This window comes from Gordonia otitidis NBRC 100426 (assembly GCF_000248075.1).
Classification (GTDB): domain Bacteria; phylum Actinomycetota; class Actinomycetes; order Mycobacteriales; family Mycobacteriaceae; genus Gordonia; species Gordonia otitidis.
In genome coordinates, this window is sequence record NZ_BAFB01000187.1 from 1 (window position 1) to 57,671 (window position 57,671).

50 protein-coding genes (1 of these 50 running past the window's edge) are annotated in these 57,671 nt (G+C 65.9%); 33 read left to right on the top strand and 17 right to left on the bottom strand.

Annotation, left to right across the window (positions count from 1 at the left end):
* Positions 1 to 64: 64 nt before the first annotated feature.
* The 3 genes from GOOTI_RS18125 to GOOTI_RS26210 all read right to left on the bottom strand — a co-directional run bounded on the left by GOOTI_RS18125 (position 65) and on the right by GOOTI_RS26210 (position 1,724).
* On the bottom strand, positions 65 to 874 hold the full coding sequence (locus GOOTI_RS18125) for a PIG-L deacetylase family protein (protein ID WP_039994325.1): 810 nt from the start codon (positions 872 to 874) through the stop codon (positions 65 to 67).
* Positions 875 to 1,080: 206 nt separating this feature from the next.
* Positions 1,081 to 1,521 (bottom strand): hypothetical protein, encoded by a 441-nt coding sequence (locus tag GOOTI_RS26205; RefSeq protein ID WP_007240069.1) that lies wholly within the window; start codon positions 1,519 to 1,521, stop codon positions 1,081 to 1,083.
* Positions 1,522 to 1,577: 56 nt separating this feature from the next.
* A complete protein-coding gene (locus tag GOOTI_RS26210) occupies positions 1,578 to 1,724 on the bottom strand; it encodes a hypothetical protein (protein ID WP_169315827.1) in 147 nt (48 codons plus the stop codon).
* Between the two features lie 36 nt (positions 1,725 to 1,760).
* On the opposite strand from GOOTI_RS26210, the gene GOOTI_RS18140 reads away from it, so the two are divergent.
* On the top strand, positions 1,761 to 3,908 hold the full coding sequence (locus GOOTI_RS18140) for a DUF2254 family protein (protein ID WP_007240070.1): 2,148 nt from the start codon (positions 1,761 to 1,763) through the stop codon (positions 3,906 to 3,908).
* 16 nt (positions 3,909 to 3,924) lie between these two features.
* On the opposite strand, the gene GOOTI_RS18145 is transcribed toward GOOTI_RS18140, so the two are convergent.
* On the bottom strand, positions 3,925 to 5,199 hold the full coding sequence (locus GOOTI_RS18145; protein WP_007240071.1) for a sensor histidine kinase: 1,275 nt from the start codon (positions 5,197 to 5,199) through the stop codon (positions 3,925 to 3,927).
* Positions 5,196 to 5,834: a response regulator gene (locus GOOTI_RS18150; protein WP_039994316.1), complete on the bottom strand. Its 639-nt coding sequence runs from the start codon at positions 5,832 to 5,834 to the stop codon at positions 5,196 to 5,198. Before GOOTI_RS18150 ends, GOOTI_RS18145 begins: the two co-directional genes overlap by 4 nt.
* A gap of 364 nt (positions 5,835 to 6,198) precedes the next feature.
* On the opposite strand from GOOTI_RS18150, the gene gltB reads away from it, so the two are divergent.
* Both gltB and GOOTI_RS18160 read left to right on the top strand, forming a co-directional pair.
* The gene (gene gltB, locus GOOTI_RS18155) at positions 6,199 to 10,782 is read left to right on the top strand and encodes a glutamate synthase large subunit (protein ID WP_007240073.1); all 4,584 of its coding nucleotides are present in this window, start codon (positions 6,199 to 6,201) and stop codon (positions 10,780 to 10,782) included.
* The gene (locus GOOTI_RS18160; protein WP_007240074.1) at positions 10,775 to 12,229 is read left to right on the top strand and encodes a glutamate synthase subunit beta; all 1,455 of its coding nucleotides are present in this window, start codon (positions 10,775 to 10,777) and stop codon (positions 12,227 to 12,229) included. Before gltB ends, GOOTI_RS18160 begins: the two co-directional genes overlap by 8 nt.
* 87 nt (positions 12,230 to 12,316) lie before the next feature.
* On the opposite strand, the gene GOOTI_RS18165 is transcribed toward GOOTI_RS18160, so the two are convergent.
* Complete coding sequence (locus tag GOOTI_RS18165; protein ID WP_007240075.1) at positions 12,317 to 12,751, bottom strand: SRPBCC family protein; 435 nt, start codon at positions 12,749 to 12,751, stop codon at positions 12,317 to 12,319.
* Between the two features lie 196 nt (positions 12,752 to 12,947).
* Here GOOTI_RS18165 and GOOTI_RS18170 point away from each other — a divergent pair, with 196 nt between their 5' ends.
* Together GOOTI_RS18170 and GOOTI_RS26215 are read left to right on the top strand one after the other, a co-directional pair.
* Positions 12,948 to 13,811 (top strand): cutinase family protein, encoded by an 864-nt coding sequence (locus tag GOOTI_RS18170; RefSeq protein WP_051998011.1) that lies wholly within the window; start codon positions 12,948 to 12,950, stop codon positions 13,809 to 13,811.
* A gap of 131 nt (positions 13,812 to 13,942) precedes the next feature.
* Complete coding sequence (locus GOOTI_RS26215) at positions 13,943 to 14,098, top strand: hypothetical protein (RefSeq protein ID WP_007240077.1); 156 nt, start codon at positions 13,943 to 13,945, stop codon at positions 14,096 to 14,098.
* Positions 14,099 to 14,119: 21 nt separating this feature from the next.
* On the opposite strand, the gene GOOTI_RS18175 is transcribed toward GOOTI_RS26215, so the two are convergent.
* Positions 14,120 to 14,341 (bottom strand): RNA-binding S4 domain-containing protein, encoded by a 222-nt coding sequence (locus GOOTI_RS18175; protein WP_007240078.1) that lies wholly within the window; start codon positions 14,339 to 14,341, stop codon positions 14,120 to 14,122.
* Between the two features lie 69 nt (positions 14,342 to 14,410).
* On the opposite strand from GOOTI_RS18175, the gene lysX reads away from it, so the two are divergent.
* The 6 genes from lysX (at position 14,411) to GOOTI_RS18205 (ending at position 22,410) form a co-directional block, all read left to right on the top strand.
* Complete coding sequence (gene lysX / locus GOOTI_RS18180; RefSeq protein WP_039994317.1) at positions 14,411 to 17,821, top strand: bifunctional lysylphosphatidylglycerol synthetase/lysine--tRNA ligase LysX; 3,411 nt, start codon at positions 14,411 to 14,413, stop codon at positions 17,819 to 17,821.
* A gap of 2 nt (positions 17,822 to 17,823) precedes the next feature.
* On the top strand, positions 17,824 to 18,750 hold the full coding sequence (locus GOOTI_RS18185) for an alpha/beta fold hydrolase (protein WP_007240080.1): 927 nt from the start codon (positions 17,824 to 17,826) through the stop codon (positions 18,748 to 18,750).
* A 43-nt stretch (positions 18,751 to 18,793) separates the two neighbouring features.
* A complete protein-coding gene (locus GOOTI_RS18190; protein WP_007240081.1) occupies positions 18,794 to 19,588 on the top strand; it encodes a DUF3137 domain-containing protein in 795 nt (264 codons plus the stop codon).
* Between the two features lie 44 nt (positions 19,589 to 19,632).
* Positions 19,633 to 20,184, top strand: a complete 552-nt coding sequence (locus GOOTI_RS18195; protein ID WP_373279034.1) for a LemA family protein — start codon at positions 19,633 to 19,635, stop codon at positions 20,182 to 20,184.
* Between the two features lie 132 nt (positions 20,185 to 20,316).
* Entirely contained in the window at positions 20,317 to 20,811 is a 495-nt protein-coding gene (rraA, locus tag GOOTI_RS18200; RefSeq protein ID WP_007240083.1) for a ribonuclease E activity regulator RraA, read from the top strand.
* 87 nt (positions 20,812 to 20,898) lie between these two features.
* The gene (locus GOOTI_RS18205; RefSeq protein ID WP_007240084.1) at positions 20,899 to 22,410 is read left to right on the top strand and encodes a succinic semialdehyde dehydrogenase; all 1,512 of its coding nucleotides are present in this window, start codon (positions 20,899 to 20,901) and stop codon (positions 22,408 to 22,410) included.
* Positions 22,411 to 22,434: 24 nt separating this feature from the next.
* Here GOOTI_RS18205 and GOOTI_RS18210 read toward each other — a convergent pair whose 3' ends face one another.
* Entirely contained in the window at positions 22,435 to 23,028 is a 594-nt protein-coding gene (locus tag GOOTI_RS18210) for a hypothetical protein (protein ID WP_233425533.1), read from the bottom strand.
* Positions 23,029 to 23,129: 101 nt separating this feature from the next.
* Here GOOTI_RS18210 and GOOTI_RS18215 point away from each other — a divergent pair, with 101 nt between their 5' ends.
* From GOOTI_RS18215 to GOOTI_RS18230, 4 genes are all read left to right on the top strand, one after another.
* Positions 23,130 to 24,434 carry a sensor histidine kinase gene (locus GOOTI_RS18215; RefSeq protein WP_007240086.1) on the top strand — a complete coding sequence of 435 codons (1,305 nt, stop codon included), beginning with the start codon at positions 23,130 to 23,132 and terminating at the stop codon, positions 24,432 to 24,434.
* A complete protein-coding gene (locus tag GOOTI_RS18220) occupies positions 24,431 to 25,153 on the top strand; it encodes a response regulator (protein WP_007240087.1) in 723 nt (240 codons plus the stop codon). The genes GOOTI_RS18215 and GOOTI_RS18220 overlap by 4 nt, the downstream gene beginning before the upstream one ends.
* A 93-nt stretch (positions 25,154 to 25,246) precedes the next feature.
* Positions 25,247 to 27,340, top strand: a complete 2,094-nt coding sequence (locus GOOTI_RS18225) for an ArnT family glycosyltransferase (protein WP_007240088.1) — start codon at positions 25,247 to 25,249, stop codon at positions 27,338 to 27,340.
* A gap of 128 nt (positions 27,341 to 27,468) precedes the next feature.
* Positions 27,469 to 28,329 carry an alpha/beta fold hydrolase gene (locus GOOTI_RS18230; protein WP_007240089.1) on the top strand — a complete coding sequence of 287 codons (861 nt, stop codon included), beginning with the start codon at positions 27,469 to 27,471 and terminating at the stop codon, positions 28,327 to 28,329.
* A 39-nt stretch (positions 28,330 to 28,368) separates the two neighbouring features.
* On the opposite strand, the gene GOOTI_RS18235 is transcribed toward GOOTI_RS18230, so the two are convergent.
* Positions 28,369 to 29,046 (bottom strand): hypothetical protein, encoded by a 678-nt coding sequence (locus tag GOOTI_RS18235; RefSeq protein ID WP_007240090.1) that lies wholly within the window; start codon positions 29,044 to 29,046, stop codon positions 28,369 to 28,371.
* A gap of 105 nt (positions 29,047 to 29,151) precedes the next feature.
* Positions 29,152 to 29,844 (bottom strand): DUF6474 family protein, encoded by a 693-nt coding sequence (locus tag GOOTI_RS18240; RefSeq protein ID WP_007240091.1) that lies wholly within the window; start codon positions 29,842 to 29,844, stop codon positions 29,152 to 29,154.
* A 132-nt stretch (positions 29,845 to 29,976) separates the two neighbouring features.
* Between GOOTI_RS18240 and GOOTI_RS18245 the strand changes: the two genes are divergently transcribed.
* A complete protein-coding gene (locus GOOTI_RS18245; protein ID WP_007240092.1) occupies positions 29,977 to 31,689 on the top strand; it encodes a TM0106 family RecB-like putative nuclease in 1,713 nt (570 codons plus the stop codon).
* On the opposite strand, the gene GOOTI_RS26220 is transcribed toward GOOTI_RS18245, so the two are convergent.
* Entirely contained in the window at positions 31,639 to 32,601 is a 963-nt protein-coding gene (locus GOOTI_RS26220) for a hypothetical protein (protein WP_169315828.1), read from the bottom strand. The genes GOOTI_RS18245 and GOOTI_RS26220 overlap by 51 nt on opposite strands.
* 314 nt (positions 32,602 to 32,915) lie before the next feature.
* On the opposite strand from GOOTI_RS26220, the gene GOOTI_RS18260 reads away from it, so the two are divergent.
* From GOOTI_RS18260 to GOOTI_RS18270, 3 genes are read left to right on the top strand one after another with little or no spacing between them, the layout of a single operon-like run.
* Positions 32,916 to 33,455 (top strand): helix-turn-helix transcriptional regulator, encoded by a 540-nt coding sequence (locus GOOTI_RS18260; protein ID WP_007240094.1) that lies wholly within the window; start codon positions 32,916 to 32,918, stop codon positions 33,453 to 33,455.
* A 21-nt stretch (positions 33,456 to 33,476) separates the two neighbouring features.
* The gene (locus GOOTI_RS18265) at positions 33,477 to 34,019 is read left to right on the top strand and encodes a hypothetical protein (protein ID WP_007240095.1); all 543 of its coding nucleotides are present in this window, start codon (positions 33,477 to 33,479) and stop codon (positions 34,017 to 34,019) included.
* A gap of 11 nt (positions 34,020 to 34,030) precedes the next feature.
* On the top strand, positions 34,031 to 35,137 hold the full coding sequence (locus tag GOOTI_RS18270; RefSeq protein ID WP_007240096.1) for an MAB_1171c family putative transporter: 1,107 nt from the start codon (positions 34,031 to 34,033) through the stop codon (positions 35,135 to 35,137).
* Positions 35,138 to 35,276: 139 nt separating this feature from the next.
* On the opposite strand, the gene GOOTI_RS18275 is transcribed toward GOOTI_RS18270, so the two are convergent.
* The 3 genes from GOOTI_RS18275 to GOOTI_RS18285 form a co-directional block, all read right to left on the bottom strand.
* Positions 35,277 to 36,038 carry an SDR family NAD(P)-dependent oxidoreductase gene (locus GOOTI_RS18275; RefSeq protein ID WP_007240097.1) on the bottom strand — a complete coding sequence of 254 codons (762 nt, stop codon included), beginning with the start codon at positions 36,036 to 36,038 and terminating at the stop codon, positions 35,277 to 35,279.
* 123 nt (positions 36,039 to 36,161) lie between these two features.
* A complete protein-coding gene (locus GOOTI_RS18280; RefSeq protein ID WP_007240098.1) occupies positions 36,162 to 36,887 on the bottom strand; it encodes a TMEM165/GDT1 family protein in 726 nt (241 codons plus the stop codon).
* Between the two features lie 119 nt (positions 36,888 to 37,006).
* Positions 37,007 to 37,531, bottom strand: a complete 525-nt coding sequence (locus GOOTI_RS18285) for a hypothetical protein (protein WP_007240099.1) — start codon at positions 37,529 to 37,531, stop codon at positions 37,007 to 37,009.
* A gap of 176 nt (positions 37,532 to 37,707) precedes the next feature.
* Between GOOTI_RS18285 and GOOTI_RS18290 the strand changes: the two genes are divergently transcribed.
* On the top strand, positions 37,708 to 39,834 hold the full coding sequence (locus tag GOOTI_RS18290) for an ABC transporter ATP-binding protein (RefSeq protein ID WP_007240100.1): 2,127 nt from the start codon (positions 37,708 to 37,710) through the stop codon (positions 39,832 to 39,834).
* Complete coding sequence (locus GOOTI_RS18295) at positions 39,831 to 40,577, top strand: energy-coupling factor transporter transmembrane component T family protein (protein WP_007240101.1); 747 nt, start codon at positions 39,831 to 39,833, stop codon at positions 40,575 to 40,577. Before GOOTI_RS18290 ends, GOOTI_RS18295 begins: the two co-directional genes overlap by 4 nt.
* Before the next feature lie 148 nt (positions 40,578 to 40,725).
* Here GOOTI_RS18295 and GOOTI_RS18300 read toward each other — a convergent pair whose 3' ends face one another.
* Complete coding sequence (locus GOOTI_RS18300) at positions 40,726 to 41,355, bottom strand: superoxide dismutase (protein ID WP_007240102.1); 630 nt, start codon at positions 41,353 to 41,355, stop codon at positions 40,726 to 40,728.
* A 541-nt stretch (positions 41,356 to 41,896) separates the two neighbouring features.
* Between GOOTI_RS18300 and GOOTI_RS27075 the strand changes: the two genes are divergently transcribed.
* Both GOOTI_RS27075 and GOOTI_RS18305 read left to right on the top strand, forming a co-directional pair.
* Positions 41,897 to 42,028 (top strand): hypothetical protein, encoded by a 132-nt coding sequence (locus GOOTI_RS27075; RefSeq protein ID WP_267879819.1) that lies wholly within the window; start codon positions 41,897 to 41,899, stop codon positions 42,026 to 42,028.
* Complete coding sequence (locus tag GOOTI_RS18305) at positions 42,025 to 43,098, top strand: winged helix DNA-binding domain-containing protein (protein WP_007240103.1); 1,074 nt, start codon at positions 42,025 to 42,027, stop codon at positions 43,096 to 43,098. The genes GOOTI_RS27075 and GOOTI_RS18305 overlap by 4 nt, the downstream gene beginning before the upstream one ends.
* 16 nt (positions 43,099 to 43,114) lie before the next feature.
* Here the strand turns inward: GOOTI_RS18305 and GOOTI_RS18310 are convergent, their stop codons facing one another.
* Positions 43,115 to 43,858: a VOC family protein gene (locus tag GOOTI_RS18310; protein ID WP_007240104.1), complete on the bottom strand. Its 744-nt coding sequence runs from the start codon at positions 43,856 to 43,858 to the stop codon at positions 43,115 to 43,117.
* A 56-nt stretch (positions 43,859 to 43,914) separates the two neighbouring features.
* Here GOOTI_RS18310 and GOOTI_RS18315 point away from each other — a divergent pair, with 56 nt between their 5' ends.
* The 5 genes from GOOTI_RS18315 to GOOTI_RS18335 all read left to right on the top strand — a co-directional run bounded on the left by GOOTI_RS18315 (position 43,915) and on the right by GOOTI_RS18335 (position 48,450).
* A complete protein-coding gene (locus GOOTI_RS18315) occupies positions 43,915 to 44,757 on the top strand; it encodes a S49 family peptidase (RefSeq protein WP_007240105.1) in 843 nt (280 codons plus the stop codon).
* Positions 44,758 to 45,207: 450 nt separating this feature from the next.
* On the top strand, positions 45,208 to 45,576 hold the full coding sequence (locus tag GOOTI_RS18320; protein ID WP_007240106.1) for a rhodanese-like domain-containing protein: 369 nt from the start codon (positions 45,208 to 45,210) through the stop codon (positions 45,574 to 45,576).
* Between the two features lie 281 nt (positions 45,577 to 45,857).
* Entirely contained in the window at positions 45,858 to 46,652 is a 795-nt protein-coding gene (locus GOOTI_RS18325) for a DUF4328 domain-containing protein (RefSeq protein ID WP_233425534.1), read from the top strand.
* On the top strand, positions 46,649 to 47,440 hold the full coding sequence (locus GOOTI_RS18330) for a glycerophosphodiester phosphodiesterase family protein (protein ID WP_007240108.1): 792 nt from the start codon (positions 46,649 to 46,651) through the stop codon (positions 47,438 to 47,440). Before GOOTI_RS18325 ends, GOOTI_RS18330 begins: the two co-directional genes overlap by 4 nt.
* 23 nt (positions 47,441 to 47,463) lie before the next feature.
* Positions 47,464 to 48,450 carry a DUF5926 family protein gene (locus tag GOOTI_RS18335; RefSeq protein WP_007240109.1) on the top strand — a complete coding sequence of 329 codons (987 nt, stop codon included), beginning with the start codon at positions 47,464 to 47,466 and terminating at the stop codon, positions 48,448 to 48,450.
* Between the two features lie 4 nt (positions 48,451 to 48,454).
* On the opposite strand, the gene GOOTI_RS18340 is transcribed toward GOOTI_RS18335, so the two are convergent.
* Positions 48,455 to 49,729, bottom strand: a complete 1,275-nt coding sequence (locus GOOTI_RS18340; protein ID WP_007240110.1) for a DUF7373 family lipoprotein — start codon at positions 49,727 to 49,729, stop codon at positions 48,455 to 48,457.
* Positions 49,730 to 50,065: 336 nt separating this feature from the next.
* Between GOOTI_RS18340 and GOOTI_RS18345 the strand changes: the two genes are divergently transcribed.
* The 5 genes from GOOTI_RS18345 to GOOTI_RS18365 form a co-directional block, all read left to right on the top strand.
* Entirely contained in the window at positions 50,066 to 51,898 is a 1,833-nt protein-coding gene (locus GOOTI_RS18345) for a dynamin family protein (protein WP_007240111.1), read from the top strand.
* Positions 51,895 to 53,325: a GTPase gene (locus GOOTI_RS18350; RefSeq protein WP_007240112.1), complete on the top strand. Its 1,431-nt coding sequence runs from the start codon at positions 51,895 to 51,897 to the stop codon at positions 53,323 to 53,325. Before GOOTI_RS18345 ends, GOOTI_RS18350 begins: the two co-directional genes overlap by 4 nt.
* Before the next feature lie 41 nt (positions 53,326 to 53,366).
* Positions 53,367 to 55,229, top strand: coding sequence for an Hsp70 family protein (locus GOOTI_RS18355; protein WP_039994322.1), 1,863 nt, complete (start codon positions 53,367 to 53,369; stop codon positions 55,227 to 55,229).
* A gap of 111 nt (positions 55,230 to 55,340) precedes the next feature.
* On the top strand, positions 55,341 to 56,627 hold the full coding sequence (locus GOOTI_RS18360; protein WP_007240114.1) for a hypothetical protein: 1,287 nt from the start codon (positions 55,341 to 55,343) through the stop codon (positions 56,625 to 56,627).
* A gap of 148 nt (positions 56,628 to 56,775) precedes the next feature.
* A protein-coding gene (locus tag GOOTI_RS18365; RefSeq protein WP_007240115.1) for an ATP-binding cassette domain-containing protein crosses the window boundary here: on the top strand, positions 56,776 to 57,671 show its 5' portion. Its footprint extends 1,420 nt past the window's final position; only the first 896 of its 2,316 coding nucleotides appear in the window; its start codon is at positions 56,776 to 56,778; its stop codon lies off the right edge, out of view.

Sequence of the window (57,671 nt, forward strand, 5' to 3'; positions counted from 1 at the left end):
GCTGCCGAGCTTCGGCTCCTCCTAGTCTCCGGGCGCCCCACAGTACGGGTCACCTGGCCGGACATCAGACCCGGTCGAGCCACCAACCCCGCACCATGCCGGGCGGCCGACCGGGTTCGATGTAGTGCTCGGTGCCGAACACGAACGGAAACACCTCGGCGGGTAGGGCCAGGAGTTGACGTACGTCGCTCTGGCTGGCGTGACAGGCGAGCGCTTCGCGTTTGGCTGTGACGTCGTCGCCGAGGTCGACAGCCCAGTGCAGTTCGGCCTCGGGCGTTCCAATCGGATTGCCGTCGTCCCCGGCGGTGTCCGGGTTCAATTCGCTGGGATCCATCCCGGTGGTCATGCCCATCTCAGTCGCGAGAACGACCAAATGCCGCATCAGGTCACGATTCATCGTGACCTCCAGATACCGAGGGGTCTTGTGTGCGAGCTCTGTCGCGGCTCGGGTGGTGCGGTGCAGCATGACGTGATCGGGATGGCCATAGCCGCCGTGCCAGTCGTAGCCGACGACGACGTCGGCGTCCTCCTCGTCGAGAATGTCGGCGAGACGACGAGCCGCTTCGTCGAGGGGTGCTCGCGAGAAGACGCCGTCGGCGTCGTTCTGTGCCCAGCCGGTCATTCCTGAGTCGCCGTACCCAAGCCACGCCACGCGTGCGGTGCCGGTGATCGCCGCCGAGGCCTCCGCCTCGCCGCGTCGTCTGCTCACCACCGTTTCGCCGGGCGCCAGATCGTCGGGGACGTCGCCGGGATCGCCGTCGGTGCAGTAGACGACGACTACTCTGTGGCCCTCACGCGCTGCTCGGATCATGCTTCCCGCAGTGGCGGTGCCCTCATCGTCGGGGTGGGCGTGGACGAAGACGAGTGTGCTCACGCCCTCCAGCATCTCAGGTCGTGTGTCTGGATGCTGCAGTGATCCACGCTCGCGCATCCCCTGATCGGTGGATGACCGCTCATCCATCGGATCAACCGCACAGCGGATGGGGGACAGGGGATTTCGGCAGCAGACTCAATGGTGTTCAAGGAAACAGCATCGGTCGCGGGACCGAGATTCGAGGAAGTCACCATGTTCACCACCGCTCAAGACCGCATCAACACCACCGCTGGCACCGTGGCTCCGACGAACCCCATCCGCCGCCGGAAGCTGGTGGTGGGAATCGTCGCAGGCCTGGCCCTCGTCATCGCCGTCATCGCCGGAGCGCTGATGGTCGGCCACGGAGGTTCGACGCACGCCGCCACCGCGCCGTACAGCGCATCCTCATCGACGAGTGGCGGATCGTCCCAGCCGTCCAACGGCACGGGTACGGTCTCGCCTGCTGTGCCGTCGACTCCGACGAATAATGTCTCGCCTGCTGTGCCGTCGACTCCGACGAATAACGTCTCGCCTGCTGTGCCGTCGACTCCGACGAATAATGTCTCGCCTGCTGTGCCGTCGACTCCGACGAATAATGTCTCGCCTGCTGTGCCGTCGACTCCGACGAATAATGTCTCGCCTGCTGTGCCGTCGACTCCGACGAACAATGTCTCGCCTGCTCAGCCGTCGACCCCGACGACTGCAAGCGGCTCGTCGGCGACGATCACTTCGGCAGCCTGAGCGACTCGAGCGCACGAGGGCCGTGACCACTGTGGTCGCGGCCCTCGTTCTGTTCGCCGTCGTGTTTTGCTGTCGGGTTGCCGGTGATCACCCCTGCAGCCGGCAGCATGGGCAGTAGGCTCATCGACATCGAGACGACGTTGTGGGCGCAGGCGAAGGCACTGCGATGACGGCCTGGTTCCATCATTCGATCGTTGAGCCGGGCCGTCTTCCGCTGTTCCTATTCCTCATCGCGTTCATCGTGACCTTCGTGTTCATCAGGATCAGCGTGCGGTTGATCCGTGCCGAAGTGAGTTGGTGGCCCGGCAATGTCGCCCCGGGTGGCCTCCATCTGCACCACGAGTTCTTCGGCGTGATCGTCATGGTGTTGTCAGGTTTCGGCCTGATCGCTGTGGCGCGCTTCGACACCCCGATCGCCGACTGCGTGCTGGCCGCAGTATTCGGGGTGGGGTGCGCTCTCGTCCTCGACGAGTTCGCACTCATCCTGCATCTGCGAGACGTCTACTGGGAGAAGGAGGGCAGGGCGTCGGTCGACGCCGTGTTCGTCGCCATCGCGATCGGGGCGCTGTTTCTGATGGGGTTCCGCCCACTCGATCTCACCTCGGCCGCAGACGAATTCAGAGACGATCCCAACGTTGCGGCACGGATCGTGGTGGTCGCGGGTATCGCGGTGAACGTTGTCCTGGCGGCCATCACGCTCGCAAAGGGCAAGCTGTGGACCGGTCTGGTCGGGATGTTCATCCCGGTTCTCCTGGTGGTAGGCGCCATTCGAATCGCACGACCTTCCTCCCCGTGGGCCCGGTGGTTCTACGGGACTCGAGAGGGTAAGTACGACAAGGCGGTACGTCGTGAACAGCGACTTCGTGAACCGCTGATTCGATGGAAGATCGTCGTGCAGGAGGCGCTCGCGGGCAGATTCGGCGTGCCCGACCGGCCGCCGGACGTGCTGACCGAAGGCATCGGCACGGAATCGCCTGTGACCACACCTGCAGAGGTCACCGTCCCCAGCAGGGTTGCGACAGCGGTGCGGTGGCGACGGACACGGCGTCGACTGCGGGTCGTTCCCACCTGGCGGCTTCCCGTCGTACTCGTGGTGTGCGCGATCGTCGCGGCGGTGCTGTGCATCACGATCGACGAGAATCTCGGCCTCGATGTCGACTCGGGAACACTGGCGACCGTGCTGGGCGTGATCGCTGGTGCCACGGCCACTCTCACCGGTCTGGTGTTCACCGCGGTGACGCTCGCGATGCAATTCGGTGCGTCGCAGATCTCGGTACGTGTCATCCCCATGCTGCAACGCGAACCGGTGATGCGCTGGTCCATCGGGTTCTTTCTCGCGACATTCGTGTTCAGCGTGATCGTCGCGATGGATCTCGCACTGTCGGGCCCCGACGACGGGACTCCCGGCGCGTCGACCGCGATCGCTGCCTTCTTGACCGTGGTCTCTGCGATCCTCTTCATCGCGCTGATCGCCAAGGTCGGTTCGGTTCTCAACGTCGCACAGTTGATGAGATGGATTGCGGCTGACGGCTGGGCCTCGATTCGACGCCTCTATCCGGCGACACACGCCCGGGTGGCGACAGCGCGGACGACGCGCGACAGGACCTTCGACGACGAACCGAGGCACGTCATCACGCTGCGCGAGTTCGGGTCCAGAGGCCGAGTCCTTCTCGCAGTCAACGTGCCAATGCTCGAACGCTACGCCGCGACGTGGGGCGTGCGGTTCGATCTGCTCGTGATGGTCGGCGACAACGTGCCGCACAACGTCGGCGTGATCGCGGTGGTGGGGCAACCACGCGGCGGTCCGGTCGCTGAATACAAAGTGTTGCGGTGCCTGCTGTTCGGCGATCTGCATCAGCCGTCGGTGAGTCCGGTCGCCGCGCTGCAGGCCATCTCGGATATCGCGCTGAAGGCCATCTCCACTGCGGGCAACGATCCGAGCACCGTCGTCCTGGCTCTCGACCACATCGAGGACCTGCTGTTGATGCTCGCGCCGCGCGTCCACGCAGACGCGATCACGCGGTCGAATGCGGTGCGTGGCTACCGGCGCACCTGGGCGGATTACGTCGCGATCGGCACGGACGAGATCCGCCGACACAGTCACGGGCAGGCACAGGTCCACCGTCGGCTGCGGGCACTGTTCGTCACCGTGGCCCGACAGTGCTCTGCTGATCAGCAGCCGCCCATCGCCGCGCGGCTCGAGGCGCTCGATGAGCAGGTCGGCCACGAGTGGCCGATCGCGTTGGACCGCCGTCTGGCATCGGAATCGGACCGACAGGGCTACGGGTCGGAGCGCGGCTCGACGCTCGAGTGAGCGCACGTACCGCGACCTACGCGTTGGTTGCCGGTACCTCGGCGATCGCGGCGGTGCCACCACCGGGACGTCGGGTGACCGTCAAGGAGCCGCCCTGCTGTTCGAGGCGCACACGCCGCGACACCAGCCCGATGTGTCCCTCGGCGACTCTGCGGTCGAGCGTTGCGTCGTCGACGCCGCGCCCGTCGTCGACGACGACGACCCTGGCCATCCCGTCGTCGAATTCGACGGACAGCTCGACGTTGCGCGCGTCGGCGTGCTTGACCACGTTTGTGAGCAACTCGCGTGCGGTGGCGAACAGCATCGGGTCCGACGTGGTGCGCAGGTCCGCGGGCCAGCCCACTGTGTCGACCGAGATACGCAGCGCCGTGCGGCGTTCGACCGCCGCCGCGAGGTCGGTGATCGCGGCGGCGAGCCCCGCTTGTTCGAGTACGGCGGGGTGCAGTTCGCCGAGGGTCGAGCGCAGTAGTCGCGACGCTTCTCGGAGCGCGTCGTCAGCTCTGTCGAGTGCGTCGGGGTCGCTACCGTTGCGCACCGAGTCGAGCTCCTGTCGTGCTCCGAGCACGTACTGCAGCGCGCCGTCGTGGAGATGCTCTGCCAGTTCTCGACGCTCTCGCTCCTCGATGCGGACTGTGTCGTCGAGCAGCCGAGCACGTTGTGCCGCAAGTGTTCCGATGGTCGAGACCCTCGATCGCTGAACCGTCGAGAGCATCACCGCACCCAGACCGAGAGTCGCGACGACCAATGTGCGCATCGCGATCAGAGACCACGGCTCCCCGTTGGGGACACGGGCCAGTGCGCTCGCGACGAAGTAGACGACGACGGTCGGGATGACAACCAGCGCACAGATTTTCGGCCGCAATTGGGTCGCGGCGATCATCGGCACGACGACGAACCCGTTGACGAGGACGTCAGAGGTCCAACTCGTCTGGTCGGAGCGGCTCGCGACGACGGCGAGGACCACCAGCACAGCGAGATCGACGAAGAGCGCGAGCCACGCGAACCGGATCATCCTGATCCGGATGCGCGAGACCGCGACGAGTCCGACCGCGCACCAGATCGCATAGAGCACGGCGACGACGATGCAGAACGCGGCTCCGTCGGCGGGCGGGTCGAGCAACACCGTTGCGAGCACGAACACCGCGAGCAGCATGCGCAGCACCACCTGCACGCGAATGCCGCGCAGTGCGTGGTCGACGAGTATCTCGGAGATGTCGGGCTCGTCGACCAACTCGGTCAGGTGCAGGAGCGGGCCCGCGGTCGTCGTCCCACGTGTGCCCCGCATGATCATTCGAGCAGGCCGCGACGCATCGCCTCGGCGACGGCAGCGGCGCGGTCAGACACCCCGAGCTTCTCGTAGAGGTGCTGCGCATGTGTCTTGACCGTGGACGCGCCGATGAAGAGTTCCCCCGCAAGCTGCGGAATAGACAAACCGCGCGCGAAGCCCTCGAGTACCTGCCGCTCGCGCTCACTCAGGGCTGGTCCGTCTCCCCGGGCGTGTGCCCTGATCTCACCGACGAGTCCCGCTGCCAGCTCGGCGGGGACCACCGTCTCGCCCTTGGCGACGCGTGTGACGGCTCCGACGATCTCGTCGCGTCCCGACTCCTTGCTCAGATATCCCGCAGCACCCTTCTCCAGTGCGGCGAAGACGATCGGGGCGTCGGTGACTGCGGACAGCAGCAGGACGCGCGTCGGCAGCCCGTCACGGGTGACGGCATGCGCGACGTCGACTCCGGTCAGCCCCGGCATCTGATAGTCGACGACCGCGACGTCGGGTTGCTCATCGCGGATCAGCTCGAGCCCCGTGGTGCCGTCACCCGCCTCGCCGACCACACGGACGCGCCCGCTCTGGGTGAGTCCGCGGGATATGCCGTCACGAAAGAACGGGTGATCATCGACGACCACGGCCGTCACCAGCGATTCCACCGGCCCAGAATAGGCGCCCGTCGTCGCTACGAGTCTGCGATACCCATATCGGCCGGAGAACTCGCATTTGTCGCGCGTACCCTGCACATTCAGCAGCAATGTGGTAGCCGGATTTCGATACTGGGTACCCCCCGTGAGAAAATATCTGACAATGCTCATGAAGCAGTGGGGTGTCAGCGCGATCGCAGGGTCGGCGCACCCCCGCCAGCAACGGCGCTGGCACGAGGCAGCCGCCGAGCGATCACAGGATCAGCCCAGGTCAGCCCACGATGAGGGTCGATTCTGTTGGTTCGGGCGAGCTGCTGTCCACGACGAATACGGGTGACAGCTCTGCGCAATGTCGCGCACCTAGTGAGGCGAATACATGAAGCACGCTCCGGGCCCCGTCGGGCTCTATGACCCGGCCAACGAGCACGATTCGTGCGGTGTCGCGTTTGTCGTCGACATGCACGGTCGGCGCAGCCGCGACATCGTCGACAAGGCCATCACCGCGCTGATCAACCTCGAGCATCGCGGTGCCGCGGGTGCCGAGCCGAACACCGGCGACGGTGCGGGCATCATGATCCAGGTTCCCGACCGCTTCCTGCGCGAGGTCGTCGACTTCGAGCTACCCGAGGAGGGTAGCTACGCGACGGGTATCGCCTTCCTGCCGCAGGGTTCGCACGATGCGGCGACCGCAGCCGAGGGCGTCGAGAAGATCATCGAGTCCGAGGGTCTGTCCGTGCTCGGGTGGCGCGAGGTGCCGACCAACGAGAACGGCCTCGGAGCGCTCGCGCGCGACGCGATGCCGACCTTCCGTCAGGTGTTCCTCGGTGGCGCGTCGGGCATGGAACTCGAGCGCAAGGCGTTCGTCGTGCGCAAGCGTGTGCAGCACGAACTCGGCAACAAGGGTGCGGGCGCCGACGGCCCCGGCCGCGAGACCGTCTACTTCCCGAGCCTGTCGGGCACCACATTCGTCTACAAGGGCATGCTGACCACCCCGCAGCTGCGCGAGTTCTACCTCGACTTGCAGGACTCCCGTGTGGAGAGCGCTCTTGGCCTCGTGCACTCGCGTTTCTCGACCAACACCTTCCCGTCGTGGCCGCTGGCACACCCGTTCCGCCGCGTCGCGCACAACGGCGAGATCAACACCGTCACCGGCAACGAGAACTGGATGCGCGCCCGTGAGGCACTGATCGACACGTCGCTGTTCGGCGACGGGGCGGCGCAGAAGATCTTCCCGGTGTGCACGCCGGGCGCGTCGGATACCGCACGCTTCGACGAAGTACTCGAGATGCTGCACCTCGGCGGCCGCAGCCTGCCGCACGCCGTGCTGATGATGATCCCGGAGGCCTGGGAACGTCAGGAAGCAATGAAACCCGAGCACCGTGCGTTCTACGAGTATCACGCGGCGCTCATGGAGCCGTGGGACGGACCGGCGTCGGTGTGCTTCACCGATGGCACCGTCGTGGGTGCGGTGCTCGACCGAAACGGCCTGCGTCCCAGCCGCATCTGGGTCACCAAGGACGGCCTCGTCGTGATGGCGTCGGAGGTCGGTGTCCTCGACATCGACCAGGCCGACGTGGTCCAGAAGATGCGGCTGCAGCCGGGCCGCATGTTCCTCGTCGACACCGCGGCGGGCCGCATCGTCGACGACGAGGAGATCAAGGACGAACTCGCCGCCGAGCACCCGTATGCGGAGTGGCTCGAGAAGGGTCTCGTCCACATCGACAAGGTCAAGGCGCTGCCGCACGAGCACATGTCCCATCACCGGGTCACGTTGCGCCAGCTGGTCTTCGGTTACACCACCGAGGAGCTCAACCTCCTGGTGGCGCCGATGGCGAAGACCGGCGCGGAAGCGATCGGCTCGATGGGCACCGATACGCCGATCGCCGTGTTGTCGGCCCGGCCGCGCATGCTGTTCGACTACTTCCAGCAGCTCTTCGCGCAGGTGACCAACCCGCCGCTCGACGCGATCCGCGAGGAGATCGTCACCAGCATCGGCGGAACCATCGGCTCCGAGGCCGACCTGCTGCACCCCGGACCGGAATCGTGCCGCCAGATCGCGCTCTCCTCACCGGTGCTCGACAACGACACGCTGGCCAAGCTCGTACGGATCAACGACGACGAGTCGCTGCCGGACTTCCGCAGCATCCAGATCCACGGCCTCTATCCGGTCGCCGACGGTGGTGCCGGCCTACGCAAGGCGCTCGACGAGATCCGCGCCAAGGTCAGTGCTGCCATCGACGACGGCGTGTCGCTCGTCGTGCTCAGCGACCGTGAATCCGACGAGACCCTTGCGCCGATTCCGTCGTTGCTCCTGACCGCGGCGGTGCACCATCACCTCGTCCGTGAGCGCAAGCGCACGCGCGTCGGCCTGATCATCGAGTCGGGCGATTGCCGCGAGGTACACCATGTGGCCACGCTGGTGGGATTCGGTGCCGCAGCCGTCAATCCGTACATGGCCTTCGAGTCGATCGAGGACATGGTCGAGCGCGGCATGCTCGGCGACATCGACTTCGAGACCGCGCGCAAGAATTACATCAAGGCCGCCGGCAAGGGTGTGCTCAAGGTGATGAGCAAGATGGGCATCTCCACCGTCGCCTCGTACACCGGCGCACAGCTCTTCCAGGTCATCGGCCTCGACCAGGCGTGCGTCGACGAATACTTCAGCGGTATGAACAGCCAGCTCGGCGGTGTCGGGCTCGACGAGATCGCGGCGGATGTGGCCGCCCGACATGCGTTGGCGTTCAACGAGCGTCCCTCGGAACGCGCACATCGTGAGCTGCCGGTGGGTGGCGAATACCAGTGGCGTCGCGAGGGTGAGTACCACCTGTTCAACCCCGACACGGTCTTCAAGCTCCAGCACTCCACGCGCACCGGGCAATACAAGGTGTTCAAGGAGTACACCAAGATGGTCGACGACCAGTCGGCCCGAATGGCAACTCTGCGTGGGCTGTTCGACTTCAACTTCGGCGACCGCGACCCGATTCCGATCGACAAGGTCGAGCCCGCGAGCGAGATCGTCAAGCGCTTCTCGACCGGTGCGATGAGTTTCGGCTCGATCTCGGCCGAGGCGCACGAAACACTGGCCATCGCCATGAACCGCCTCGGCGGACGCTCGAATTCCGGTGAGGGCGGCGAGGATCCGCGTCGTTTCCATCACGACGAGAACGGTGACTGGCGACGGAGCGCGATCAAGCAGGTCGCGTCGGGACGCTTCGGCGTCACCTCGCACTACCTGAGCAACTGCACCGACATCCAGATCAAGATGGCGCAGGGTGCCAAACCCGGTGAGGGCGGCCAGCTTCCGCCGCACAAGGTCTACCCGTGGGTGGCCGAGGTGCGTGGTTCGACGCCCGGCGTCGGCCTCATCTCGCCGCCGCCGCACCACGACATCTATTCGATCGAGGATCTCGCGCAGCTGATCCACGACCTGAAGAACGCCAATCCGCAGGCGCGCATACACGTCAAGCTCGTCAGCGAACTCGGTGTGGGCACGGTTGCCGCGGGTGTGTCGAAGGCACACGCCGATGTCGTGCTGATCTCCGGACACGACGGTGGTACCGGTGCATCGCCGCTCACGTCGCTGAAGCACGCAGGTGCGCCGTGGGAGATCGGGTTGGCCGAGACGCAGCAGACGCTGCTGCTCAACGGACTTCGCGACCGCATCTCTGTCCAGGTCGACGGCCAGCTCAAGACCGGCCGCGATGTGGTGATCGGTGCGCTCCTCGGTGCCGAGGAGTTCGGTTTCGCCACCGCGCCCCTGGTCGTGTCGGGCTGTGTGATGATGCGCGTCTGTCATCTCGACACCTGCCCCGTGGGCGTCGCCACGCAGAATCCTTTGCTGCGTGAGCGTTTCACCGGCAAGCCGGAATTCGTCGAGAACTTCTTCATGTTCATCGCCGAGGAGGTACGCGAACTCCTGGCACGGCTGGGCTTCCGCACCCTGCAGGAGGCCGTCGGACACGTCGATGCACTCGACACCACCAAGGCATTGGCCCACTGGAAGTCGTCGAAAGCGGGCAAGCTCGACCTGTCGCCGATCCTGTCGACGCCTGAGTCGCCGTTCATGAACCAGGACCTCTACTGCTCCGGCGTGCAGGATCACGGACTTGAGAAGGCGCTCGACCAGCAACTCATCGCGCAGAGCCGTGAGGCCATCGACCACGGCACCAGGGTGTCGTTCACGTCGAAGATCACCAACGTGAACCGCACCGTCGGCACGATGCTGGGCCACGAGGTCACCAAGACCCGTGGTGCACAGGGGCTTCCCGAGGGGACGATCATCATCGACTTCACCGGGTCGGCGGGCAACAGCTTCGGTGCATTCGTACCCAAGGGCATCACGCTGCGTCTCGAGGGCGACGCCAACGACTTCGTCGGTAAGGGACTCTCGGGCGGGCGCATCGTGGTGCGGCCGCCGTCGAATGCCGCCGACGGGTTCGTCGCAGAGGACAACATCATCGCGGGCAACGTGATCGGCTTCGGCGCGACCAAGGGAAAGATCTTCCTGCGAGGCGTCGTAGGTGAGCGTTTCTGCGTCCGTAACTCCGGCGCCACCGCGGTGGTGGAAGGCGTGGGCGACCACGGTTGTGAGTACATGACCGGCGGACGAGTGGTGGTCCTCGGCGAGACCGGGCGTAACTTCGCGGCCGGCATGTCGGGCGGTATCGCCTACGTGTACGACCCGGAGAACAATCTGCCGAGCAACCTGAACCCGGAACTCGTCGACCTCGAGCCGCTCGACGACGACGACATCGAGTTCCTGTCCGGCATCATCGGCGAGCACCGGGGCGAGACCGCATCTCCGGTCGCCGCCGCGATCCTCGACGACTGGGCGAACACCCAGCGGGCTTTCGCCAAGGTCATGCCGCGCGACTTCAAGCGCGTGCTGGCCGCGATCGACACCGCGGAGAAGACCGGACGAGACGTGAACGAAGCGATCATGGAGGCCGCACGTGGCTGACCCCAGAGGATTCCTCAAGCACACCGAGCGCGAACTGCCCGAGCGGCGTCCCGTCGACCTGCGGCTGCTCGACTGGAAAGAGGTCTACACAGACTTTGACAAAGCGGATCTGCAGACACAGGCGAGCCGCTGCATGGACTGCGGTATCCCGTTCTGCCACAACGGTTGTCCACTGGGTAACTTGATCCCTGAGTGGAACGACCTGGTCTACCGGGATCAGTGGAAAGAGGGCATCGAACGCCTGCACGCGACCAACAACTTCCCGGAGTTCACCGGTCGTCTGTGCCCTGCGCCGTGCGAGGCGTCGTGCGTCCTCGGCATCAACCAGCCTGCGGTGACCATCAAGCAGGTCGAGGTGGAGCTGATCGACAACGCCTTCGACAGCGGCTGGGTCCAGCCGGTTCTGCCGAGCGAGCGGACCGGCAAGTCGGTCGCGGTCGTCGGATCGGGGCCTGCGGGACTCGCTGCGGCGCAACAGCTGACGCGTGCCGGTCACACGGTGTACGTCTACGAGCGCAGCGATCGCATCGGTGGCCTGCTGCGCTACGGCATCCCCGAGTTCAAGATGGAGAAGCGCCACATCGACCGTCGTCTCGAGCAGATGAAGGCCGAGGGAACCGTCTTCAGGACCGGCGTGAACGTCGGCGTCGACATCTCCGTCGCTCAGCTGCGTGCGGACTTCGACGCTGTTGTCCTCGCCATGGGTTCGACCATTGGTCGCGATCTCCCGATTCCCGGTCGCGAACTCGACGGCGTCCACCAGGCGATGGAGTTCCTGCCGCAGGCCAACCGTGTCCAGCTCGGCGACACCGTCGACAACCAGATCACTGCTCGCGGCAAGAAGGTCGTCATCATCGGTGGCGGCGACACCGGCGCCGACTGCCTGGGCACCTCACTGCGTCAGGGCGCGGAGATCGTGCATCAGTTCGAGATCATGCCGAAGCCACCGACCGAGCGTGCGGAGTCGACCCCGTGGCCGACGTACCCGCTGATGTACCGGGTCTCGTCGGCCCACGAAGAGGGCGGCGAGCGTGTCTTCTCGGTCAACACCGAGCAGTTCGTCGGCGAGAACGGCAAGGTCACCGCGCTCAAGGCGCACGAGGTCGTCATGCGCGACGGTCGATTCGAGAAGGTCGAGGGCAGCGACTTCGACCTCGAGTGTGACCTGGTGCTGCTCGCGATGGGCTTCGTCGGCCCCGAGCGCGCCGATCTGCTCGACAAGCTCGGCGTCGAGTACGACCAGCGCGGCAACATCAAGCGCGACGACGACTTCGCGGCCGTCGGCCAGGAGGGCGTGTTCGTCGCGGGCGATGCCGGTCGCGGTCAGTCGCTGATCGTGTGGGCGATTGCCGAGGGCCGCTCTGCTGCTGCGGCCGCCGACCGCTACCTCGCGGGAGCGTCGGATCTGCCTGCCCCGATCGTGCCCACGCAGGTCGCGCAACGCTGAGCCGACCATCGGCACAATCAGTTCCACAAGCCCCGCTCACCGGTACGCATTCGACCGGCGGGCGGGGCTTGTTCGCTGGCCGTGGGCTCAGAGCTTCTCGAGGACGCTCGTCATCTTCTCGGGGACCGAGTCGGCGAGCTTGCCGAAGATGAAGCCGAACAGTGGGTCACCGATGAGCTTGAAGCGGTGGAACTCGACCAGCGCACGGTAGGTGACGCTCGTCGTTCCATCGCCTCGATCGGTGAACGAAAGGTCGTCGGACGTCGTTGCAGTCTTGTTCGACCCGGAGAACACGATGTGGTTGGGATCGTCGCGGGTGAGCTCGTAGGTGAGTTCGGTCGAGATCCCGTACAGCTTGGACTTGTTGTGCCAGCGGGTGCCGAGTGCGATGGGTCCGTCGTCTTCCTGCGTGCACTCGACGGTCCCCGGGTCCCATTGCTCGGCGTGGGCGAAGTCGCGCAGGTAGGCGACGATCACCTCTCGTGGTTGTCGGACGGTGAAGGTGCGTGAGACGTCGACCACCGTGGTCTCCTCATGTGTTGGACAGCTCTGTTGCTCATGTGCTGGACAGCGCTGCTGCCGTGACGAACGTTCTCTAAGAGTTCGGTGAAGTGACGCTGACGGATGGGTCGAGGCCTGCCTACACTCACTGGGTCGGTAGGCGGCGGGTTCGTCGCGAACGGTCGTGGAGGGTGGGTCCGTGCGCAGGCTTTTCGGAATGACGGTGGCGGCGGTGCTGGCCGCGTGTGGGATCGGTGTCGCGGCAGCGCCGTCGGCATCGGCGGCGCCGGGAGCGTGCCCCAAGGTGTACGTGCTCGCGATCCCGGGCACATGGTCGGAGGGGCCGGGGCTTCTCGGTGCCGTGACGTCGGGACTCGGGCCGGACGTCAAGGTCTCCTACGTCGGCTACGACGCCACGGCGTTCCCGTGGGAGAGCGCCGTGTACGGGAAGTCGAAAGCCCAGGCCGTCGCGAACACCAAGGGTCTTGCGTCGACGATGCTCAAGCGCTGCCCAGGCACCAAGATCGCGCTCACCGGCTACAGCCAGGGCGCCGACGCCGCGGGCGACGTTGCGTCCGAGATCGGTACCGGTAGGGAGAAGATCCGTCCGCAGCAGGTCGCGGGCGTGGTGCTGATCGCCGACCCACGCCGGTCGTCGAAGGACAACCTGGTGGGTCCGCCGCTGACGGGTCAGGGCAGTGGTGGGCCGCGACTGAACGGCATGGGATATGTGCTTCCGCGCGCATTCACCATCTGTGCGCCCAAGGACCTCTACTGCAACGTGCCTCGCGAGTACTACGTGACACGCGTGATCGGATATCTCGCGGAGACCAGCGATCCCACGCCGAGCCAGGTCGGCCAGTACCAGGCTGAAGCGGGTGCGATCGTCAACGAAATGCTGACCAGGGGCGGGCCGGGCAACGTCGTCATGGAGCTCAGCAACGCCAGAGCGCGACAGCAGATCATCGAGTTCAACCGATTCCTACAGTCGGGCTCTCACGGCGACTACGGGAGCTTCCAGGTCAAACCGGGAGTGACAGCTGTGGCGTGGGCGCATCAATTCCTTGCCGGGTTGGGCTGAGTAGCGCGTCGGTCGCTGGTTGGTAACGAACCGTGTGTGACGATCGATACGTAAGGGTGAGTTGCGCCGAGGAACTCGGCAATACAAGATAGTAAAGATTGAATCCGTTCTGACGCAGGAAACGTATCGTCATGAAGCTGGCAGCAACGTTCCAGACACCCCGTCGACACTCGATGCTGAGTGCCATCACCGGCGGCCGGTTCGGCCGTCACCGCGTGGCGCATCGGTTCCCCGCCGAGGCCGAGCGCCTCATCACGCCCGCGGAACTCAAGCGATTGACCGCCTGATCTCCGTGGCTCGACGGCTCGTCACCCGAGGGTGACCCGCGCCGACGTGCCGCCCAGCGAGATCACATCGCCGACGGCCAGTTGTCTGCCGCGACGCGTCTCGACATCCCCGTTGACCGTGACCATGCCGTCGGCGATCACTTCCTTGGCCTCGGCGCCGGACTCGATCAGGTTGGCCAGCTTCAAGAACTGGCCGAGTCTGATCCCGTCGCTGCGCACCGGGACATCGAATGCGTCGTCCATGCGTCGAAGATACTGCGTGGCGGCCGGACTCCACGCACCGTCGAACCTCCGGTGATCTACCTTTGATCCATGGCGGTCGAGACCCCATCCCAGACACCCCGAAGCGCTCCGACGCACCCCGACACCGCAGCGCAGCGGGTGGAGCGGGCAGATGCGGACCGGAGGTCGGCCGACCTCCTCGAGCGAATCCGGCACCCGCGCGGGTTCGGTAGCCACGCACCACGGATCGCCGGACTCGTGGTCGGCATCATGGCGACGATCGCGCTGCTGTCGAGCATCTTCCCGTTCTTCCGTCACTGGATCCACGTGCCGCGCGATTATGTCGACGACTTCATCATCTCGATGCCGGACACCAGCTTCGCGTGGTCGTTCGTCCTCGCCCTGGTCGCCATCGCGCTGACAGCACGTAAACGCATCGCATGGTGGATCTGCGTGATCTACCTGCTGCTGTTCATGGCGGGAAACGCGTTGTTGCTGTGGCAGCCGGTCGCTGACGACTTCGACGTCGACGACACCGAGCGCATGAACATCGTGATCGGCCTGGGGATCGACCTGATCGCGCTGGTCTTCCTGCTCGTGACCTACCGGCAGTTCTACACGCGGGTTCGGCGCGCGGCCCTACTGCGCGCTCTCGTGGTTCTGGTGGTCGGATTGGCGATAGCGACGGCGGTCGGGTTCGCACTCGTCTGGCTGTTCCCCGGAAGCCTGGAGCGATCCGAGCGGCTGCCCTACGCGTTCAACCGGGTGGTCGCGTTCGCGGCAATCGACCAGCGAACCTTCGACGGCCACCACACGTATCCGCCGGTCAACGGCGCGCTCGGACTGTTCGGTGCGCTCGCGCTCATCGTCGCGGCGTCTGTTCTGTTCCGCTCGCAACGCCTGAAGTCGTTGATGACGGCCACGGACGAGCGCCTGATCCGCGCACTGATCGCACGATTCAACGACGACGATTCGTTGGCGTACTTCTCGACGCGCCGCGACAAAGCGGTGGTGTTCTCTCGTGATGGCCGAGCCGCGATCACCTACCGCGTCGAACTCGGGGTCGGTCTCGCAGGTGGCGACCCGATCGGCCACCCCGACTCGTGGCCGGACGCGATAGCCGAGTTCCTGGTGCTGTGCGAGCGCTACGGGTGGCATCCGGCGGCGATGGGGTCGAGTGAGCGTGGGGCGGCGGCCTTCGAGGCTGCGGGCTTCACGTCGCTCAACATCGGCGACGAAGCGATCCTGCACACACGCCAGTTCACGCTGAGCGGCCCGACGATGAAGAGCGTGCGGCAGGCGGTGACCCGCACCCGTCGTGCCGGCGTGACCACGCGAATCCGCAGACACGCCGACATCCCGCCCGCCGAGATGGCGCAGGTGATCGCACGGGCCGACGCGTGGCGCGACACCGAGGAGGAGCGTGGCTTCGCGATGGCGTTGTCGCGGCTGGGTGATCCCGCCGACGGTGATTGCCTGCTGGTCGAGGCGGTGCTCGACGAGGGCGGACCAGACGAGAAGGTCGTCGGGATGCTGTCGTTCGTGCCCTGGGGCCGACGCGGTGTCTCGCTCGACCTGATGCGCCGCGACCGCAGCGGGATCAACGGCGTGGTCGAGACCATGGTGACCGACCTCTGCCGCGACTCCGAGAACTTCGGCATCACCGAGATCTCCCTGAACTTCGCGACCTTCCGTGCGGTGTTCGAGAAGGGACAGGAGATCGGAGCCGGGCCGGTCATGCGTGCCAGCTACGCGGTGTTGATGTTCGGCTCCAAGTTCTTTCAGATGGAGTCGTTGTACCGGTCCAACGCCAAGTACCTACCCGACTGGCAGCCCAGGTTCCTGTGCTTCGAGGACAACCGCATGATCGCCCGGGCCGGACTCGCAGCCGTCGTCACGGAGGGGTTCGTCAGGCTTCCACGGATCGGCCGGAAGGAACAGTACGCAGCAGGGCAGTCGTCGGTACCCGCGGGAATCGACGTCGACGCGCTGATCGCAGAGCTCGACGCCGAGGCGGCGGCGCAGAACTCCGTCGCCGCGCATCGCCCCGAGCAGGTCAGGGTGCGACTTGCCAAGCTGGACACCATGATCGACGAGGGCGTCGATCCGTACCCGCCCGCAGACCCGCCGTCACACACCATCGCGCAGGCCCTCGAGGTGGCTGCGGGGACGCCGGTGTCGGTGGCGGGACGCATCACTCGTCTGCGTGACTTCGGCAAGGTCGTGTTCGCGGATATCCACGACTGGTCGGGACAGGTACAGATCCTCGTCGAGACCTCCCGGCTCGACGCCGGATCACGGGACTTCGCCGCAGACGTCGACCTCGGTGACCTCGTGGAGGTGCACGGCGAGATGGGCACCAGCCGCACGGGCGAGCTGTCCGTGCTGGTTGACCGATGGGCGATGATCGGCAAGTCGTTGCGCCCGCTGCCGGACAAATGGGCGGGCCTGACCGATCCGGAAGCCCGTGTGCGGCAACGATATGTCGACCTCGCAATCAACCCGCGGTCGCGCGAGCTGCTGGCGACGCGCAGCGTCGTCGTCAAGGCGCTGCGCGACTTCCTCTCCGCACGCGGTTATCTCGAGGTGGAGACGCCGATCCTCCAACGCATCCACGGTGGCGCGAATGCGACTCCGTTCACCACGCACATCAACGCCTACAACCTGGACCTCTATCTGCGTATCGCGCCCGAGCTGTACCTCAAGAGGCTGTGCGTCGGCGGGATGGAGAAGGTCTTCGAGATCGGACGGAACTTCCGCAACGAGGGAGTCGACTTCAGTCACAACCCGGAGTTCACGAGCCTCGAAGCCTATGAGGCGCACAGTGATTACCTGAAGATGCTCGACCTCACGCGCGAGATGATCCAGTACGCCGCCACCGCCGCATACGGCGAACCGGTCATCATCCGCTACGACGAGGACGGCACCGAGCAGCGGATCGACATCTCAGGACGCTGGCCGGTGAAAACCGTGTACGGGGTGGTGTCCGAAGGTGCAGGGGAGCAGATCACCCCCGAGACCACGGTGGATCAGCTACGGGACGTCTGCCACCGGCTCGGCATCGCCATCCGCCCCGATTGGGACGCTGGTGCCATTGTGCAGGAACTCTACGAGCATCTTGGCGAGGATCGCACCACGTTTCCCACGTTCTACAAGGATTTCCCGACGTCGGTGTCGCCGTTGACGCGCGCGCATCGGAGTGAACGAGGGGTTGCCGAGCGCTGGGACCTCGTCGCATGGGGCGTCGAGCTGGGCACCGCCTACACCGAGCTGACCGATCCCGTCGAGCAACGTAAAAGGCTTACCGCGCAGTCGATCCTGGCCGCTGACGGGGATCCGGAGGCCATGGAGCTCGACGAGGACTTCCTGCAGGCGCTCGAGTACGCGATGCCGCCGACGGGCGGACTCGGTGTCGGGGTCGACCGCGTGGTCATGCTGATCACCGGACAGTCGATTCGCGAATCGTTGGCCTTCCCGCTGGCCAAGCCGCAGGAGAACTAGCTGTGCAGGGCGGTCAGGGTGAGGTTGATCGGCCGCCACCAGGGCGGTTCGTGAACGTCGAGGGCCAGCGCGTCCACGTCGTCGACGAAGGGTCGGGCACACCGCTGCTGTTGATGGCGGCGATGGGCAGCAACTGGTTCGATCTCGATCATCTCGCGGTCCGACTCGTCGAACGCGGCTGGCGGGTGATCCGCTTCGACCGGCCGGGATACGGCCTGTCGGAGCCGCTACCTCGAGGTCGCGTCCTGACGCTGCGGCTCGAGGTGTCGTGGATGGTCGGGGTGCTCGACGAACTCGGCGTCGTCGAGCCGGTCACCGTCGTCGGACATTCGGTTGCCACCCTCTATGTGGAGGCCTTTGCGCGTCTACACCCGGCACGCACCGCAGGTATCGCAATGCTCGACGGGTCGTATGTGCTCTTACCCTGGCGGCTCCTGCCGCTCGGGGCGCGAATCGACAACGCGCACAGGGCTGTCGGTGCAGGTCGTGCGATCACCAAGCGTCTCCGCCTCCCGCGGCGCGGATTCTCACGTATGCGCACCGTGGTGCTCCCGACGCCGCCGGAGGGCTTCTACGACCACGAACATTACTGGGCTGGAAGGTTTTTCGGCGGTTGGCCGATGCTGTTGGCCACGATGGTCGAGAACGCGGCGTTCCCGACGCTCAACGCCTCGCTGCGTCGAATGCGTAAACACAGTCCGATGCCCGACGTTCCGGACGTCGTCGTCGCCGCATTGTCGGGGCCGAAGCCGTGGCGCAGTTTCTGGTTGTGGAAACAGTCACGCTATGCCCGCATGCTCGGCGGTCGACTGGTGCCGGTGGCTGCAAGCCACTTCGTGGTGCTGGAGATACCGGACGAGATCGCCGACGTGATCGACGATCTCGGTGCTGCGGAGCGCGAAGCGACGCCGAGACATTCACCTGACTGACGGCTCTCCGGTGGTCGAAGAGTTCGATCGCTAGGGTATCCGCATGACATCGGCGGGACCGTTCTGGTCGAGATCCTGGTTCACCTCGCTGATCACAGCGGTCACGTTTGTCGGATTGGTCGCTTTTCACGTCTGGTGGTGGATGGGCCATGGAAAGCCAGTGGCGTGGATACTCCTACTCGGCACGCCCTTTCTCGCATTCCTGCCTGCCGGGGTGATCGCCAAGCTGTCGCAACGTCGATGGGCGCGTGAATGGGCGCAGGCCAACGGATTCGCGTACTTTCCGGAAACGAATTGGCCGGTTCCGACATGGGATTTCCCGCCCTTCTCGACGGGACGCGCACGTGCCAAGCGTGTCCGCGACGGGATGAGCGGAATGGTGGGCACCCATCCGGCCACCTTCTTTCGATACACCTGGATCAACAACAACCGAGTGCAGATCACGACGCATCAGCGCAGCGTGTTCGTGCTGCGGCTACCGACGGCTCTTCCGCGGTTGACCCTCGGAACCACCATGGACCTGTCGACCGGGAAACGCGTCGAGTTCGAGTCCGAGGATTTCAACAGCAGGTTCTTCGTCCACTCGACCGACCCCGGCTTCGCGCATGCGGTGTTCACGCCCAGGACGATCGACGCCTTGATGTCGTTGCGCAAGGCGCGTGGTGCGCTGCTGGTGACCAAGATCGAGATCGCGGGCAGTGAGCTTGTCGCGACCTCGACGATGGCCAGCAGACCGGAGGCAATCACCGCAGTATTCGAGGTGATGCGCATCATCGCCGACGGTATTCCGCGCTACCTGTGGATTGATCGAGGCCAGAACGAAGGGGCGTGGCAGTGAGTACGTGGGTCATCATCGTGGTGGTCGTCGTGGCGGTGCTCGTCATGATCACCTGGTATTTCTCTTCTTTCAACAGCTTTGTGCGCCTGCGTAATCTGGTCGACGAGTCGTGGCGACAGGTCGACGTGGAACTGCAGCGGCGGCACGACCTGGTGCCGAACCTGGTAGCGACCGTGTCTGCGTCGGCTGCTTTCGAACAGACGACTCTCGAATCGGTCACGAGTGCGCGCGCCGCGGCGTTGAATCTCGGTCAGGGCGCCGACGTCGCCGCGATCGCGTCCGCCGAGAATCTGTTGTCGGCCGCGCTGTCGCGACTGCAGGCGTTGACCGAGCAGTATCCGCAACTCCAGGCGGTTCGTGGCTACGACGCACTGCGCCGAGAACTCGAGGACACGGAGGACCGGATCGCTGCGGCGCGTCGGCTCTACAACGGCAACGTGCGTGCGCTGAACACGCGGATCGAGTCGATGCCCGCGTCGCTGGTTGCCTCGGTGCATCACGTACCGCGCGCCGAGTACTTCGAGATCAGCGAGCCCGCACGGCGCGCCGTCGACGTCGCGGGTCTGCTGAACCCGGACGGCGACCAGGGCCGTTGACACCGGGTCGCCGCATCGGATCAACGACGAGGTAACAGCGACGAGGTAGCTGTCCGCCCGTGCCGGTGTGGGTAAGGGTCGTTTTCGCTACCCGCCGGTAACCGCAGGTACCCATGACTGTGCGTCACACCTATGCTGTACGTCATGGCAGAGTTCACCTTCACGCCCACAGCTGACCTCGTCGACGAGATCGGCGCAGACGTCCGAAGCTGCGACACCCAGTTCACCCAGTACGGCGGGGTGCGCGAGTTCGTGGGAACCGTGACCACCGTCCGGTGCTTCCAGGACAACGCACTGCTCAAATCCATCCTCGGTGAGGCGAATCCCGGCGGGGTGCTCGTCATCGACGGTGATGCGTCGGTACACACCGCGCTGGTCGGCGACATCATCGCGGAGCTCGGGCGTTCGAACGGGTGGGTCGGGATCATCGCCAACGGCGCTATCCGCGACGCCAAGACCATCGGCGGAATGGAGATCGGTGTGAAGGCGCTCGGAACCAACCCGCGCAAGTCCACCAAGACCGGAGCGGGCGAGCGCGACGTGCCGGTGACGCTCGGTGGAGTCACCTTCACCCCCGGCGACACCGTGTATTCCGACGACGACGGCATCGTGCTCGTCGCGCCCTGACCTGATCCTTCCGTCACTACCCGCTCACGCACCAGGAGGCCCCGATGCCCAAAGCCAACTCCCGACTATTTCGACCGCCTCGGCGCCTTGGTCGCGATCGACAACGCGGCTGCACGCCCCACCCGCTCCATTCTCGAGGCATTCAGCGGCGTCGAGATGGCGACCATTCCGGTCGGTACCGCAGAAGACCTCGAGACCGCGGTGTCGCGAGCGCGGGCCGCGCAGCAGGGGTGGGCGAAGCAGTCCCCGGACGAGCGCGCCAAGGTGCTCAAGAAGTTCTCCGAACTTGTGCACTCCAACGCGGCGTCGTTGATGGACATCGCGCAGGCCGAGACCGGTAAGGCCCGATCCTATGCGCAGGAAGAGGTCATCGACGTCGCACTGACGGCGCGCTATTACGCGACGCACGGCCCGAAGATGCTCGCCGAGCGGAAGGTCCAGGGCATGCTTCCCGGCGCCACCAAGGTGCGGGTGCGGTATCAACCCAAGGGCGTCGTCGGTGTCATCAGTCCGTGGAATTACCCGCTGACCCTGGCGGTTTCGGATGCGGTGGCCGCTCTGCTCGCGGGCAACGGGGTGGTGATCAAACCGGACAGCCAGACGCCGTACTGTGCCCTCGCCCTGGCTGAACTGCTGTACGAGGCTGGTTTGCCGCCTGCGCTCTTCGCTGTGGTTCCGGGTCCGGGAAGTGTTGTGGGACAAGCCATCATGGCCAACTGTGATTATGTGATGTTCACCGGTTCGTCGGAGACCGGCGCGTCGCTCGCCGAGCAGGCGGGTCGTCGACTCATCGGTTTCTCGGCGGAGCTCGGTGGCAAGAACCCGATGATCGTCACGGCCAACGCCAAGATCGACCATGCCGTCGAAGGCGCTGCGCGCGCGTGCTATTCGAACTCCGGACAGCTGTGTATCTCGATCGAGCGGCTCTACGTCGACAAGGCGATCTCCGACGAGTTCACCGAGAAGTTCGGCGCCTTCGTGCGCGACATGAAGCTCGGCGCCACCTACGACTTCACCGTCGACATGGGATCACTGGCCTCGGCGGCACAGGTCGAGACGGCCGAAGCGCACGTCGACGACGCCGTAGCGAAGGGTGCAACGGTGATTGCCGGTGGCAAGCGTCGTGCCGACCTCGGCCCGTTCTTCTTCGAGCCGACGGTGCTGTCGGGTGTCACCGACGAGATGACATGCTTCCGCAACGAGACGTTCGGGCCGGTGGTGTCCGTCTATCCCGTCGACTCCACCGACGAGGCGATCAAGCTGGCCAACGACACCGACTACGGACTCAACGCGAGCGTGTTCGCCGGGAGCAGTGAGGAAGCGCAGGCCATCGCCGAGCAGTTGCGTGCCGGGACCGTCAACATCAACGAGGGCTACGCCGCCGCGTGGGCGTCGACCGCTGCGCCGATGGGCGGCATGGGCATCTCGGGGGTCGGCCGCCGACACGGCGAGGAGGGGCTCCTCAAGTACACCGAGCCCCAGACGATCGCCGAGCAGCGCTTCATCGGTATCGACAAGGCACCCGGTGTACCCAAGAGCGTCTACCGCGCGGTGACGCCGCTGGCGGTTCGGTCGCTGAAGTTCTTGCCGGGACGGTAGTCGGCGTAGGAGCCCACGGGGTGGTCAGTCGTCGGAGGCGCTGAACATCGCCCAGACGGGCCCGGTCAGCAACCAGATCACCGTGATCACGCCGAGCATCGGGAACATGCCGCGCAGCGATTCGGCCTGGTGCGGATTCGCGACCGTGACGGTGAGCAGTAGTGCTGCTCCGGCGGCAACGGCTGCGGCGAGAAGCCAACGACCGAAGTCGGCGATCTCCTTGCGTAGCGCTACGGGTCCTCCCTTGGGAGCTTTGGCCGGGGCGGGGCCTCCCGCGAAGCGGTAGGCGAACCGGGCGTCGGCCCAGCGGATGACGGAGTGCCCGAACGCGACGGTGACACCGAGATAGACCCCCGCGATCTTGTGCACGGTGGTGACATCGCTGCCGCGGGCGAGGTCGACGGCTACCGCGACGAGCAACATGAGGTCGACGAGCGGGAGTAGCAGCAGGATCAGCGACGACGCGCGCCGTCGTCGCAGGAGGTACCGTACCGACAATCCGCAGATCAGAAGCGCCCAGAAGCCGACCTCGCATCCGAGGATCGCCCAGGTTATCGGTGACTCGAGAAGATTGAAGCCCATGCCACTCACGATGCGCGGCGCGACGGGATCGGTCATCGGCAGAACTGACGAGACGTCGTGGGCCAGGAGCACTCATCCTTTTGTCGGATGATTGCGACCTGCGGTCATGTCACGATGGGCACATGTGGCGTGTCCCGATGCCCCGAACCCTGATCAACGACGTCGCGTTGACGGTGCTGTTCGTCGGCCTCGGTGTCGCCATCTATGCGGCCGGATTCGCGCACATCGGCAACCCCGATGACGCACTGGGGCCGTCCTGGTTTCCGCTGCTCGTCCTGGGTGTCGCGGGATGTTTCGAACTCTGTCGCTCCACGCACCCGGCCATTGCGCTCGCAGGCATCACGTCACTGTTGGTGGTGGATACCGTCGTCGCGCCGTCGGTGCCGATCTGGCTGATGTTCTCCGACGTCGTCTACGCGGTATGCGTCTACGGCGGAGCGCGGCTGGTGCATCTGATGTTCGGGATCTGCGCCTTCGTGGCAGCCGGTGTGCTCACCCTCGTCGCGGCGTTTCCGGAGACGGCGGGCTGGCAATTCCTGTTCATCTGTGTGCTGTGGTTGATCGCCTTCGTTGCCTCACCGCTCGCGTACGGCTGGGCGGTGCGCGAGCACCGGACCGCGCTGCACCTCGAACGTGCGCATTCGCAGACGCTCTCTGTCCTGGCTGCTCGCGAGAAACTCGACGCCGTCGTGGCCGAGCGTCGCAGGCTGGCCCGCGAACTGCACGACGTGATCGCTGGCCGGTTGTCGGCGATCGCGATGCATTCGGCTGCGGCGCAACAGTATCCCGACAATGCGGAGGTCAACGCGACGGCACTCGCGGCGATCCGCACCAGCAGCGTCGACGCGCTCACCGAGATGCGCGGACTGATCGATCTGCTCGCTGCCGACGAGCCCGACAGTGGGTCAGAACCCGGCGCCGCCGAGCGAGAAGCGGCCGGACTCCGTCGCCTCGACCGGCTGATCGCACCGATTCGCGTGTCGGGTACCGCTGTCGATCTCACGCATCCGACCCACGCGTCAATGGCCGCACTCGCCGACGAACTTCCCGCCGTCGTCGACATCGGCGCGCATCGGATTCTCGCCGAGGCACTCACCAACGCGGTGACTCACGCTCCCGGACAACCGATTTCGCTCACCATAGAGCTCGACGACGATGCGCTGGGCATAGAAGTCTGCAACCTTCTCGACGCGCACGACGCATCGTCGTCGCGCGAGAATGCCCACCGGGGCCGCGGAATCGAGAACATGACCACTCGTGCCCGCATCGTCGGCGGCCACCTGGCCGCGAGCCCGGTGGGGGAGCGGTTCGTGGTGGCGGCCCGCCTGCCCACAAACCTGGTGCCGACCTCGGATGCCCCCGAAGGGGATCAGGCCGGCCGCGACGAGTCCACCGGGGCTCGGGACCGTCGCGAACCGACTACGAGAGTGCCGCATCCATGACCGACACATCGCCGACCAGAGTGTTGATCGCCGACGATCACACCGCGATCCGAGCGGGGATCACGATGATGCTCGCACCTGCGGCAGGCATCGACGTGGTGGGTGAAGCCTCCGACGGTGACGAAGCGGTGATCGCAGCTGACGCGCTGCGTCCGGACGTGGTGCTGATGGACGTGCGCATGCCGGGCACCGACGGCATCACGGCGACGGACCGGATAGTGCGCGCCGGCTCGTGTCGCGTGATCGTGCTGACCACTTTCGATCTCGACGACTACGTCTTCGGCGCACTGCGCGCCGGGGCCAGTGGGTTCCTGTTGAAGACCGCGTCGGCCGAGGCGATCGTCGAGGCGATCCGCGCCGTGGCACGCGGCGATGCCGCGCTCGCGCCGGAAGTCACCCTGCGTGTCCTCGAATCATTTCGCGGCGGTGACACTTCCGGCCGGCCGCCGTCGACGTCCCCCTCTGCGGCAGTGGCTCCCGCGGGTTCGACGGGTCCTGCGACGTCGACGGCTCACCAGCGTCGGTTCGACGACCTCACGAACCGTGAACGCGACGTACTCCGATGCCTCGCCGCCGGGATGGCGAACGTCGACATCGCTCGAACACTGTTCATCACCGAAACCACCGTGAAGACACACGTGTCGCGGGTCCTGATGAAACTCGATGTCCGCTCCCGCGTTCAGGCGGCGATACTCGCTCGCGAGAGCGGAGAGGTCTAGGTCTCACAGACTTCTCCCAGTGAGGGTCCAGGGTCGCGGTAGCGAGGTCTCGGACTCTGGTAGTCGAACCCATACTCGACTTCTGGAGGAACGATGACCGCAGTTCTGGAGCGGCCGGACGTATCGCCGCCCGCCGACGATTCGCCGCCGACTCACAAGCGCGCACGCCGGGCGCGACGGCCCGTGCGGTGGAGCCCGTTCGCACTCGCTGGGTTGCTCGTGGCCACCGCAGCGCTCTACCTGTGGAATCTGTCGGCCAGCGGCTACGGCAACACGTTCTACGCGGCCGCGGCGTGGGCGGGCTCCGAGAGCTGGAAAGCGTGGTTCTTCGGCGCGCTCGACCCGTCGAACTTCATCACCGTCGACAAGCCCCCTGCCTCGTTGTGGGTGACCGGACTGTCGGTGCGCATCTTCGGGATGAACAGCTGGGCCGTGCTGGTGCCGCAGGCGCTCATGGGGGTTGCGGCCGTGGCACTGATGTACGTGACGATGCGTCGGGTGATCACCGATCCACGGCAGGGGACCGTTGCGGGACTGATCGCCGGTGCGGTGCTGGCCTGCACGCCCGCCGCAGCACTGATGTTCCGTTTCAACAACCCCGACGCCCTGCTGGTGCTGCTCATGGTTGCGGCAGGTTACTGCCTGGCGCGCGCGATCGCCACGAACTCCGGCCGCTGGCTCGCCCTGGTAGGTGTCGCGCTGGGATTCGCCTTCCTCACCAAGATGTTGCAGGGCCTGCTGGTACTGCCCGCATTCGGACTCGCATACCTGCTCTTCGCAAACAACGGGTGGCTCAGGAGGATTGCGCAGTTGCTCGGTGCCGCTGTGGCTCTCGTCGTGTCCGCAGGGTGGTTTGTCGTCGCGACGATTCTGACGCCCGCGAGCTCGCGCCCCTACATCGGCGGCTCGACGGACAATTCGTTCATGGACCTCGTGTGGGGCTACAACGGCGTCGGACGGATCAGCGGTGGTTCAGGTGGCGGACCGGGCGGAGGAGGTGCGGGCGGCTCCTTCGGCGGCTCGACGGGCCTGAGTCGGCTCTTCAGCTCGGAGATGGGCAACGAGATCTCGTGGCTGCTGCCCGTATCGCTGTTCGCGATCGCGTTCTGTGTCTATCTGATGATTCGTAGCTTCCCGATCTTCAGCTACCGCAACGGAATTCACCGCACCGAAGGCGGCGCCGTGGTTGCCTGGGGCGGTTGGCTGCTGGTTACCGCGATGATCTTCAGCTACATGAGCGGGACCATCCATCCCTACTACACCGTTGCCCTGGCGCCTGCCGTCGCTGCGATGGTTGCCCTCGGTGGGGTATTCGCATGGCGACGCCGCGCCAACTGGGACGGACGAATTGCGTTGAGTGTCATGATCGGACTCGCCGCCTGGTGGTCGATAGTCTTGCTCAACCGCAACGAATGGGGACCGCAGTGGTGCCGGTGGATCATCGGTGCCGTCGCCGTGTTCGCAGTGATCGGTGTGCTCGCAGGGGGTGCGCTCGGACTCAAAAAGCTGTTCATGGCCTCGGTGATCGCGGGCGCGATCGCGGGATTCGCTGGGACGGCGGCGTTCTCGATCGCCACCGCAGCGACAGCGCACCACGGCTCGATTCCGACGGCTGCGCAGACCAACGGCGTCCAGGGCGGAATGGGAGGCCCGGGCGGCGGCGGACCCGGCGGAACCCGTGGCGCACAGAGCGGTAACGCCCCGAACGGCACGGCCCAGAGTGGCACCGCTCAGAACGGCACGGTGCCCAACGGTGTGGCGCAGCCGAACGGGAGCGGAACCGCGCAGTCGGGTACAGCGCAGGCCCAGAGTGGCGCCCAGGGCGACCGCACACGCGGTGGTGGTATGGGAATGGGCGGTCCGGGCGGCGAGTCGTCGACCAACGCCGAATTGGTGAAGCTGCTGAAGAACACCAACACCACCTGGGCGGCAGCGACCAACGGGTCGCAGTCGGCGTCGACCATCGAGATCGCATCGGGCAAGGCCGTGATGGCGATCGGCGGGTGGAGCGGTGATCCCGCACCGACGCTCGACGAGTTCAAGCAGTACGTGAAGGACGGCAAGATCGCGTACTACATCGGCGGTGGTCAGGGCGGTCCCGGCGGCAACTCGGCGATCTCCACCTGGGTGGCGCAGAACTTCACGGCAACGACGGTCGGAGGCACCACGGTGTACAAGCTGATCTGACCATACGGCGTCTACCGGTCGGGAACGTCGAGACGTATTGTCGAAGGACCAGCGGCGGCCCATTTCCGTGAGCGGGGGCCGCCGCTGGTTCTGATGCGAGCGCCAGTCGACCCGGAATCGGAGAAGCCATGTCCGACAAGATCACTCAGTTCACGCGAGACGGATTGCTCTTCGACGTCGCGGACTCCGGCCCACAGTCACCGACGGCGTCGGAACTCCCGGTCATTCTGCTGCACGGTTTTCCCGAGCGCGCCTCCTGCTGGACAGGCGTCACCGCACTACTCAATGAGCACGGATTACGAACCGTCGCGCCAGATCAGCGCGGATACTCACGGGGTGCTCGGCCACGACCCATCCGCGCCTATCGGATGGATGAGCTCGTCGACGACGTGATCGCGCTCGCCGACGCACTCGACGCCCCGCGTTTCCACCTAGTCGGACACGACTGGGGCGCGTCCGTCGCATATCTGGTGGCTGCCCGACATCCCGACCGTGTGGCGACGCTGACGACCCTGGCCGTCCCGCATCCGGCAGCCTTCCTCCGGGCGATGCCGCACGGTCAGGCGATCAAGTCGTGGTACATGGCGTTCTTCCAACTCCCCGGACTGCCCGAGCGGGCGCTCACCTACCTCGCGAGGAGTGGCGGCGGCCCCGGCGGCCGCTTCGAGTCGTATCCGGGCTACTCGGAGCGGCTGTCGCGCGAGATCGTCGACGACGGCGCGCTGACCGGCGGACTCAACTGGTACAGGGCGATGCGTTACCAGTCGGTGCGCTCGCTCGCGGACGAGATCGTCCGGGTGCCGACCACCTACGTCTACGGTGACAAGGACTCGTTCCTCGGCAAGGCAGGCGCACGCGGCTGTGCTGCCTTCGTCGACGCGCCATACGAGTTCATCGTTGCCGAGGGCGTCGATCACTGGATGCCGGAACGTGTACCCGAACTCGTCGCCGACGCGGTCGTCGCACGCGTGGAGTCGCAGCCGAGCTGACGTCGCCGACCGAGTTGAATCATCGGCCACGCCGACGGGCTAGCGTCGGTGTCGCCGCCAACGCAAGACGATCAGCAGTGCGACAGCCAGAGCGGCGAGAGCTCCACCGATCGCACCGAAGGCGATGGGCATTGCGGGGTTCATCGCGGGGACTCTTGTCTCGCCGGCACTGACTCGTGCGAAACCGGCTCTCCGAGCGTCGGATTCGGCGACAGGGTCGCGCTGTGCGGGCGTAGCCGGCGACTGTGGGGCAGGGGCCGAGGTCGTAGAGGCTGCGGCGAGCCGCGCTGGCGTCGGCTCGTCGGCGGTCTCGAACAACGTCGGCTCCCCCGTGGCCGCGGGCGGAGTGGCCTTCGGGGGTGCCTTCTTCTCCGCAGCCTTCGTGGGCGGGGCTTTCTTCGCCGGCGACGGATTCGCCTTCTTGGCGGGGGCCTTCTTTGCTGCGGGGGACCGGTCACCGGCTGCAGGCCCGTTCGTGGCAGTTGACTTCTTCGCCGGAGTCGTCTTCTTTGCGCCCCCGGTCTTCTTTGCGCCCGCAGTCTTCTTTGCGACGGCGGCCTTCTTGGCAGGCACAGTCTTCTTGGCGGGAGCGGACTTCTTGGCGGGAGCGGACTTCTTGGCCGCGGCAGGCTTCTCGGCGGGCTCGGTCGTCTCGCCGGTCGTTGCCTTCTGCGACGCGTCGTCGGACGGTGTGTCGCCAGAAGTCGGGTCGGTCATGTCGGGACGCCCCCTGCAGGTCGGTCTGGATGAGTCCTCATCGTAAGCACGGCGTCGACTACGTGTCAGACGCTCTCGACGCCGTGCGCGATCGAGCGAATGCGATTACGTACGCACCCCGAGCCGGGCCATCACGTCGGCATCGATGGCGCTCAACTCGTTGTCGACTGCCTTGTGTGCGGTCTTGCGCTGCGGAGCAGCCATCGATTCGGCAGCGTCGACCGCGATCGCGAGGTTGTCCAGGCGTGCCGTCATGGCGTCGACGAACTGCTTGGTGTCAGACGACGTGTCCTGCGCGGACACCTTCTGCAACGATGTGCGCAGCGCCTCGATCCGAGCCAGGAGAGGTGCGCCGTAGCCCGAGTACTTCACCAACTGCGACGGCGACACGCCGATCCGCTTGGCCTGGAGTTCGGTGACCTTGCCGCGCCCCGCGACGGCGGCACGGTAGACCACCGGCACCGCGATCGGTGCCACCAAACGTGCCACGGTGAGGAATCGTTTGACGCTCGCGGGACTGAACGGCTTGGCGTCGGCAGTCGCTTTTGCTTTCGCGGCAACGGTTTTGGCTTCGGCTTTCGCGATCTTCTGTGCAGCCTTCGCCTCGGCCTTGACTGTCTTGCGCTGGGCCTTCAGCTGCTTCTCGACGACCTTGGTGCGCGATTTGTGCAATTCCTTGGACGCTTTACGCCTGTCCTTCGCAGCCAGCTTCGCTTCGACCTTCGCCTTGGCCTTGAGCGCTTTGGTCTCCGCGCGTCGCTGTGCACGAGTCTTACCGTCGGACGAGAACAATCCCATGCGGGCACCTTTCCCTGCGCCAGTTTGCTACAAGCATTGCATAGGCTCGACACAGACCGATCACATCCGTCACACCGGCGGTGCGATCGACAGCCCATGTGTCCGACGAGCCGGTGAGAATCGAGGTGAGGTGTGGCTGCGGCCGTGTTGCATCCACGCGACCTGGCAGGGTGCGAGCACCGGGTCGCGCTCGACTTCGGCCACCCCGACCTCGTCCGCGACCGCGCCGACACCCCCGAGGCGGCCCGCCGGAAGGAATCAGCGCAACTCCGTCGTGAGCGGGTCCGCGACCTGTTGATCGGACTCCACAGCGGCGAGCCGGAAGGGACGTTCGTCGTCGTCGACGACGGTCCGCATGCGCAGCGAGTCGCTGCCACGCGAGCGGCGTGCGCAGCGGGGGCGACGTGGATCTGGAATGCGACGCTGCCCACCGACCGTGAGCACGGCAGGCGCGGCCACTCGGAGTTGCTGTTGCGTGTCGGCGGACCCGACGAAGCCGCGTCGGGCTACCTCTCGATCATCGTGGTCAACCATCGCGTGACGTATCCGGCCCGGTCACCCCGCCTGAACACCATCGAACCGCCGAAACTGATCACCAGTCCGCTGTGGGGGTGGATTCCGGCGCCCGATCCGTTCCGCTCACCCCGCAGCAATCGGCGCGACCAGCTGCGTCTGGCACATCTGACGCAGATGCTGCTCGACGAAGGCCTTGCGCCCGGCGTCGCAGAGGACGAGTTGCGTGCGGGCGTGATCGGACTCGACGCCGACTGCATCGTCGTCCATCAGATCGGGACGTCGTTGCCGGAGTATCGCGATGTCTTCGACCGCAGACAGCTCATCGCGGCGGGCGAGATCGCGACGACGCCGCGCAGGATCGGCGAGTGCCGCGGATGTCCGTGGTGGGGGCGCTGCGGTCCCGAACTCGAGGCACGACGCGACGTCAGCCTGGTCGCCAACGGCAATCAGGGTGATGCACTCCGGGCAGCGGGGATCACGACGATCGACCAGCTCGCACGGTTCGAGGGCGATCCGCCCGCGGACTGGCCTGCCAATCAGAGTTTCGACGACGCCGTGGTCGGCGCGATCGCGTGGCTCGCCGACATCGCGCTGATCCGGCGGGTCGAGATCCCGACAGTCGCACGGGCCGACGTCGAGGTCGACGTCGACATGGAGAGCTTCGGGGAGGACGGGGCGTATCTGTGGGGCACTCTGCTGACCGACACCACCGACCCCGACCGTGAGGTGATCTATCGGGGATTCGCCACCTGGACACCGCTGCCGACCGCCGACGAGGGTCGTGCCTTCGCGGAGTTCTGGACGTGGCTGATGACCCAACGCGCCGACGCGCACGCAGCGGGCAAGACCTTCGCTGCCTATTGCTATTCGGAGCAGGCAGAGAACCGGTGGCTGCGGGCGTCGGCCGACCGGTTCGGCGACCAGCAGGGCGTACCGTCCCGAGCCGAGGTCGAGCAGTTCATCGCCTCTCCGGAGTGGGTGGACGTTTTCGAAGCCGTCGGACGCAACTTCGTCGCACCGAACGGCAAGGGTCTCAAGCGGGTTGCTCCGGTAGCAGGATTCACGTGGCGCGATCCCGAGGCCGGCGGTGAGGCGTCGATGGACTGGTACCGGCAGGCCGTCGGGATCGGTGGCGTCGACGTCGACCTCAGCCAGCGCGACCGACTGCTCGAATACAACGAGGACGACGTGCGCGCGACCAAGGTGCTGCGCGAGTGGATGGATGGTCGGGAGGTCGGGCAACTACCGCTGGCCGCCGACTTGCTTGCATTCCGACGCTCAGGCGCGAGTCGAGCGGAGAGCATCGAGGAACGACCCGCTCCCGAGTAGCGCGACAGCGCCGAGAAGAAGAAGTGCGCCGGGGGCGATGTCGGCGACGAATCCCGTCACACTGCTCAGGGTGATGCCCTGGGACCTGGTGGGTGTCGACGCCGCGTGCTTCTCAGCGGGCGCCTGCGACGGCGCCGAGTGTGAACCGCTCGGCACAGACGGCTGCGCGCCGCCTGCGGCGGGGGAGGAGTCCTGTGGCTGGGCCGCGGAGAGCCGTGGTGCACCCGCAGGCGGCGGCGCCATCGGCACCGCCAGTGCGGCTGCCGGGGGTGCGGCCGGGACGGGCGCAGAACCGCCGGACGAGGCCGAGCCCGGCGGACCGGGCGCTGCAGGTGCGGCATTGCCTCCGGAACCCGCCCCGGGTCCCGGAGGTGTACCGGCTGACGGCCCGACGGGCGGTACGACAGGCGCCGCACCCGAGTGCGTCGTCGTCGAGCTGGATTCGACGCTCGTCGTCGAATCGTCACTGCCCGATGAACCGGTGCTTGGCGTAACCGAGCCGGTTTGTGACGGCCCGGTCGTCTGGGATGGCCCGGTGGTGGTTTCCGACGGCTCGGTGGTTACCGAAGGCTCGACGGTGGAGCTGGTCGGGGTTTCGGTTTTGGTGGGTTGCGTCGGGACCGGCGTACCGGTGTGGTGATGACCCGGCCCGTGCCCCCCGTGCCCAGAACCGCCGTGCCCAGAACCGCCGTGCCCAGAACCGTGGTGGCCGCCGTGGTCGGAGCCCTCGTGCCCCGAGCTGCCGCCGCCGTGCGACGACCCGCCCTGTCCGGTGCCGCCGCCGGTCTCGGGTTCGTCGGCCCAACCGATACCACTGCCGATCGACAGGAACACCACGGCACACAGTGCGAGAATCAGAGCAGACACGCGCCCCCGCGCCGGGCGGCGATTGTCGCTGACGCGATGCGCCATTCTGCACTCCTGACCGTTTCTTGACCTCGATATCCGTGCAAACGGTACCGTGGTCCGCATAATAGAGGACGTTGTAATCAGATCGAGATGAAATGTTCACCCACGGGGAAGGTGTTCGTGATCAAACTGTGAATAATGCCACAGCCATGGATTGGTAACTACATCGTGGCTGGTTACCAGCTCGTCGGCGGGGATGCAGTGTTCACTTAGCACGGTCATCGTTGCATCGGGGATGCGTGACGAGCTTTAATGTTTGCAAGTTCAAATGTCGGCTTTCGGAGAGTTGAATGACTTCACAAGGGACGGATAAGCCCATGGGTGACGCCGGTAGGGGTGGGTCCGACGTGCGCTCCGGGTCCGTTGATCCAGGCTTGTTTGCTAGACGGCTCGAAGAGCTTTTTCGGACGGTGCCGGGCCCGAACGGACGCGCATACAGCGCGAAGGCGATAGCTGCCCGTAGTACGGAGCGGGGATTCAGGCTGGGGGAGTCGTACCTGAGCCAGCTGCGTTCGGGCAAGGCCAAGTCGCCGTCGTTTCGGACCGTAGAGGGAATCGCCGCTGCTTTCGGTGTGGATGTCCACTACTTCCTCGAGGACAGGGCCGCGCAACGGACGCGCGACGAGATCGATCTGATGCGGCTGCAGGCCGACACAGACGTCCAGTTGGCCGCATTCCGCCTCGCTGGACTGTCCAGTGATTCGGTCACCGTGGTCAACGAACTGATCAAGGTGCTCCGCGAGCAGCAGGGTCTGCCCAAGGACCCGCCGGACGTGGTGGCTGCGGGCCTCACCGACGACGAGGCCGAGGCCATCGAGGCCCGGCTGCGAGTCGTCGGCTTGGCCAATGACGACTAGCACCGCACGGATCTGCATCCTGTGACATCGTCAGGATCGACCGACGAGGGCCCCCGCCGCAGCCAGCGGTCTCTGTGGGCCCTCGTTCGCCGTTCTCTCGACGGACTCGACCTCGACCTCCCGCTCGACGTCGAGCAGCTCTGTGAGCGGTATGGCCAGCGGCGTGGTCGTCCCATCAAGCCGCTCCCGTACGCACTTCCCGCGGGCATGCCGAACGGGGTGTGGCTCGCGGCCAGGGACGCGGACTACTTCTTCTACCAGGAGAACACGTCGCCGCTTCACCGAGACCAGATCATCGTGCACGAGTTCGGGCACCTCATCGCCGGGCACCAGATGCTCGGCGAGGCGTCGTTGACGGCTCCGCCCGCCGCTGCGGGAGACGAATCCGACGCCGCACTGCGTCGAACGTGCTACTCCGACGTGCGCGAGTGGGAAGCCGAGACGTTGGCTTCTATGATCCTGACGTGGGCCCAATCGGCAGGTAACAGTGTCGGGGTGACCGCCGACAACAAAGAGGTACGTGGCCTCCAACGTCTCCTCGGAGGGCACAAAGGCTGGCTGTGAGGTGACTGGAGATGCCCGGGATCATCAATCTCGTAGCACTCGTCGTCTTCGTGCTCGCGCTGTGCTGGCGGTTGGACCGCATCAGACGCGGTGACGGGGGTCTGCAGGCCATCGCGATGACGGTCGCGATCTCCGCGTTGACACTGGCCTTCGTGGTGAGCGCCAAGACAGGCGCACACTTTCTCGACGAACACATCTACGTCGGCGTCTCGAGATGGCTCTTCTACGCTCTGCTCGCACTCGGTGTGGCGGCGCTGATCGTCGTGTTCTTCTTTCCCAGCGGGGATTCGACCCGAGAACGCCGTGCGGGGCACGAAGCGTTACCGCTCGTCGTCGCCCTGATCGGCCTGCAGGTAGCGCTGCTGGTCACGCCGACCTCGCTGCGCGCGTCGTCGGTCAGCGAGTGGAGCTTCAAGAACTGGGGGTTCGCGCTCTTCTACGTGATCGCCAGCGCGTACCTCGCGTATGGCTTCGGCGCGTGCCTGTACAACGTGCGCAAGTTCTATCGCATGGCGCAGGGCTATCTCCGGTTCTCACTCGGCTTGTTGGTCATCGGGTTCGCGCTGCTCGCCATCGCCTCGATCCTGCAGGTCCTTGCCGTTCTCGGAAGCGCAAGCGGCCTTGTGGGGGCGGTCAATTCGCTGATCGCAGTGCGCACTCTCGAGATCGTCGGGGTCGTTGTCTTCCTCCTGGGCATCAGCTTTCCGATGCTGCACTCGCGCTGGACCGGAATCGCCGCGCGGCGCCGCCATCGACGTGATGCGACCGCACTCGAGCCGCTGTGGCAGCTGGTGACGGCCGCGATCCCCGAGGTGGTGCTGCCAACAGAGAGCAACTCGCCGACGCAGCGTCTGCATCGCGAGGTCGTCGAGATCAGAGACGCGCTGACCCAGTTGAGCCCTCTCGTGCCGGACGAATTCGACGAGGTCGACGACGAGGTGAAGGTCGCGATGTTGCGCGATGCCGTCGAGGCCTACCGAGAGGAAGGTGGCGCGTCGGGTCCGGTGCGGCCGATGGTCCCCGCCGAAGGCGGCGGGCTCGACGCCGAGGCCGCACCCCTCATCCGGCTGTCCCGCTTCGTCGCACTCGAGGACGCGAGCGTCGATTCGGCCGCATGACCCCTCGCGAGCGCGCGGCGCGCCGATGGCGCGTTCGAGGGGGCAGCGCTCACGAGGGGCCCCGCGCTCGTGAACGCGCGGCGCTCACGAGGGTCTCGGGGGTTACACCGGGCATCTGGTCACACCGGGCATCTGCAGCTCAGCGCGGAGCCATTCGTAGCGCGCCGTCCATGCGGATGGTCTCGCCATTGAGGTAGTTGTGCGTGACGATGAATTCCGCCAGCTCGGCGTACTCAGCCGGTTCTCCGAGCCGGTGCGGGAACGGGATCGCCTCCGCGAGGGTCTTCTGGAACTCGGGTGTGATGCCCGCGAGCATCGGTGTGCTGATCGTTCCCGGCGCGATGGTGCAGACCCGAATGCCCACGCGCGCGAGGTCGCGAGCCGCGGAGATGGTCATCGCATGCACGCCTCCCTTCGACGCCGCGTATGCGATCTGTCCGATCTGCCCCTCGAACGCCGCGACGGATGCGGTGTTCACGATGACGCCGCGCGCGCCGTCGGCGTCGACCTCCGGCTCGTCCTTCATCTGGTTGGCCGCCAGTCGCATCACGTTGAATGTGCCGACGAGGTTGATGTCGACGATCTTGCGGAACAGGTCGAGGTCGTGTGGCCCGTCCTTGGTGAGGATGCGCGAGGCCCATCCGACGCCAGCGCAGTTGACGGCGACGCGCAGCGGAGCCCCCGCAGCAGCGATGGTGTCGATGGCCGACTGCACCTGTGCCTCGTCGGTGACATCGGTCGGAATCAATGTGACGCCGCCGGCGGGGGCGGCCTTGTCGATGGAGGGAGCCAGGTCGAGACCGAAGACCTGAGCCCCGGCAGCCGCGAAGCGGGCGGCGGTCGCTGCGCCCAGTCCTGACGCTGCACCGGTGACGAGCACTGAGGAGCCGGAGATGTCCATCGGCGGGATTTCCTTTCGGTTGGCGGTCGGTCTGCATCACCATAAATGGGGACCGCCACCCGAATACGAGGAACCCCTAGTAAAACCGACCGATCGCTCGGGAAATGCCCCTATCGACGAATGTCACTGCAGGTCAGGACCGGAACCGGTGCGGACCGGATGGGCATGGGGAGCGTCGTCATCGAGCTTTGCCCGGTGAACCCTGTGGATGTAGTAGGAACCGACCCCGACTAGCACCACCACCACGGACAGCGTCGCGACGACGGTGATCGACGACGAGTCGCGCAGGCCCTCGTAGAGCAACCACGCGGCGAAACCGAAGAACAGCACCGACGCGCCGATCGCGATGGTCCGCTCGGGCAGGTGCTTGCCGAGCAGGGCACCGAGCGCAATCGCCAGCGCGTCTGCGGCCACCATGCCGAGTGTCGAGCCGATCCACACACCCAGCCAATTGCTGTGCGCGGACAGTGTGATGGTGGCGAGCATCGTCTTGTCGCCGAGTTCGGCGAGGAAGAACGAGGACATCACCGCGAAGAACACCGATTTGCCGACGCGGTCGGCCTTGCCCTGCTCGGCGTCGTCGAGGCTGTCGCCGCGCAGCGTCCACAGGCCGAAGACCAACATAGCGATGCCCGCGACGATGGACATCACGTTCGATGGGATCGACAGGCCGAGGAAGTGTCCGAAGAACACCGACACCGCGTGCACCGCAGTGGTGGCGACGGTGATCGCGAGCAGGACGACCCACCACTTGTAACGCAGTGCGTAGGTCATAGCCATCAGCTGCGACTTGTCGCCGAGTTCGGCGACGAAGATCACGCCGAAACTCAACAGCAGGGCAGCAATCATGAACGCAAGGTTAGTCAGACCTCACTCACAGTTGCAACAGATCGCAGAGCCGCATTTGTGCTGGTAGGGGGCTCAAATCCGGAAGTTCGGGTACCCGGAGAACGGCGATTCGGATGATCTCAGGCGACCAACAACATGGCCAGGACTGCGGTGTCGGGGTCGGCATTGGGGTCGATTCCGACCTTGTTGCGCAGATTGACGACCGTGCCGTCGGCCTCGGCTTCAGCCCACCCTGCGCGGTGTTCGAGCCCGAGCTCGGGCAGCCCTGGGAGCAATACGCAGCCCGACGCGACGTCGGAGCACTCGGGCAGTGACGGGCGCGTGCGCGAGGGTGGGTGCAGCATCACCAGAGCGGGTGGGTTGCTGTCGAATTTGCCGGCTTCGACAAAGCTGTCGTCGACGACATTGCCGATGGCGACCATCATTCCGACCGCGGGTTCGTCGAGGTCCTCGGGTCGTTCCTCGACCACCCGGAATATCGTGGTCGTCGGTAGGAAGCCGGGTCGGCAGGCGATGCGTACCGAGGCGACGAGGGTCTGGGTCCATTCGAGTGTCGACTCCGGCCAGCGTCCAGAGATGAGGATTCCGTTGAGGTGTCCGCTCTGATGAACCGGCGTGAGTCCGATCGGGATCGACGACTGCATCTGTTGACCTCCGTCTCCGTGTGGAGTGAACGTGAGAGAAATATCCACCCGCCGGTGCTCGCCGTCCAGCCGAAGCGCCGTGTTGTGACGCTTCGTTTACACGGTGTAACGACAGACGCGACCCAGGGGTGGTCGGGGTCACCAGGCACTATGGATACGTGCACTCCCCGTCCGATATGTCAGGCGCGCGAACTCGTGGCGCGTTACGTCCGCTCGAGATCGCATGGATCGCGATCTTCGGCGGACTCGCCGTTGCGGCGGTCGTCATCGGTTCTGTCATTCCCCTGGCCGGCGCGGTTCGTCTGCTCGCGCCCGTTCCACTCGCGCTGATCGGGGCGCGCACGCGTCCGCGCGCAATGGTCGCCGCGACCGTCTCGACCGCTGCCGTGAGCTTCGCGATGGCCGGGTCACGGGCTGCGCTCGCCCTGCTCGGTGCAGCGGTGGTCGGAGGTGTCGTCGGCGAGATCAAGCGGCGTGGACGCGGCTGGCCGACGCTGCTCGTCGTCTCCGCGGTCGCGTCGCCACTGATCGGTGGGGTGTCGGTTGTGGCGCTGCTGATCCTGAAACCGCTGCGTGAGCTGGCGCTCGAAGCGACGTCGAACACGCTCGGCGGGATTGCGAAGTGGGTCGGGAAGATCCCGTCGGCGCAATCGTTGGCCGACGGCATCGACGGCCTGCGCGACAACGTCGTCACGTACTGGTGGGCGTGGATGTGGTCGATGGGTGCGGCGGGCACCCTCCTCACGATGGTGGTCGCCTGGTGGATTCTCGGCGCAGTGATCGATCGGCTCGCCGACATCCCGAGCGAGGACACTCTCGACGACGCCGCCACCGAAGACGACGGCAGGCAGGTCAACCCGCTGCCATTGCAACTCGACCACGTCGGATTCTCCTACCAGTCCGACGGACCGGAAGTCCTCTCCAACATCGACCTGCGGATCGCGCCGGGCGAATTCGTCGCCGTCGTCGGAGCCAATGGGTCGGGTAAGTCGACACTGTCGAAGATCCTCGCCGGTCGGCGACCGACCACCGGCGCCGTGCACCGGCCGGGTGCGGCCGGGCTCGGCAGGCACGGCGGAACCGCGATGGTGCTGCAGCGTCCGGAAACGCAGATGCTCGGCGCGCGCGTGGCCGACGACGTGGTGTGGGGCCTTCCCGAGGGAACCGATGTCGACGTCGACGCGCTGCTCGCCGAGGTCGGGTTGGCCGGGCTCGGTGATCGGGAGACCTCCGACCTCTCGGGCGGCCAGCAGCAACGCCTGTCCATCGCAGCAGCACTCGCGCGCGATCCCGCGCTGCTGATCGCCGACGAGGCGACGTCGATGGTCGACCCGGCGGGACGTGCCGAGATCCTCGAGGTTCTCGGCGACCTGCCACGCACCCGCGGCATCGCCGTCGTGATGATCACCCATCGCGCGGTCGAGGCTGTCGCCGCCGACCGCATCGTGCACCTGGTCGCGGGTCGTATCGTGCCCTACAGCCCTGACTGGTTGTCGGAACTACACGAGGCCGAAGCCGGGGCGGCCAGCAGGTACGAACTCGACGCGTCGTGGCATGAGGCGTCGAGCGGCGACGTGATGTCGGGGCCGGAACCGACGAGCGAGCCCGTGCTGTCACTGAGTGGTGTGGGATACACGTACCTGCTCGGATCCCCGTGGGAGGTCAACGCCCTCCACGACGTCAACCTCACCGTCCATCGCGGCGAGGGACTGCTGATCGTCGGCGGAAACGGTTCGGGCAAAACAACTCTCGCGTGGATCATGGCCGGGCTCATCGAACCGACCGACGGCACGTGTCTGCTCCACCTGCCCGAGCGGCAGGGTCTGGGCGAGCCTGTGAGCAAGCATGTCGGTGAGGTCGGGCTCGCATTCCAGCACGCACGTCTGCAATTGCAGAAGCCGAACGTCGGCGACGACATCATGGCGGTCGGTGGCCTCAAGATCGGGACGACCGAGGTGGCGCGCACGCTCGAGTCCGTCGGGCTACCGCGGACGATGGCAATCCGTCGGATCGATGCGCTCAGCGGCGGTCAGATGCGGCGCGTCGTGCTGGCCGGGCTGATCGCGCGAGCCCCGCAGGTGATGATCCTCGACGAGCCGCTCGCCGGACTCGATCCCGTGGCGCGCGACGAGGTGATCGCATTGCTGGCCACACTCCGTGCCGATGGCATGACCATCGTGATCATCTCGCACGACTTCGCCTCCCTGGGCCAACTGTGCACACGACGGGTACGGCTTGCCGGCGGAACGCTGGTTCCCGACGCCGAATCCGCAGACAACCCGACGCCGAGGAGGACGCCATGAGCATGCGCACCGTCCCGTTGCGCCAGGTGCCCGGCGACTCACCGATCCATCGGCTCTGGGCGGGCACCAAGCTGATCGGGGTGTTCGTGCTGGGACTGATGACCGTGGTCCTGCCGACCTGGCCGTCGCTCGGTCTGGTCGCAGGGGTCATGCTCGTCACCGCGGTCATCGCCGGGATCCCGCTGGGCGCGGTGCCGCGGCCACCCTGGTGGTTCTGGGGCCTGATCGCGATCGGCGTCGCGGTCAACGCGTCCTTCGGCCTCGCCGCCGCGATCGTCTTCCTCCGCGCGATCGCGCTCGCCCTCGTGTTGGTCGCCAGCTCGGTACTCGTCATCTGGACGACTCCGATGGCCGAGGTGGCCCCAGCACTCGCGCGGCTGATGTGGCCGCTACGAAAGCTACGCATGCCGGTCGACGAGTGGGCGGTGTGTATCGCGCTGTGTCTGCGCGGGCTGCCGCTGTTGATCGAGGAGATCCGGCTGCTCGTCGCAGTGCACCGGCTGCGCCCGACCTCGGGACGCTCGGATCACCCGTCGGCCGAGATGGGGATCATGGACATGGTGATCGCAGCCATGTCGTCGGCGCTGCGTCGGAGTTCGGAGATGTCGGAAGCGATCACTGCGCGCGGCGGTACCGGCCGGCTGACCGCGACGAAGTCCGGACCGCATCGACGGGATGCGATCGCGCTCGGTCTTTTGGTGATCGTGTGCGCCGTCGCGATCACGTTGTCGATGGTGTTGTAGACGCGCCCGATCCACCTCGTCTGTGCACATCTACCTTCGGCACCGCTAAAGGTAGATGTGCACCGATGAGGTATTTCGTCCGGGGAAACGCGCGATGCGGCGGTCACCGGGAGGTGACCGCCGCATCGGCGTAGGGAGATGTCTGCGCTCAGGCGGAGACGACGAGTCCCGGGCCCTGCTTGGTTGCGGTGGCGAAGCGCTCGGCGGCGTCCGCCCAGTTCACGACGTTCCACCAGGCCTTGACGTAGTCGGGCTTGACGTTCTGGTAGTCGAGGTAGAAGGCGTGCTCCCACATGTCGAGCATGACGATCGGGATGATCGCTGCGGGGATGTTGCCGCTCTGGTCGGTGAGCTGCAGAATCACCAGGTTGCCTGCGATGGTGTCGTATCCGAGGATCGCCCAACCGCTGCCCTGCAGGGTGGTGGCTGCGCTGGTGAAGTGCGACTGGAACTTGTCGAAGCTGCCGAACTGTGCGTCGATCGCGGCGGCGAGATCACCTTCGGGCTTGTCGCCGCCGTCCGGCGACAGGTTCTTCCAGAAGATGGAGTGGTTGGTGTGACCACCGAGGTGGAAGGCCAGCGTCGCCGACAGCCCGTAGACCTTTCCGGCGATGCTGCCGTCCTCGCGGGCCTCGGCCAGCTTGGCGAGGGTGTCGTTGGCGCCCTTCACGTAGGTCGCGTGGTGCTTGTCGTGATGGAGCTCCATGATCCTGCCGGAGATGTGCGGCTCGAGTGCCGCGTAGTCGTACGGAAGATCCGGCAAGGTGTATTCAGCCACGGTTTTCCTCTCTCTGCGCAAGCCTTCGAGTCTGTGCTCAACCTTCGAGCGCTCATACCGTCGGGCTCTGCGTTCGGGTACTGCTCTGCGTTCGATACTGCTCTTGATCACGCGCGGAAGCCTGTTTCCCGGAGGTGGAGTACGACCGCGCGGGTACTTCCAATCTTCCGCAGACAGTGGTGGAATGCAACAAACTCGCGCCAACTAACCTCAAGTCCTGTTGAGGTTCGCGGCCGTGTCCGGCGCGGATGCGATCGTGAAAAGTGTTGCGGTGCAGCCAGAGTCGCTCAGACGAGTATGAGTACGAGTAAGAGGACGAGAAGCCCCACGATGCTGAGTCCGATCGTGAGACACGAGTGTCGCACGTTGTAGACGGCGCTAGGTACACCCGGGCGGGTCGACATCAGTCGCGGCTGGCGCGATGCATTCAATGCCATCCGATTCCCGTCTCGAGTGGACGACGGCGACGCCGTCGTCGGGCTGAAAGTGACCGGTGTCACAGGGGCTACGTTTAGCCAGAATAATAGACACAGGTGCGGCTATGACTCAAGTCACCATGGTCGCGCGCACCGAGGGCTCACGTACAGTCGTGGTCATGATGCCCTCTGACCTGCCCATTCGCGCGTCCGGGTACGACTCCGAGCTGGCTGCGGACGGCTTGATCAGACGGTGACGGAGCGGATCACGGCGCGGCAGGCCAATCGAACACTGCTCGCGCGTCAGCACCTCACACAACGTGTCGACGAGGATGCCATCGAGGTCATCGACCGTATCGTCGGGATGCAGTCGCAGGATCCGTCGAGCGCCTTTTACGGCCTCGTGTCGCGGATAGCGGGATTCGAGCCGGACGAACTCGACGCACTGCTCAGCGAGCGCGAGGTGGTGCGAATCGCGTTGTTACGCAACACGGTTTTCTTGATCGATGGCGAGGACGCCCGGTGGATCAGGGCGCTGGCGCAAGACGCCATCGACGCCGGTGTGCGCGCAAACCGTCGGCACGACCTGGCGTCGTCGACGCCGGATCGGGTCGTCGCCGACGCCGCGGAACTGCTCGCCGGACGCGCGCTCGGGCTCGCCGAGCTCAAGGAGGCACTGCAGCGTCGACATCCGGATGAGAACCCAGCGACGCTGGCCACCCACGCGAGGTGTGGTTTGCCGCTCGTGCAGGTGCCGCCCCGCGGGCTGTGGAGGCGCGGAGGTGCTCCGACCTATCAACTCCTCGACGACTGGATCGGTCCCGGGGAGCCGGCCGTTGTCGGTGACGAAGCGCGAAAAGAGCTGATACGCCTGTATCTTCGCGGTTTCGGTCCGGCGTCGGCGAAGGCGATCAGCACCTGGTCGGGCCTGACGCGACTACAACCGATTTTGAACGCGATGGTCGACGACTGGGAGTTGGAACGTCTCGAGGGACCGTCCGGGGAGGTGCTGTTCGACCTCGATGGTCTCGGACTCGCCGACCCCGACACTCCAGCGCCCGTGCGACTTGTCGGTCCGTTCGATCACGTCCTGGTGGCGCAGGCCGACCGGTACCGAATCGCCGACAAGGACTTCTTCGAGCGCACGGTCACACCCAACGGGCGGTCGCCCGGCTTCGTGCTGGTCGACGGGTGGCTTGCGGGTACGTGGCGGTTGGCCGGGTGCGACGGCGTCGACGTCGAACTGTTCGGCACCGTGACGAAGACACAGCGAGCAGAACTCGACGACGAGATCGAACTACTGCGCGCGTTTCGGGCGAAGCACTGAGCGTTCGACCTCGGGCTCAGTCGCCGGTGCGCGGATTGCGCGAGGTGATGCAGTAGGGCCGCCCCACGGGATCGGACATCACGGTCCAGTGCTCGCGACTCTCAACCAGTCGGGCTCCCCAATCCTCGTGCCGCGCGACCTCCTGGGCGACCGAATTGGTCGCGAGGTCGACATGACCGGTGGCTGTGGGCACAACCCCGAAGTCCTGACGCTGCAGCAGAATGCCGACGGCCAGCTGCGGGTCGCGTTGCAGCCGAACGTATTCGGGCCGCGAGATCCTCTGTGTCTCCCATCCGGTGAGCTGTGCCCAGAACGTGACCTCACGGTCGAACAGGCCGGTGGGCACGTCGATGCACACCTGGTCGATGATGCTGATCGTGTCGTCCGGCCAGCGGATCGGTCGGGATCGTCTGGATTCGCCGGTCCAGTCGACGAGGCAGAAGACGAATCCCGCCGGTGATTCGAGCACGAGTAGGTGGCCGTTGTCGTTGCGGATCGTGGCGCCGAGCCCGACCGCCTCGACGGCCGCGGTTCGCGGGTCGTCGACATGGAGGTCGATGTGAACTCCACCGGGCCCCCTCCCGATGCGTTGGACGCGTAGGTGGGGATCGCCGTTGAACGGTTCGAGAGTGGCGAACTCACGCTGCTCGCCGCGCGGCGGCGACACGGTGCTGCCCGCGATCGCGCGCCAGAACGTGACCTCGTCACCGAACGTGTCGGCCGGAAAATCCAGAAACGCGGTGAGCCACCGGATGTCCACGGACGTGAGTCTACGGTTCGCCCGACAGCCCGGTGGACACGTCTAGACTCGATCCAATGAACGGGGCCGTCGGCAAGATCGTCAAGAAGTTCCAGCACTCGCGTGCCGAAAAAGTCGCCGTGGTGCGTCTCGACGGTGTCATCGGTCATGTGGGAGCGGGACGGGGAATGACCATTGAGTCGGTCGAACCCGTCCTCAAGCGTGCCTTCGAGACGGAGCACGTCAAGGCCGTCGTCATCGTGATCAACTCGCCTGGCGGGTCGCCCGCGCAGTCGGAGTACATCGCCGAGCGCATTCGGCAGCTTTCCTCGGAGAAGGGTGTACCGGTCCTCGCGTTCTGTGAGGACGTCGCGGCGTCGGGTGGCTACTGGATCGCGTGCGCAGCCGACGAGATCTTCGCCGCGCACACCTCGCTCGTCGGTTCGATCGGCGTCGTCTCGTCCGGCTTCGGCTTCAACGAGGTGCTCGACAGGATCGGTGTGCAGCGCAGGCTCTACACGGCCGGCGACAACAAGGCTCGGCTCGACGTCTTCTCGCCGGAGAATCCCGACGACGTCGCGTGGCTGAAGGGCATGCAGTCCGAACTGCACCAGGCGTTCATCGCGTGGGTCAAGCAGCGTCGTGGCAAGAAGTTGGCGGGCTCCGACACCGAGTTGTTCAACGGTGATATCTGGATCGGGGAGAGAGCCCGCGATGTGGGCCTCGTCGACGGTATCGGGGTCATGCGATCGGTGGTGGCCGAACGCTATCCCGACGTCGAGATCTCGGTGATCTCCGCGCCGAAGCCGATTCTGGCGCGTCTGCTGAACGGTCCGACCGGTGCCGCAGCGCTCACCGACGCAATCGTCTCGGGAGTGCTCTCTGCTGCCCAGAAGGCACAGCGCATCGACTTCCGCTGAGGGCCATCCACAGTTGTCCCCAGGTTGTCCACAGCCTTTGTGATGTCGGCGACACTGTCCGTTACGGCGACGTCATATGCACGATCGCAAAGGGAATATAGTGGTTGACCGACGTTTTGGTGACCGGCATCACATGTCGAGGCCGTGATCGGACAAGTTGTCCACAAATTCACAGCCTCATTCACAGGTTGATACTCCCGCGAGTTGCCTCAAGCGCTGCTTGTCAAACCAGCATGTGGATAGCGTTATGACGACATACATAGATGTCCGCGTGAGGTCCCGTAGGTCCCGGGCAGTGTCAAATCGCGCGTCACGCAATGGATCGACTCCATGCACACGATCGACGGGGCGATGCGACGGGCGACGCGATGGTGGCCGCGGCGGCGGTGGTCATCTTCATCGAGGCGGCAGTGGTCGACTCGCGCGATGTGCCACCATGGGAACGTGAGCATGGGCGACATTCCACAGGTACCGGCAACCGAGTTGCCGGACGATTTCACCGATGAGCCCGGCCGCGTCCTACTCGACGTCCGCGAGGATGACGAATGGAACGCAGGGCATGTGCGGGGAGCGCTGCACATCCCCCTCGGCGAGATCCCCGCTCGTTTGGACGAGATCGACCTCGACTCGGAACTCTTAGTCATCTGCCACTCCAGTGGCCGCTCGATGCGGGTACTGCAGTACCTCGAGCAGGTCGGTGTCGACGGGTCGTGTGTGCGTGGTGGGATGCTCGCCTGGCTCGAGAACGAGAAGCCGGTCCAGACAGGGTCGGGTGACTCGCGATCGTCCGACGCGGGGTCGTCCGGGGACGCGAAGTAGCGACGCCGATGTACGACATGTGTCCGCGATGCCGCATCCAGGCGCCGCACCGGGACGGGCGCGAGCACTGTCCGCGCTGTGGCGGCAACCTGGTTGTGGTGGAGTCGGCGCAGGCGGCTGCCCGTGTGCCGCGCGTGTCGCAGCCGGTCCCCGCTCACATCACGCAGCGGTCCGGGGGGCTGCAGGGGTCGGAACCGTTCCGGCAGCCGACGCCTCGACCGATCGCGCCGTCGCGGCCAGCGCAGGCTCCACGCATGTACCGCAGCCGCAACGTTCGTTGGGTGGCACGGCGGCCACCGGAGTCGTTCCCGGCGCGCCGACCGCAGGCGTATCGCGGACCGCGTCTCATCCCGCGCTACACCTACCTTCCGCGCTGGGGCCTGCGCGACGAGCCGATCGACGAGAACCGGATCGACGCACCGGTCACGCACGCCGCTGATGCACTGCGTACGGCTCTGCTGGCGTGCGCGGGAACGCTCGCCGCGTCGGCGCTGATGCACCTGTTCCGCTACATCCTGCTGGTGATCAACCGCAGCACGCCGCTGCCGGCGTGGCTGATCGTCGTCAGCAGTGCACTGGTGATTCTCGCGGGAGTTCTCGCGCTGATCACTGTTCTCGGTACCGTCGTCGTCTCGGTGCGGTGGCTCGCTGCAGTGCGCGAACGGGCCTATCGACGGCGCGGCAACCGCGATCCCCGTCCGCGGTGGCAGATCATCGTCCTGGCGGGCATTCCGGTCGTCAATGTCGTCGGATCTCCTCTGCTCCTGCACGAGGCGGCCAACGCGGCGGCAGCGGACTGGCGTGAGCGCGGCGTCGACGGCGTGACGCGAGCCGCGCTGGACCGCCTCTGGATCGCGTGGGCCCTCGTCAACGCACTGGCGATCTGGGCGGCAATCACCTGGGCGGTCTCGGTGAGTTCTGGGTCGATCCAGACCGGTGCCGACGCCCTCGCGCTGATCACGATCAGTGCGGCAGTCTCTGCAGTCTTCGCGTTGTGGGCCTCCCGGCATCTCCCGGAAGTACTGAGCTCCGACTCCGAGCCCACCGTCACCAAGCGGTGGGTGGCGGTCGCATGAGCGTGAACGACAAGGTCTCGCGATCGGGAAAGCCCGCCGTCGTCGCGCATCGGGGCGCGTCGTCGCAGGCGCCCGAACATACCCTGGCAGCCTACGAACTGGCCCTCGACCAGGGCGCCGACGGCTTGGAATGCGACGTCCGGCTCACTGCCGATCATGAGCTGGTCTGTATCCACGACCGAACGGTCGATCGCACCTCCAACGGCTCGGGCATCGTCAGCGAGATGACCCTCGCGCAACTCCGTGAACTCGACTTCGGTAGCTGGCACGACACCGACACCCCGGCAGTGGTCCTCACTCTGCGCGAACTGCTGACGTTGACCCTCGATTGGCGACGCCCGGTGCGGTTGTTCATCGAGACCAAACATCCCGTCCGCTACGGCAGTCTCGTCGAGCAACAGCTCCTCGAATTGCTGCACGAGTTCGGTGTCGCGTCACCGCCCTCGGCCGATCACAGCCGCGCGGTGGTGATCTCGTTCTCGTCCGCGGGTGTGTGGCGTATCCGTCGACACGCGCCCATGCTGCCGACGATCCTGCTCGGCGACACCGCCCGGGTGCTCGGCGGTTCGGCGGCGACAGCAGTCGGCGCCACCGGTATCGGGCCTTCGGTCGAGACGCTGCGCATGCATCCCGACATCGTCGACAAGGCGGCGGCAGCCGGACGCGTCACCTACTGCTGGACCGTCGACGAGCAGCCCGACGTCCAGCTCTGCGCCGACCTCGGCGTGCGGTGGGTGGCCACCAACCGACCCGCCAAGGTGCGTGACTGGCTGGTGACCGTCGACTGACCGGTACGTGAGAGGGTGGACCAATGGCCAAGAAGAGCAAACGAGGATCAGGTCCGCGTCCCGGTAGTAACCGGGCAGAGCGCGTTGCCGCGCGAAAGGCGCGCGCCGCCGCGACGCTCGAGCCCTCCCCCCGACCGTTCGCGGGCCTCGCTGCCGAGTGTGATCTCGTCGCGCTGAGGTCGTTCGTCAGCTCCGCGACCGCGGTACTCGACCTGGTCGAGCCCGGCCCCACGATTCCCGAACCCACGTCGGTGATGCCAGACGACGCCCCTCGCCCCGCGCCGAAAGCCGGAGAACGCAACGAGGTGCTTCTGGCGACGATCCTCCCCGGTGCCATCCCCGCGCTGGTTCGCGAATTCCGTGGTGCACCACAGGGGGTCGCGGCAACACAGACCGATCCCGAACCGGCGGACGTCAACTCCGCTCTCGCACAATCGATCTCGTGGGCTGCACACGCAAAGATCGGCGACGAGTACGCGGGACCGGGTATTGAATCGGGACAGACCCTGGCCGACGTACTGAAAGCCGATGCACCGCTGGACATCATCGTGTATGACGACTTCTCCTGGTGGTTCCCCGACGGTGCCGAGGTTCCCGCGGAGATCGCGCCGATGGTCGAGCGCGCGAGCGACACCGTACTGCCGACGGCGCGGCTGCACCCCAAGAGCGGCATCGGCGCGCCGTGGTGGGTCGACGCGGGCGATCGCGCGCACCTGCGCTGGGTGCGCCCCGAGTCCGAGGACGAACTGATGAACGCGTTGGCGCGACTGCACGCCGCGGGGCGGCTCACGCTCGGTGAGGGCTCGCGCTTCGCGGGCTCGTTCCGCACACACGGACTACTGGTGCCCGTCTTCGATATCGACAACGAAATGCACCACGAGGAGTGGTACGAAGGCCTCGATCGGTTCGACACCTGGCTCACCGAAGCTCTCGGTGAGCCAGGCGATCTGACGATCGAGGAGCGAAGCTCGCGTGACGGCCTGCGGACCCGTCAGGTGACGATCCGCTGACCGATCAGTTGGCCTTCTGATCGGCCTTCGTCAGGATGACGTACTGGGCCGCGGTCTGCTGGTAGATGTCCTTCTTGTCGGTCCCTGAGATTTCGCCGACATACCGACCGACCTTCACCTCACACCAGTAATAGAGAAGCTCGTTGTCGTTCTTGCTAAGGCATTTGGCCACGGGCAGATTCGGCGGCGCAGCCTCTGCCTTCCACCCGTCGTTGATCTGGCCGCTGTACCACTCGTTGAAGATCCGCGTTCCGCCGTCATCGGTCTTGGCTCGATAGACCGTCGTTCTCTCGACCGCGTTCGCGGTGGAACCCACATCGGTCAGCAGCTTGAACGTGGTCGGCGGATCAGTGCTGCGCAACGCCATTCCGCGCGGGCCGTAGACGGCGCGGGTACTGCCCTGGCTGACCTCTCGCGTCTTACCCTCCTTGAGTTCCTCGTCGGTGTAGGGCAGCGCGTAGATGAGGATGTGATCCTGGTCCATCAGCGTGTTCGACGGGGGCAGGTTCTTGGCCTTGGCCTCCGCCTTGGTGGGCGTGGCGGGGAACTGGTCGATCAACGGACCCTGGAGCGCGATCGCCTTCTTGATAGCGGGTTCGATCGTGTCCTTCTGCGCATTCGACGCCTGGTACCACGTGTAGAGCACGTAGTCGTTGTGTTGCGTGTAGGCGGACACCGACGTCGTGTCGTCGTATCCGGCGTAGGACATGACGCGGCTTCCGGACATCCCGGCGGGATGGATCTCGGTGTTCCTCGGCTGCTTGGCGTTCAGATCGCCCATCTGCTTCACCGCCTCGGCGGCGTCGTCAGGGGTCATGTATCGCAGCACCATGTTGACCACTGATCGCCGGTTGCCCTGGCGGAGGTTGACGTCGGGGGTTCCCGCGGTGGCGACGTAGCCATACAGCATGGCCTTTTTGTTCACGTCGACGCTCGCCACATCCTCGGTGAGGACCCCCTTGAGTGCATTCGTGCCGGTCACCGCGTACGTCGGATTGCTGACGCGCGTGAGGTCCTGGTCGATCTCGAAGGGTGCCACGATGAACTGCGCCATGCGTTGGGCTTCGTACTCGAGGATGTACTCGGTGCCTGGTTTGCCGAACGGGGGTCGCGGATTGGTGGGGTACTTGCCGGTGTCGAGCGCTTTGATGTCGACGGCTGCCTGCGCGGCGGGATCGGCGTCGCTCACGGCGTGGCCGTCCGTCGAGCATGCAGAGAACACGCCTGTCAGGAGCGCACAGACCGCCACCGCAACGGCTTTCCCGATCGGCTTCTGCATGGTGAGCAATTTCCTTTCCACTACTCCCGCGTCGGCGGGTCGCTGAGGAGTGATTCTCCTCAGCCGAGGAATTGTCGTGTCCGGTCGTGACGCTCGTTTCCCCGCTCAGCAGGCTATTACATGCCGCTCAGTTATGGGCAAGCGCGTCATTTGGGCGTCCGGCTGATGGCGGTTTGGCAGAACGGCACTAGACTCACGCCCTGGCAGGAGGAGTCGAGCTCGTCAGAGTTCTGGACTCGTACAAAGAACCAGGGCGTACGGCGTGACAGTGCTCCGCCACACGAATGCGGGTAACTGCTACATTTCGCCCGCCGAGACGATCAGAAGTGGACAGAAATGGGCGCACAGACACGCACCGCGGGGGAGAACAAACCCGCAGGCGCGGACGCGTCCGCAATTGTCGAGGCAGCACTGACTGTGCTGCGGGCGTACAAGATGGACGCTGTGGCCGACCTCGCGGCGACGAAACTCTCCCGCGATCGGCAGGCGCGCACGGTTGTCGTGGTCGGCGAGGTGCAGCGCGGCAAGAGTTCACTGATCAACGCCCTGGTCGGTCGGCGCGACCTGTGCCCGGTGGGCGTCGAGGTGACGTCGTCGACCGCGGTGTCGGTCACTGTCGACTCCGCGCTCGACGTCGACGAGGCCGCCGAACTGTTCTTCCCGTCCGGAACCCAGCGACATGTCGAGGTCGGTGAGCTCGCGCAGTGGGTGACCACCGACGGTGAGCAGGTTCTCGACCCGCAGGTCGACGAACTCCCCACCTCCGCGGCCATCGCGATCCGAACAGCCCGTGTCGCGGATGTGACCCTGGTCGATACTCCCGGCGTCGGTGGACTCGACGTCGGATTGGCGAAGCTCGCATCGCAGTCCGCGCAGCAGGCGTGCGTGCTGGTACTGGTGTGTGATGCGTCGTCCCCCCTCACCGCGCCCGAGATGGCATTTGTCCGCGAAGCGTCGTCGACGGTCGATTCGGTTGTGGTCGTGGTGACCAAAACCGACAAGAACCTGCGCAAATGGCGGGAGATCGTCGCAGAGGACGAGCGCTTGATCTCCCGCGAGATCGGCCGCCCGTTCCCGGTGTTCGGGGTGTCGAGTCTGCTCGCGTCGATCGCAGCGGAATTGCCGGACACCGCGGAAAGCGAACGCCTCGAGCAGGAGAGTGGCATCGCGACGTTGCGTGCCGAACTCTCACGCAGGCTCGACGCAGCCGCCGACCTGCCCGAGGCGGACGCGGTCCGCACCAGTCTCGAAGGTCTGAAAGTGGTGCGCGGCAAGATCTCTCGAGAACTCGACGCAGTTCAGGCAGGGGCGAAGGCGCTTCCGGACCTCACCGCCGAGCGCGATCGACTGACCGAACTGCAGGAGCAGGCACGTGAATGGGAGCAGTACCTCGCGCGAGATATCACGCTGCTCCGACAGCAGGCGGTCGACGATCTCGAGCGCCGTCTCGACGACGTGCGGGACAAGTGGACGCTCTACGTCAACAAGCACGGCATGCAGGTGCTGCGGCGCAGCGAGCAGAAGTTCACCGCCGACATGCACGCTGATCTGCAGTTGGCAATGGCGCAGACACTCGCCGAATTCTTGCAGCGTCTCCATGACACCGTGATCGCGCCTCGATTCGCCGACGATCCCACGGTGTGGGAAGAGCTGCGTACCCAGATCGTCGAATCCATGCAGGACAAGCGCATCGAGACGCATCAGGTCGCGAGCAAGCGGCACGGCCTGCTCGATCCGACGCTGCTCACGATGGGTGTCGTCGGATCGTCGACCCTCGGCGGGATACTCGGACTGAGCGCGCTCATGGGCGTCGGCGTCGTGGTCGGCACGGTGTGGGTCGGTGTCAATCTCGGATTCCGAGCGATCCGGGCGGGCAAGGCCAATCTGCTCACCTGGTTGCGCGAGACCATTGCCGCGACGAAGGCGGCGACGGGCAGACTCCTCGACAGTGCGGTCGCGCAGGCGCGTCCCGAGATCGTGATCCGGTACCGCAACTATCTGCGCGAGAACATCGAGACCCTGCAGAACACGATCAACGAGGTCCAGAAGACCGCGAAGGCCGACGCCGCGTCACGGGAGAAGACAGTGACCCGGCTGACGTCGAATCTCGAGGTCGTCGACAAACGGATCGCGTCGGCCGAAAAATACCTCGCCGGGGTCAACCGATGAGTGTGGCCCCTGGGAACGACCCGGTGCACGCTGCTCTCGACAGGGGGCTGCGACAACTCGCAGGCCTCGGCGGCGACCTCGTGGAGCATGCGAACTCGATCGGGGCCATCTTGTGGTCGCCACCTCGAGTGGTGATCGTCGGTCGGTTGAAGGCGGGTAAGTCGACGCTGGTCAACGCGTTGATCGGTGCACCCGTCGCCGAGACCGCCGCGCTCGAGGCAACCAACGTGGTGACCGTGTACTCCGACGGCAGCCCATCGCGTGCAGAGGTCGTCGGGGTAGACGGCCGACGCCATCGGGTGGCCGTACACGCCCATCAGCCGGTCGAGCTGCCGCTGCCCTCGTCGGAAATCCAGTTCGTCGAACGGTGGATGCCCTCGGGCTCGCTCCGGCAACTGACGCTCATCGACACACCGGGGTTGTCGACGTTGACGGCGGAGAACGACACGGCCACGAGGCGTGCGGTGATCGACGGTTTCGAGCAGACGCGCACTGCGTCGGTTGATGCAGATGCCGCTGTCTTCCTGTTCGACGCCGCGCCCCGCACCGACGAGATCGAGTTCCTCTCGCAATTGCCGTTCACCCCGCTCAACATGCTTGGTGTGCTCTCGCGTGCCGATTCGTTCGGTGAGGGTGCGCTGGGTAGGCGCGACCCGATTCCGCACGCCGCCGAGCACGCGCGGGTACTCGCGAAGCAATTGTCGGAGACGGTGAGTGACGTCCTACCGATTTCTGGACTGATGGCGCAGACGAGCCACACGGGGATGTTGACCGAGGAGTTGGCGGCGGCGCTCGCCCTGCTATCCCCGTTGTCACGGCTCGACGTGGTGCGCACCTTCGACAACGACGACGTCCATGGCGTGCTCGCGCCGCAGCTCCGTGCGCGCCTGTTGGGCCTGCTCGGAGAGTACGGCGTCCTCAACGGGAGGCAGATCGCCACCCGCGGTGCCGCGGAGCTCAATTCGTGGTTGACGTCGTTGTCGGGTGTCGACCAACTGCGTCGAGCACTGGGCACGTCGACAGCCCGGTTCGCGGTCCTGCACCGGGCACACCGTATTCTTGCCCGACTCGATCAGTTGGCTTTCACCCATCCGGCCCGGGACCACATCCGGACGCTCGCGGTGGGGCTTCGTAACGCACCCGAATTGCATCTGGTCACCGTTCTGGAGGACTACCAGCGCATGCTCCGTACCGATCCGCGCGCAGCGGTGACAGAGGAACTCCGCACAATCCTGCGTGCGACGTCGCCTGCCGGCCGTGTCGGACTGCCGGCAGACGCACCGCAGCATGCGGTCGCCGCCGAGGCGCAGCGTCGACTCGCAATGGCTCATCAGCGGTCGCTCGCCACGAGTTCGGCGGCCGAGGATGCTGCGCTCGTCACACTGATCCGAAGCTATACGACCCTGACCACACGCGATAATCGGTGAGCGCGCAGCTCACGCACCCGACACAGGACACTCACACTCATATGTCATCGACCTGGATTCTGGCCATCGACTTCGGTACCTCGAACTCGGCCGCTGCGCATTCGGGCGCAACGAGCGGCACCATCGAGACGCTCTCGCTCTCGCATGCCAGCAATCTGATGCCATCGAGTGTGTACATCGCCGCGCCCGACCGGATCTCGGTCGGCGACGCCGCGCGCAACCTGGCCCAGCAGAATCCGGTGGGTTTCGTCGCTTCGCCGAAGCGACTCATCACGGGAGCCCCCACGACGACGGTCGCCGGTTACACGTTGCCGTCGGCGCTTCCGGTTGCCGCCGTGATGTCGGCAATCATCAGTCGCGGTAAGGCGGCACACGCCGGACAGCTCCCGACACAGGTCGTGCTGACGCATCCCGAGGCGTGGGCCCCTGCGCAGATCCACGTGTTGGTGGAAGCGGCGATGCGCGCCGGAATCGACGGATCGCGGATCAGTACGATCTCTGAACCACGCGCTGCTGCAGCGCATTACAGTCGGTCACACTCGATGCAGCCCGGTGCCCGGATCGCAGTCTTCGACTTCGGTGGCGGCACCCTCGACGTCGCGGTGCTCACGGTCACCGCGGGCAACGCCTTCCAGGTGATCGCGGCGCGGGGCGACAACGGACTCGGCGGCAAGAACATCGACGCCGCGATCCAGCGCTGGGTCGAACAGCGCCTTTCCGACCGGGATCCGGCGCTGGTGGAGTGGCTGCGATCAGCGGCGACAGTCGACGTCATGCAGAGCCTGCAGGAGTCGATCCGCAGTGCCAAGGAACTGCTGTCTGAAGCGCCGTCGGCGACGATCACGATCAACAACACCCCGCAGGGCAGGCAGACACTCCAGATCACCCGCGATGAGTTCGACGAGTTGATCACGCCCGCTGCCGAGCAGGCTCTTCGCTTGACCAGGGCCACCCTGTTCGACGCCGGTATCACCCATCCCGAGCAATTGACGGCGCTGTACCTCACCGGTGGATCGTCGCGCATCCCGCTCATCCAGCAGCGTCTCGCCGAGGTCGGGCCGGTCGCCACGCTCGACGACCCCAAAACAGTTGTCGCGCAGGGTGCGTTGGTGACCGCGATCGGTGACCGGGGCGCGGATACCCGTGAGCGACCACCGGCGCCGACTGCGGCGGCACTGATGCCACAGGGCGGCACAGAGCCGCCGAGGTCCCCGCAGTACCGGCCGGAACCGTCACAGCCGACGGCTGACCAACGCGGTGCGGCGGGTACGGTGCCGTCGCGGACGGCGGGCGGCAGACGCTGGGGCAGGATCGCGCTGATCGGCGTCGCCGCGGTGGCTGTGGTCGGCATCGCGATAGGTGCCGTGACGCTGTCGAAGGGCGGCGGTGGTGGTAGCGACGATCAGGCGGCCACCGCGACGAGCTCGGCTGCCGCGGGGCAGACGGCTTCGAACGGCAGCACGATCATCACTGACGAGAAGCAGTTGTACAGCACTCTGCCCGCGTCCCTGCAGAACGGCGTGGAGAACTGCCGGAAGAACAGTTTTGCCAACTCCGGTGCGCTGGAGATGATGTGCTCCGTCAAGTCCGACGGCTCGCTGGCTTCCTTGTTCCTGGCGTATTCGGACAGCGACAAGTCCCAGGGCTTCATCACCTTCTCGTCGGATACGAGTGCCGCGCAGTCGACGATCACCGATCTGCGAAAAGGTACGTACAGCGATGGCAAGGGCACTCTGGTCGAGAACACTGCTCGCGATGCGGCTGCGGAGATCGACAAGGATCTCGGAGACGGCTACGGCATCGACTACGCCAACACATCCACGGGGCTCAAGCTGACGGTGTTCAAGGTGAAGTCACTCGATGACGGCAAGACCTTCCTGAGCCGATCCGGATTGATTTCCTGACGCGGGGAACATTTCCCGAACCCCACCGCATCCAATTCCCGAACGCAACAAGCAAGCCCGATCGGCCGGAGCGAACGAAGTCCGACGGGCACGGAGAGAAAGAAGAGTGACATGAGCGGAACACCCAACCCGGAGCTCGCAGGACTCGACGTCGAAGGCAACCTCACCACCGATTCCGTCGAGGACACCAACCACGACGGCGTTCCCGAGACCGTCCACATGCACGACGACGCCGGAAACAAGATCGACGCGGTCATCGGCGACAACGGCGACGTGACCTTCACCGAGAACGGCAAGCCCGCAGGCACCGTCAGCGGCGAAGACGTCGGCGCGGCCGCGACCGGTACCGATCCCGCCGCAGCCGATCCGTCCATATCCACCGCCGACGCGAGCCAGGCTCCCGCTGACGCGAGCCAGGCCCCCGCCGACGCACAGGCGCCGACGAGCACGCAGGTCCCGGAGAACGACTCGGCCCCCGCCGACGCTCAGCCGCAGGCCCCGGCGTCGGATCAGGATGCCAAGCCGAGCATCAGCCCCGACGAGCCCTACGAAGAGAAGTCGGATCAGCAGAACCAGGCGAGCCCAGCCGACGCGCACTCAGACAACTCGCCGACGGAGGCTGCTGCCCCGAGTGAGGCTGCTGCGCCCGCTGACGCGTCGGCTCCCGCTGCTGCCCCGACCGAGGCTCCCGCTCCGACCGAGGCTCCCGCTCCGACCGAGGCTGCAGCGCCCACGACGACATCGGCGCCCGAGCAGACGCCCGCCGAGTCCGAGAGTGGGCTGCACGCGGATTCCGCGGTGGACACCGATGGGGACGGCGACGCCGACGTCGTCCATCTCACCGACGATGCGGGCAACCACGTCAACGCCTACCTCGACAATTCGGGCAACGTCACGCTGGTCGAGGGTGACGCCGACGGTGACGGCAAGATGGACACCGTCGCCTACGCCGGCCAGGACGGCACCACCGTCGTCGAATCGGACTCCGATGGCGACGGGCACGCCGATCTGCGTGCGATCCTCGACCCCGCCGGCGAGGTCCGCGAGGTCGACACTCTCGACGCACACGGCAACGTCACCAGCGCAACCCTGGACGTGAACCAGGACGGCACTCCCGACGTCAAGCTCATCGACAGCGATCACGACGGGCGCTTCGACACCACGGTCCTCGACGTCGACCATGACGGTGTGCCCGACACCGTGCTCACCGACACGGACGGCGACGGCAACGCAGACACCGTGAGCTACGTCTATGGCGGCCCGGACGGAACCACCGACCCGTCCGCGCATGACGAGTCGGCCGTCCCGCAGGAGACGTACGGAACCGACGCGGATGCCTACGAAGACCATGGTGCGCACGACGCACATGCCGATGTGCACGGAGATGCCTCCATCTGATCGCTTCCGTCTGATCGCATCAGTCGCGTAACAAGCATTGCTGAACCCATACCGGGCGGCAGCCTCAACCGCAGATCGCGGAGGCTGCCGCCCGGTGATCGTTGCGGCCCGTGTACGAGCGGCGCTCTCTTGAGAAGGCGGATCGGCCATGACCACCACTGTCCCCACACGTGGAACCGTGTGCGTCGAATCGTGCGTGTATGCGCTCGGGGATACGACGCGGATCACGGTGGGTTCAGCCCCCGACAACGACGTCGTCGTCGTTCACCGGGACGTACACGCCCACCATCTCGTCATCGAATGGCGCGCTGACGCATGGCATCTCGTGAGCGTCGGCGAGGCGCTGCTGGTCACGTCGGGCGCGTCGGTCGTCGACCTCCCGATCGCATCGACGACCGCAGTGCACCTGGGGCCGCCGATGTCGGCGCCCGTTCTCGTCGTCGCACTCGCCGCACACGAGTCGGCGACACCTCCGCCCGACCGTGACATGTCGTCGTCGACCGGCGTCGACGCCCCGCTTCCGAAGGAACTGAACCAGCACGAGACGGACGCCTCCACGAGATTGGTGACGCTCATCGGCCGTGCCCCGACCAATGACCTCGTCGTCGACGACGTGCTGGCCTCGCGGCGACATGCGCGGCTCACCGTCGGACCCGGGACGCTGCATCTGGAAGACCTCGGCAGTGTCAATGGCACATTCGTCAACGGTCACAGGGTGGGCCGAGTCGCAGTTGTCGACGGTGACGTGGTCACCGTCGGCAACACCGACCTCGTTGTTCGCGGCAGTGACCTCGTCACTGCCGGGGCGTCCGTCGCAGGGGGAGGCCTGCTCGCCGAAGGCGTCGGCCTCGTCGTCGAGCGCGGCAAGGAACTCCTGCACGACGTCGATCTCGTCGCTCGCCCCGGCACGTTCACCGCACTCATCGGTCCGTCCGGTGCGGGGAAGTCGACGCTGTCGTCGATCGTCGCAGGTCTCAGTGCTCCGACGTCGGGAAGTGTGCTGTTCGACGGCCACGACGTCCATGCCGAGTACGAGTCGCTGCG

Coding starts and splice junctions, on each gene's coding strand:
- GOOTI_RS26210 (WP_169315827.1), bottom strand. CDS start 1,724: ATGTCGATGAGCCTACTGCCCATGCTGCCGGCTGCAGGGGTGATCACC.
- GOOTI_RS18140 (WP_007240070.1), top strand. CDS start 1,761: ATGACGGCCTGGTTCCATCATTCGATCGTTGAGCCGGGCCGTCTTCCG.
- GOOTI_RS18145 (WP_007240071.1), bottom strand. CDS start 5,199: ATGATCATGCGGGGCACACGTGGGACGACGACCGCGGGCCCGCTCCTG.
- gltB (WP_007240073.1), top strand. CDS start 6,199: ATGAAGCACGCTCCGGGCCCCGTCGGGCTCTATGACCCGGCCAACGAG.
- GOOTI_RS18170 (WP_051998011.1), top strand. CDS start 12,948: ATGACGGTGGCGGCGGTGCTGGCCGCGTGTGGGATCGGTGTCGCGGCA.
- GOOTI_RS26215 (WP_007240077.1), top strand. CDS start 13,943: ATGAAGCTGGCAGCAACGTTCCAGACACCCCGTCGACACTCGATGCTG.
- GOOTI_RS18175 (WP_007240078.1), bottom strand. CDS start 14,341: ATGGACGACGCATTCGATGTCCCGGTGCGCAGCGACGGGATCAGACTC.
- lysX (WP_039994317.1), top strand. CDS start 14,411: ATGGCGGTCGAGACCCCATCCCAGACACCCCGAAGCGCTCCGACGCAC.
- GOOTI_RS18190 (WP_007240081.1), top strand. CDS start 18,794: ATGACATCGGCGGGACCGTTCTGGTCGAGATCCTGGTTCACCTCGCTG.
- GOOTI_RS18195 (WP_373279034.1), top strand. CDS start 19,633: ATGATCACCTGGTATTTCTCTTCTTTCAACAGCTTTGTGCGCCTGCGT.
- rraA (WP_007240083.1), top strand. CDS start 20,317: ATGCTGTACGTCATGGCAGAGTTCACCTTCACGCCCACAGCTGACCTC.
- GOOTI_RS18210 (WP_233425533.1), bottom strand. CDS start 23,028: ATGACCGATCCCGTCGCGCCGCGCATCGTGAGTGGCATGGGCTTCAAT.
- GOOTI_RS18215 (WP_007240086.1), top strand. CDS start 23,130: ATGCCCCGAACCCTGATCAACGACGTCGCGTTGACGGTGCTGTTCGTC.
- GOOTI_RS18220 (WP_007240087.1), top strand. CDS start 24,431: ATGACCGACACATCGCCGACCAGAGTGTTGATCGCCGACGATCACACC.
- GOOTI_RS18225 (WP_007240088.1), top strand. CDS start 25,247: ATGACCGCAGTTCTGGAGCGGCCGGACGTATCGCCGCCCGCCGACGAT.
- GOOTI_RS18230 (WP_007240089.1), top strand. CDS start 27,469: ATGTCCGACAAGATCACTCAGTTCACGCGAGACGGATTGCTCTTCGAC.
- GOOTI_RS18235 (WP_007240090.1), bottom strand. CDS start 29,046: ATGACCGACCCGACTTCTGGCGACACACCGTCCGACGACGCGTCGCAG.
- GOOTI_RS18240 (WP_007240091.1), bottom strand. CDS start 29,844: ATGGGATTGTTCTCGTCCGACGGTAAGACTCGTGCACAGCGACGCGCG.
- GOOTI_RS26220 (WP_169315828.1), bottom strand. CDS start 32,601: ATGGCGCATCGCGTCAGCGACAATCGCCGCCCGGCGCGGGGGCGCGTG.
- GOOTI_RS18260 (WP_007240094.1), top strand. CDS start 32,916: ATGGGTGACGCCGGTAGGGGTGGGTCCGACGTGCGCTCCGGGTCCGTT.
- GOOTI_RS18270 (WP_007240096.1), top strand. CDS start 34,031: ATGCCCGGGATCATCAATCTCGTAGCACTCGTCGTCTTCGTGCTCGCG.
- GOOTI_RS18275 (WP_007240097.1), bottom strand. CDS start 36,038: ATGGACATCTCCGGCTCCTCAGTGCTCGTCACCGGTGCAGCGTCAGGA.
- GOOTI_RS18280 (WP_007240098.1), bottom strand. CDS start 36,887: ATGATTGCTGCCCTGCTGTTGAGTTTCGGCGTGATCTTCGTCGCCGAA.
- GOOTI_RS18285 (WP_007240099.1), bottom strand. CDS start 37,531: ATGCAGTCGTCGATCCCGATCGGACTCACGCCGGTTCATCAGAGCGGA.
- GOOTI_RS18290 (WP_007240100.1), top strand. CDS start 37,708: ATGTCAGGCGCGCGAACTCGTGGCGCGTTACGTCCGCTCGAGATCGCA.
- GOOTI_RS18295 (WP_007240101.1), top strand. CDS start 39,831: ATGAGCATGCGCACCGTCCCGTTGCGCCAGGTGCCCGGCGACTCACCG.
- GOOTI_RS27075 (WP_267879819.1), top strand. CDS start 41,897: ATGACTCAAGTCACCATGGTCGCGCGCACCGAGGGCTCACGTACAGTC.
- GOOTI_RS18315 (WP_007240105.1), top strand. CDS start 43,915: ATGAACGGGGCCGTCGGCAAGATCGTCAAGAAGTTCCAGCACTCGCGT.
- GOOTI_RS18320 (WP_007240106.1), top strand. CDS start 45,208: ATGGGCGACATTCCACAGGTACCGGCAACCGAGTTGCCGGACGATTTC.
- GOOTI_RS18330 (WP_007240108.1), top strand. CDS start 46,649: ATGAGCGTGAACGACAAGGTCTCGCGATCGGGAAAGCCCGCCGTCGTC.
- GOOTI_RS18335 (WP_007240109.1), top strand. CDS start 47,464: ATGGCCAAGAAGAGCAAACGAGGATCAGGTCCGCGTCCCGGTAGTAAC.
- GOOTI_RS18340 (WP_007240110.1), bottom strand. CDS start 49,729: ATGCAGAAGCCGATCGGGAAAGCCGTTGCGGTGGCGGTCTGTGCGCTC.
- GOOTI_RS18345 (WP_007240111.1), top strand. CDS start 50,066: ATGGGCGCACAGACACGCACCGCGGGGGAGAACAAACCCGCAGGCGCG.
- GOOTI_RS18350 (WP_007240112.1), top strand. CDS start 51,895: ATGAGTGTGGCCCCTGGGAACGACCCGGTGCACGCTGCTCTCGACAGG.
- GOOTI_RS18355 (WP_039994322.1), top strand. CDS start 53,367: ATGTCATCGACCTGGATTCTGGCCATCGACTTCGGTACCTCGAACTCG.
- GOOTI_RS18360 (WP_007240114.1), top strand. CDS start 55,341: ATGAGCGGAACACCCAACCCGGAGCTCGCAGGACTCGACGTCGAAGGC.